This window comes from Enterobacter sp. PL1 (genome assembly GCF_945957325.1).
GTDB classification, from domain to species: domain Bacteria; phylum Pseudomonadota; class Gammaproteobacteria; order Enterobacterales; family Enterobacteriaceae; genus Enterobacter; species Enterobacter roggenkampii.
Genome location: NZ_CAMFKT010000016.1, coordinates 1 through 57,671, shown reverse-complemented (window position 1 = coordinate 57,671; position 57,671 = coordinate 1). Strand labels below are relative to the sequence as shown.

Here is a 57,671-nt window from a genome sequence, read left to right as displayed (position 1 = left end):
GGATCGAGCATGATCACAATCGGACGATCGCGCCCTGCTTTCCCCGGCTGCGGACCGCTTTGCGCCGGCGGAACCTGACGCTGCAGATCGCCTTTGTTGTAATCTTCCAGCAGGGCAAGAAGTGGATCCTGAATATCCGTCGCATTGGCCGGATAGAGATCCATCACCAGGCGCTCTTTGAACGTCGCGACAGGCGCCAGGGCAAACAGCTGCGGCTTCACGTTCTGCTTCAGTTCAAACACCATGCGCACGGTTTGCGGATCGAACTGCCCGACGCGCGCCGATTTAATAAACGGATCGTCGCCGCGGATCTGCGCCGCCATCCCTTTCAGCACGGAGTTGAGGTTAACGCCTTCGAGATCCACCACCACACGTTCCGGGTTGCTGAGGGCAAATTGCTTATATTTCAGCACGCGATTGGATTCGACCGTCACGCGCGTATAGGTCGACGATGGCCAGACGCGCACCGCCACGACCTGACTGGTGGCGGCAAGACCGACCTGACTGACGCTAAGCAACCACATTGCCCCGGCCCCTTTTAACAAACGGCGGCGGCTTATTGCTGAATTGGATCCCGACATGCTTCTCCCGAGCAAGAACACTGACTGATATACAAAATGTCCAGATTGACCGAAAACTTTAACGAATGACGCATAAACTGTCATCTATAAAAGGGTAAACAATCATACGCTAACGCACGGATTACTTATCATTTTCTGTGGGTCGCGGAAAATTTGCGCTTGCACACGCGGCCACAATCGAATAAAAATACAGAAATTGCGAATAAACATTCATTAAGGGTTGTGCCATGGTGAAGGAACGTAGAACCGAACTGGTCCAGGGATTCCGCCATTCTGTTCCCTATATCAACGCCCATCGGGGAAAAACGTTTGTCATCATGCTTGGCGGCGAAGCCATTGAGCATGAAAATTTTTCCAGCATCGTCAATGACATTGGCCTGCTGCACAGCCTGGGGATCCGCCTGGTGGTGGTCTATGGCGCGCGCCCGCAGATCGACGCTAACCTGGCCGCTCACCACCACGAGCCGATTTACCACAAGCATACCCGCGTCACGGATGCCAAAACCCTTGAGCTGGTGAAGCAGGCGGCAGGTCTGCTGCAGCTGGATATCACCGCTCGCCTGTCCATGAGCCTGAACAACACGCCGCTGCAGGGCGCGCATATCAACGTCGTGAGCGGCAACTTCATCATTGCCCAGCCGCTCGGCGTGGACGATGGCGTGGATTACTGCCACAGCGGCCGCATTCGTCGTATTGATGAAGAAGCCATTCACCGCCAGCTGGACAGCGGCGCCATCGTCCTGATGGGCCCGGTCGCCGTTTCCGTGACCGGCGAAAGCTTTAACCTGACGTCCGAAGAGATCGCCACGCAGCTGGCGATCAAGCTGAAGGCGGAAAAAATGATTGGGTTCTGCTCCTCCCAGGGCGTCGTGAATGATGAAGGAACGATCGTGCCGGAACTCTTCCCGAATGAAGCCCAGGCCCGCGTGGAAGCGCTGGAAGCCGAAGGCGATTACTACTCTGGCACGGTCCGCTTCCTGCGTGGCGCCGTGAAGGCCTGCCGCAGCGGCGTGCGTCGTAGCCACCTGATCAGCTATCAGGAAGACGGCGCCCTGCTGCAGGAGCTGTTCTCCCGCGACGGTATTGGTACGCAGATTGTCATGGAGAGCGCGGAGCAGATACGCCGCGCCACCATTAACGACATCGGCGGCATTCTGGAGCTGATCCGCCCGCTGGAACAGCAGGGTATTCTGGTGCGTCGTTCACGCGAGCAGCTGGAGATGGAAATCGACAAATTCACCATTATTCAGCGCGATAACCTGACGATTGCCTGCGCCGCGCTCTATCCGTTCCCGGAAGAGAAGATCGGCGAAATGGCCTGCGTGGCGGTGCATCCTGATTACCGCAGCTCTTCACGCGGTGAAATGCTGCTTGAGCGCGTGGCGGCACAGGCGCGCCAGATGGGGCTGAGCAAGCTGTTCGTCCTGACGACGCGCAGCATTCACTGGTTCCAGGAGCGCGGTTTCACGCCGGTGGATATCGATTCTCTGCCGGAAACGAAGAAAGAGATGTACAACTATCAGCGCCGTTCAAAAGTGCTGATGGCGGACCTGGGATGATACGACGCCCTCACCGTGCGGCGAGGGCTTTCATTCAGAGGGACTCAAATATCGCGCCCAGCCCGCTTCGGCGTTCCGTGCGGGTGGCAATCGCCTGCACCAGCACGCGTTCATCGGTATACAGCGACAGGCGCTGACGCGCGCGCGTAATGGCGGTATAGATCAGCTCGCGGGTAATGACGGGGGAAAGCTGCGTGGGCAGGATCAGCGCCGCGTGGTTAAACTCGGAGCCCTGGGACTTATGCACCGTCATCGCCCAGGCGGTTTCATGCTCGGGCAAACGGCTGGGCTGGAAAGACTTCACGCTCCCGTCCGGCATCTGGAACCAGACGCGCAGCCCCTGGCCGCAGTCGAGCGCAATCCCGATATCCCCGTTAAACAACCCCAGCGCGCTGTCGTTGCGGGAAATCATCACCGGTCGCCCTTCATACCAGCGCGAGTGCGGGGTGCGGTTTATTTTACGCTTTTGCACCAGCAGCTGTTCCAGCCTGTCGTTCAGGCCCCGGACACCAAAGGGACCTTCCCTCAGCGCACAGAGCAGCTGATATTCACCAAATGCGGCAATGACCTGCTCCGGCGAACGCTGCTGTTGTACGCCCGTCAGAAAGTGCTGATACCCCTTCAGGGCATCATCCAGCATCGCCTGATACTCTTCCCCGGTCTGCAGCGATTTTTTCTCAATATCCGTAAAGGTGCCGTCAAACACCGCAGTGGTTGTGCGCCGGTCGCCCCGGTTCACGGCCGCCGCAAGCTGGCCGATACCGGAATCGCTGCCGAAGCGGTAGCTTTTCTGCAGCAGACACAGGCTGTCGCGCAGCGCTCCTGCAAGCGAATGGTTTTCAGAGGTGAGCGAGCATCCGGTGAGACGGGTTAACTCCTGAGCGCGTTCTGCGGTATATCCCAGGCTGGCATAGGTGCAGATATCGCCCAGCACAGCCCCTGCCTCCACGGAGGCAAGCTGGTCGCGATCGCCCAGGAAAATAACGCGCGCGTGCGGCGGTAGGGCATCAATCAAACGCGACATCATCGTCAGGTCAATCATCGACGCCTCATCCACCACCAGCACATCCAGGTGCAGGGGATTACCGGCATGGTAGCGCAAACGCTGGCTGCCGGGCTGAGCGCCAAGCAAACGGTGTAGCGTGCTGGCTTCGTTGGGGAAAAGCGCCAGCTGCTCCCCGGTAAGCGGCAGCTTTTGCAGCGCGCCGCCTAACGATTCCGTGAGACGCGCCGCGGCTTTACCGGTGGGGGCCGCCAGGCGAATACGGCACTTTTGCTCACCCGACAGCTGAATTAGCGCGGCAAGCAGTTTTGCCACGGTGGTCGTTTTCCCGGTGCCCGGTCCGCCTGAAATCACCGAGATCCGACGCGTTAAGGCCACGGCTGCCGCCACTTTCTGCCAGTCTGTCGCCTCGTCAGAGGAAAACAGTGCATCCAGCGTTTGCCGGAGCTGCGTTTCATCGCAGGGAAGCGGGGCGTTGGTCTCGCTGAAGAAGCGCGCCACCGTCAGTTCGTTACGCCACAGCCGGTTAAGATACAAACGCTCGCCGACCAGAATCATTGGCGTCCCGGTATCGGCTCCGCTCACGGCAGGCGAACCGCGTAGTATCGCCTGCCAGTCCAGTGCGTCACCCAGCAGCGCGAAACACGCCTGTAAAGCCGGCGGCATTTTCTCATCCACCGCCAGACGCGACAGCGGCAGGCATACGTGCCCCTCCCCCGCGTCTTTGCTCAGAATCGCGGCGGCAAGCATGACGGCTGGCTCCTCGCCTGCCACCATCATGGCAAACTGCACGTCCAGGTGGCGCAGTAATCGTTGTTCAACCGCGTCCAGCAGTAGCGCCTGCATCGTCATGCCATCTCCTCCGTGCCTGCGGCAAACAGGTTATCCATTTTTTCAATCAGCTCCACAGCCGGACGCGTGCTAAAGACGCCGGAACGCGGGTCGTTGGCATCCACGCCGCGCAGGAACAGGTAAATCACGCCACCAAAATGCGCGTCGTAACGGTAATCGGCAATACGATGGCGCAGGTAACGGTGCAGCGCCAGGGTATAAAGCTGGTACTGCAGATCGTAGCGATGCAGTTGCATAGCCGACGCCATCGCCTGTTGGGTATAGGCTGTGCTGTCTTCGCCCAGCCAGTTCGATTTGTAATCCAGCAGGTAGTAGCGCCCGTCGTGGCGGAAAACCAGGTCGATAAAGCCTTTTAGCATTCCCTGCACCTGGCGGAAGTTCAGCGGCGGGCACCCGGCGGATAGCGGATCGTACTCGCGGATCAGCGCATCAAGCGCCTCGGCCCTGAGCGGGCTGGCGATGGGAAGATAAAACTCCATCTCCACCTGCTTATCTTTGGTGGTCAACTGGCTAAGCGAGATCCCCTGGGCCGTGAGCGGGGCGTGCAGAACCGCGCGGATCCATTCAGTAAGAACCGGCTGCCATTGCGCGTCGTAACCACCGCTCTGTAGCATCTTCAGCACCCACTCTTCGGAAACCGGCTGGGTAAAATCCAGCTCTTCAAACAGGCTGTGTAAAAACGTGCCCGGCGAGGCGCCGCGCGGGAACTGGTGCGGCGTCAGCACCGGCTCAGCGGGTACGCTACCGGCGCCTGCGGCATCCACGTCCAGTTTTGGCATCAGATCCTGCGCAATACTCTGCCCGTGCTGCTGTAAGCCAGAGTAGCTGGTAACGCGCCAGTCGTCGGCAATCGTACGTACCACCTGACGGGCATGGAGATCTGACTCGTGCGGCTCCGGCATGTGCCAGCGGCTGTTGTCGGGCAGCGATGGAATATGCAGGGCAACATGCTCAGTACAAAGCGATTCGATGCACTGGCGCAGGCCCGCCGCGTCTTTGGGTTCACCCTGCTGAATAAGCCGCCCCAGCGCGCTCAGATGAAAATCGCTCTCTCCGCTCTTTTCGCCACGGCGACGGAACAGCGGCGCAACGCCCAGGCTGCAGTGCCATACCGAGCGGGTCAGCGCCACGTAGAGCAGGCGCAAATCTTCCGCCAGACGTTCGGCCTTTGCCAGCTCAACGCTGGACTCCGCGTTGCTGAGATCGAGCACCGCCTCGAACGACTCGCGATCGTGGTAAAAAGCCTGATCCTGCACGCGGTAATTGGCGATAAACGGCAGCCAGACCAGCGGATATTCCAGGCCTTTCGACTTGTGGATGGTGACGATCTGCACCAGATGTTTATCACTCTCGAGGCGCATCTGCTGGCTGGAGGAATTGCTGTTCGGATCGGCAATCTGCTGCGCCAGCCAGCGCACCAGGGCATGCTCGCTCTCCAGCTGCGTACCCGCCTCCTGCAAGAGTTCGCTGATGTGTAAAATATCGGTCAAACGCCGCTCGCCACCTGCGGTAGCCAGCATATTCTCGGCAATGTGGCGCTGAGCCATGAGCTCGCGCACCATCGCCATCACGCCGCGCTTCTGCCATCTTTCCCGGTAGTGGACAAACTCTTCCACCACCGCATCCCACGCGGCTTCGTCATTGTTGAGCGCATCAATATCGCGCGCGTTCAGTCCGAGCATCGCGCTGGCTAATGCGCTGCGCAATGTACTTTCCCGCTCCGGGGCCAGCACGGCCTGCAGCAGCCATAACATCTCCTGCGCCTCCAGCGTTTCAAAGACGCTGTCACGGTTCGAGAGGTAGACGGAGGGGATATTCAGTAACGTCAGGGCGTCGCGGATGAATGCGGCCTCCTGACGGCTGCGCACCAGCACCGTAATATCCGATGCCTTTACCGGGGTGGGGTTATCCCCCTTCCACAGCAGCGCCTCACCTCGCGCTCCCGCACTGAGCCAGTCACGGATTTGCGCAGCACAGTGCTGAGCCATGGCATTTTGATAGTCGGCAACGCCGCAGCCTTCCCCATCCAGCAGCCAGAAGTTCATGGCAGGCTGCGTCACGCCGTTAAACTCGAAGCGCAACGAGGCATTTTTCGGGGCAAATTTTACCGGCTGAAACGGGATCTCACGGAACATAAACGCCGTATCCATGCGGCTAAACAGCGCGTTGACGCTTTCCACCATGCCGGGAGAGGAGCGCCAGTTGGTATCGAGCGTGTAGTGCGCGGCAACCTCGCTGCGTGCCTTCATATAGGTAAAAATATCCGCACCGCGGAAGGCGTAGATGGCCTGTTTCGGATCGCCGATTAACAGCAGCGCGGTGTCGGGCTGCTGGCGCCAGATACGGCGGAAAATGCGGTACTGCTGAGGGTCGGTGTCCTGGAATTCGTCTATCATCGCCACCGGGAAGCGGGTGCGAATCGCGGCGGCAAGCGCTTCGCCATTTTCACTGCACAGCGCCGCATCCAGGCGGCTCAGCATATCGTCGAACCCCAGCTCGCCACGGCGGCGCTTTTCGCGCGCCACGGCTTCACGAATTTCCGTCATGGCGCGAGCGATCATCAGATCGTTGAGCGTAAGGGGCTCCGCCAGCAGGGTTTCAATCGCCACAAACAGGGGATGCTCAGGTACAATGCCGTCGGCTTTGGTCCGCTCAGCCAGGAAACGTTGGGAGAATTTCTCCAGCGCGTCCGGGAGCTGGTAGCCCCGCGTCTCTTCCTGCGCCCAGGCGCTGACCTTGTCGATCCATTTTCCCTGATTGCCACGGTTGAACTTGCGACGGTCAATCCCGGAATTTTCGATAATGGCGTCAATCTCGCCGACTGACTCCATCCACTTTTGCTTGATGTCTGCAATTTTCGCGATGATTTTTTCATGCCGCGAGGCCAGGGTTTCATCTGCCGGCGGCGGGGATTTGATGACCGGCGCTTCCCCCTGTAGATAACGATCGATCGCGCGCAGCAGCGCCTCCGGGCCTTTCCAGAGCGCGTGTACCGCTTCGGCAATATCGCGCTGTAAGGGGTAGCAGTGGCGACGCCAGAAATCCGCGCAGGCCTGATAGCGAAGCACGGATTCATCTTCAATAAGCTGCTGTTCGAACAGCATACCGGACTCGAACGCGTTCAGGCTCAGCATGCGCTGGCAAAAACCGTGAATGGTAAAGACGGACGCTTCGTCCATCTGCCGTTCAGCGAGCAGCAGCCACTGGGCTGCCTGCTGCTTATCGGCAATCTCTTCCAGAAGGCTCGCGTAGAGGGGGTTATCCGTGCTCTGACGCAGACAGGCGATGCGCAGCTCGTGGATATTGGTACGAATACGGCCCCGCAGCTCCGCGGTAGCGGCCTCGGTGAAGGTGACCACCAGCAGCTCTTCCACGCTCAAAGGACGTGGAAAAGCGGCGTTGCCGCCAAGGCCTAACAGCAGGCGCAGATAGAGGGCGGCAATGGTGAAGGTTTTTCCCGTTCCCGCTGAGGCTTCAATCAATCGTTCACCCTGCAGAGGTAAACGTAAGGGATCAAGGGACTCAGCGGTATCGGTCATTCTTTCTTACTCCAGGGCATAGATTGCTGCAGCGCGCTGACGCTCTTCCAGACTTTCCAGCCTTTCGGGTTCACGTACTCCGTTTTCCCGTTCTGGCTACCGGAAACCTGAGACAGGATGGTGATTCCCTGCGGCTTAATGACCGCCTGATGGAAGAAGTCGGCAACCTTCTGCGGCGTCAGCTGTTTTATCTCGGCCACTACTTTATCACGCGAATCAAATTTCAGATTACCGCGATCGAAATCTTTGCTCAGCTGCGAGGCTTCTTCACCCAGCGTCTGCGGCGGCTGCATCACCTGCGCGATGACGGCCTGCTGGATCTGAGCGAACTCTTCCGGCTTCATGGCACGCAGTTTTGCTTCCACCTGCGGGAAGAAAGCCTGGTAACGCTGCCAGAGATACGCCGGTTGTTTATCGCTGCTTTGCAGCAGGAAACCCAGCCCCCACTGACGACCGACGTTCATGGAGAAGGCAAACACCGCGTAGCCAAGCTGCTCCTCTGTGCGTAACTGGTTATAGAACCACGGCTGAATAATCTGTCCCAGCACGGCGCTCTGCGCTGAACTGGCGAATTCATCGTAGCCCGTTGGCACAAAGACCGCGGCCAGCGCGGAATCCGTGCTGTTACCCGCTTTTTCAAAGATCACATTCTGCTTTTTCTCAACCAGCACGTCCTGGTTGCGGCACCACTCGTCGCCTTTAGAGCCGAGCTGAGTGCGAACATTCTGCGCCAGGGTTTTGGCCTGCTCCTCACTCATGTTGCCAACGATCAGGAACTCCGGACGCGTGTTGGTTTTCAGCGCGTCGCGGTACGCGAGCACGTCTTTTAAGGAGATGGAAGGCAGCAGCGCGCGGCGATCCTCACGCTGGAAATAAGGAACCTGCGACAGCATTTGCGCCGGCATAAGCGCCAGATCGTAAGCCTTGCCCTTCTCGGCTGAATCCATCATCTGGGCATACCAGGATTTAGCCTGCTCAAGCTGCTCTTCCGTCGGCGTGTAGCTGAAGTAGCCCTCCAGCAGGGCCTGGAACAGCTGAGGCAAGCGCTGGGTATAGCCGTTTGCATTAAGCATCAAACCGTTATTGGCGTTGGTGGAGAAGCTGATCCCGCCCACGGCGGCCTGGTTGCTGAGCTGATCGAGCGCGATACCGGCGAGATAGTCATTGAGCGCGAACATCACCTGATTTTTGGCGCTGTTCATGGCTTTCGGGTTACGCAGCACCACGCTGACATCGGCCTTTGGCTCGCTGGCGAAATAGCGGCTTGGGGTGTACACGACGCGCAGCGTGGGCTCATCAATGATGAGTTCCGGATGCGGGTAATCTTTCGTCGTTTTGATCAGCGAGAAGTCATCCGGAATATAGGGGTTCAGTTCCGGCAGCTTCAACGCAATCTCCCCGGCCTTCTTCTGCCAGTCGGCGAAGGTCTGGGCGCTGATTTTATCCACCTGATAAGGGGCATCGACAAAGTACGCCGTCTTGTTATGCGGTTCGTTCGGGCTGATGTACCAGATGCGGGCATTCTCCGGCGTCATCATCGCCAGGCGGTCTTTTACCGCCCCGGCATCATACCGGTCGGCAATATTCACCGCGTCGAGGGTATGTTCCACCGGCACGCGGATCATGGTGTCCGCCAGCCACTCCACATAATCCATGTCGCGGGTGATGGACGGGTAGCGGAAATCGAGATCCAACACGTGCGCGAGTTCATCAAAATAGCGCTTATCGACGCCTTTCTCACGCAGTAAGGAGAGGTAGCTAAAGATAGCCGCTACGACTTCATCACGGTTGGCCTGTCCTTTGTCAGTCAGGGTGGCGGAGATCGCCAGCACGCCGCTATTGCCGTTCACAACCGGATCGGAGTCGGCGCGAATGCCTTCCGCCAGCCCCTGCTTTTGCAGCCAGTCAGACAGCGTACCCGGGCTACGATTACCAATCAGATAGGTGACCAGCTCATCGGTTTTACTGCGAAACTGTGCCGTGTTGTTATCAATGCGGAATTCCACGCGCAGCACTTTGCGCGGCATGGCAGGAACGTAGTGGATCACGATGCCTTTTTGCGCGTCCGTGACCACCGGAACGGTTATTTGCGGCAGGTCGATATTTTTATTCGGCACCCGGCCAAAGGTTTTGGCCGCCACGGCTGCCAGCTCCGGCAACGGTTTATTGCTGTAGATGACCGCTTTCATCAGGTTGGCGGAGTAGTATTTATCGCGAAACGCGTGCAGGGCATCCAGCACCGGACTGTTCGGTTTGTCGCTCAAGGTTTCCAGATTACCACCGGAGAAGCGCGAACCCGGGTGCGCGGGGTTGATGGTTTCGGCGCTGACCTGCGCCATGCGCATACCGTCTCGCGTGCGGGCCATGGTCAGCTCGGCATTCACCGCATTACGTTCACGATCGGCGTATTTTTTATCCAGCAACGGCGCGGCGATGGAATCGGCAAGGCGATCGACAGCCCCTTCCAGCGCATCATTTTCGACTTCGAGATAAAAGGCCGTGCGGTACGGTGCCGTACTGGCATTGTGGCTGCCGCCATGCATCTTCAGAAATTCGGACAGGCTATCTGGCTGCGGGTATTTTTTTGACCCCATCAGCGTCATATGTTCCAGATAGTGTGCAAGCCCAGGATGAGTGTCAGGATCTTCCAGCGACCCAACCGGCACCACCAATGCCGACAGGGATTTCACCGCCTGCGGGTCGGAAACCAGCAGCACGGTCATCCCGTTATCAAGGCGAATAGCCTGATATTGACGGGTATCTTTTTCGCTCTTACGGATAGTTTCCTGAACGGGTTGCCAACCGGAGTCTGCGTGAGTGACGGGCGCCCAAAGGGCAATAAACAAAACAAACGCTTTAAACAAGGTGCTGCCTGGCATTACGACCTCTTTATCACGGCTACATCATTAACAAACTGCGTGCTGGACACGCCAACATCTCTTTCTTTGGGTACATCAGTCCGTGATAAGAAGTGCATCATAAATGAACACCTTTATCTGCGCAATTTTTATACAGCGCTCAGGACTGATTAAATCTAAACAACGGCAACAGGTAGCGCTGCGCCTCTTCCGTGATCGCCTCAAAGTATTCTGGCTCGAGCGCTCGCCACAAACGCTGATACCAGACATCCTCACCTTCACCCCGCACCATCATGTTTCCTTCATAGGCCTGCATAAACTTACTGCGCGCTTTCTGGAGCGAAGCCTCATCCGTTAACATCGCATCATTCTGCGCGTCATAACAGGCTTTTATCCAGGCGCCGCCACTTTCCGGTAGTAACAGGAGCGGTTTGTTCATTCCCTGACGGTAGCCTTCAATGTACAAAGACAGATAACCTAACGCCTGCTCGGCTTCCATCGGCGGGAAGCGCCATTCGCCCTCTTTGCGCACGAAAATGCGGCTTTCGCCTTTATGCCCACCCGCACTGTAGACAAGATGTTCCAGCCAGAGTTGCAATCCTTGCGAAACGCTTAGCATTGAGGGCCGCCAGCGCAGCAGCCCATCCGGCTGTACCTGGGTTAACCAGCCCGTGAGCTGTACCCCGTTGCAGTTGAGATCAATTTCAATACTTTTCCCCGGCTGTCGGCACGCTCTTACGCGCTCTGCCAGAGCGGTCATCTCCTGGCACTGCGCCTCCCAGACGATCTCCCCAAACGCTCCGTAGGGCAGCTGACCCGCAGCACGGTAGCGACGGTAAAGTTTGTCCGCATCTTCCTCTTCAACCAGCGCATTCAGCAGCTGCAGGTTTAACTGGTAGCGCTCCAGACCTTCCAGCGTAAACGGTTCTGCATCAGGAATTTCACTCTCTTCAGAGCGGAAGTTGACCTGCAGTCGCTGCTGGAAGAAGGCGCGCACCGGATGTGCCCAAAACCGCTGAAGCTGCTCGAAGGTCAGGGTGTCGATGGGGCGCGGGTCAAGTTCCTGAATGAAATCGGTATGCGCATTCCCCTCTTTTTTCGCCGCCGGTAACCACTCATGGGCATAGCTCTGGCGCTCGCCGGCAATATAGTTCACCGGGTCAAACGGCATGCGGCTGTGGAAACAGGTGATATGGGCTTTCACCCTCTGCTCGCTTTCATCACAGTTGCGCTCTTCATCTCCCGGCAGGTAGTGGCTCTGGCCGATATAGTCCACCAGCTCCTGCACCAGTACGGAGGGGAAACGCTCGCTGTTGTCCTGAATAGAACGGCCGATATAGCTGATATAGAGCTTGCTCTGAGCAGAAATGAGCGCTTCAAGGAAGAGGTAGCGGTCATCATCGCGGCGGCTACGATCGCCCCGTTTTGGGTTTGCGCTCATTAAGTCGAACCCCAGCGGCGGCAGTGCGCGCGGATACACACCGTCGTTCATGCCAAGCAGGCAGACCACCCTGAACGGGATAGAACGCATGGGCATCAGGGTGCAGATGTTGACAGGCCCCGCCAGGAAACGCTGGCTGATTCGCTCCTGGTCAAGCCGCTGCGTCAGCTCATCACGCAACAGCGACAGCGGGATGGCCTCGTGGTAGTGGGAATTCACGCCTTCGTCGATGATAGCCTGCCACTGGGTTTCAATGAGTGCCATCGCCGCTTCGGTGTCATTGTCCGGCAGGAGGAAATCATTGAGTAACGCCCTGCAGACCGGGAGCCATTCTTCAAGTGGACGCGGCTGCAACAGCGCATATCGCCAGCGGTTAAGCTGCATTAATAGCGATGCTAAATGCCCCACCAGTTCAGCAATTAACCCGCTGGACTCATCGTAAGGCAGCACCTCATTCCACTCGCCCTGGCTGCTTTCCATGGCGTAGCCCAACAGCATACGCGTCAGGCCAAATCGCCAGGTGTGCTGTCCGGTTGCGGGAAGCTCGAACTCCTGAACGTTATCGTCATCGATCCCCCAGCGCACGCCAGACTCATTCACCCACTGACGAAGGTAGCGCAGACCCTCTTCATTAATGTTGAAGCGTGCGGCCAGCACGGGAACATCCAGCAACGCCAGGACATCTTCGGAGATAAACCGGCTATCCGGCAGTGACAGCAGAGTGATAAACGCCTGCAATACCGGATGCGACTGGCGGGCACGACGGTCAGATATCGCGTAAGGCAGGTACCGCTCCCCCGTCGCGCTGCCAAAGACGGCCTGAATAAAGGGACTGTAGGTGTCGATATCCGCCACCATCACCACGATATCGCGTGGCGTCAGATCGGGATCCTCCTGCAGCATCGCCAGCAGCTGGTCGTGAAGTACTTCGACCTCACGCTGCGGGCTGTGGCAAACGTGGATCGTGACGCTGCGATCGTCAGGATCCAGTTTTCGCTTATTGTCGCTGCGTTCGAACTCGTTCGCCGTCACGCCCATGACGGCGCGGTTTTCCAGATCCAGAATATCTAACTGAATATTATGCAGCAGGCAGTCCGGGGCGATCTCAACAAAGGCATCCACATCACCTTCACCTGAGGAAGTGATGTCTGAAAGCATGTGAATGTAATCACGCCCCAGCTTCCCCCACGAGGCAAGCAGCGGATTGGGCAGGTTCTGGATACCGTCTTCATCGAAAAGCTGCCAGGCCGTCGAGCCGTCTTTAAACAGCGGGATGGATCGTTCTTCAAAAAGGCGTTTTCGTTGGCGAGTTACCAGCCGTGCAAGCCAGCGTTCGTCGAGAATATCCCCCCAATACTGTCGGCAAGGGTTGGTAAACAAAATATGAATATCAATATGTTTACCCAGCGCATTCAGCGCCTTCAGATAGACAGGGGGTAATGCGGATATCCCGCAGATAAAAACGCGTGACGGCAGTCGGGCCGGGCGTTCCGACGCATTTTCAAGTATCGAGATAAACCGATCGTAGAGATTGGCACGGTGCCACTTAGGCTGGCCCAGTCTCTCGGTATGCTCCACCAGCGCTTTCCACAGCGGGGCCTGCCATATTTGCGCCTCCGGCAGGCCTTCAACCAACTCGCCCGCTTCCCAACGCATTAACCAGTCAGAGCGGTAAACAAGGTATTGGTCGTAGAGATCGGCAGTGCGCGACGCCAGCTGGAACAGCTTGCGCTTGTCGGTATCGTCATTGAGGTAGTGGCGCAGCATGGCAAATTCATCGTGCTGCAGCATTTCCGGCAGCAGCGCCATCAGCTTCCAGCTCATGGCCTGCTTGTTGAAGGCGCTCTGCTCCGGGATATCCGGCAACACGCGGACAAACATCTCCCAGATGAAGCTCGCAGGCAGCGGAAAATCAATATTCGCGGCAATGCCAAATTTGCGGGAAAGCGACATTTGCAGCCACTGCGCCATACCGGTGCTCTGCACCAGCACCATTTCAGGCTCAAAAGGATCGTCAAGTCGCTCGCGCTCAACGATAAACTCCATCAGTGCTTCCAGCACATCCAGACGATTTGAGTGGTAGACCCTTAACATAGACGCTCCCGACTACTGGCTAACCGGGCAATGCAGACGCGTTAACTCACCGCGCCGACCCAGAGGAGAAATAAGTGTAACCGTGATGCTGACACATCCTGCGAGCGTTGTCTGCCCCCGACTGGCCTGCCAGCCTGCCGGGAGAACATTTGTTGAGAGCTGAGACTGGTTCCAGGCATGGTGCCAGAGCTGGCGATACTGATTAAACACGGTGAACCGCGCCGCCAGCGCCCGGTGATACCCCGACAGTGCCGTCACGACCACCACCAGCAGCATCATCGCCAGCAGGACCTCAACCATGCTAAACCCTTTTTCTCTGCTCACGGCAGCTGACATAACGCACTCTCCTTAAGGGGGCAAAAATCGCTCCAGCCGTGAGGCGAAAAGCGCACTATCCCGTCGACGATCTCTCCCCTGCGCCAGAGCAGCAGGTCGTTGCCGCCGGCTATCAGTAGTACCCGCGCCTCGCTCAGCTGACGCAAACACACCCGCCATGCCGATGTCGTTTTGCACTGGACTGGTGGCGCTGACGCCCAGCGCTGAACGCGCCCCCACTCAAGCGCGGACTGCACCGTCGCCTGCTGCTGAAGCGAGCGGCTCTCACCGCCAACGAGCGCACTGAACGTTGTGAGCTGCTGATTGAGGCCCGTCAGGATCAAAGTACCAAGCACCAGTAAAAGCAGAACCAGCGCCAGCGAAGATATGCCGCGTTGACGATTCACAGGTTGTACCCCGTGACCGTATACAACGCCTGCCAGGGTTCCCCTTTTTCATCTTTACGCCTCGCGGCCAGTTCGATATTCAGCTCTGGCGCAAAACCGGCATGTTCGACTCTCCTCACCACAAAGTGTGCTATCGTAAGCCTGTCCGGGTCCGTGAGCTTTTCCCACCCTTTTCCTTCACACGACGTCGCGCCACGCAGGGTTTCCAGCGCCCCCGATTCCAGACGAAAACCGGTGCTGTCATTTTCTGATGCGCTGCTATCCCAGTAGCCGTTACTGTTGGCATCCCACCGCGCAATGATGCAGCGCCCCTGCCTGCCGATCGTCAGCGCCTGTCCCTGGCAATTTCCCGCGCAGTACCCCGCACGCTGAAGCTGTTTGCCGAGGGCAAACAGGCGTTGCCAGACCTCTTCTTCCAGATCTCGCTGGGTAGATTGCAGTAATACCGCCCGCTGCAATCCGGGTAAAAAGCGCGATGCGCTTATCAATAACAGGCTGCTGATGGCCGTAGCAATCAGCACTTCGGTAAGCGAAAAGCCGCCCTGTCTCATCGACATTGTCCTCCCTCGGAGACCTTACACATCCTGATGCGCCCTCCGTCTGAAACGATAATCAGCCAGTCTCCGGCACGACTTTGAACGCGTATCCGCCCTGCCCATGCCGTATCCCGTAATCCATAGAACCCCAGCGACGGCGTGACCTCGCCGATCGCGACCTCAGGCCAGAGGGGGAGCAGCACAAAGGGGCTGTCCTTCTCACAGCCCTGCACGGCAGAGCTCACCAGACAGTCCCTGTCGCCAACCCGCTGACGGGTGATTTGATGGTCGCGGTTGTGGCGGTTGGCATGGTTGCGCAGAAACAGCAGGTAATCTCGCACCTGACTGGCGGTTTGCCACAGCCGCTGATGCCGTTGCCAGCTGTCCCAGCCGTACAGACCTGAAGCGCTGAGGATGACGACAAGCGAAACAGCGACCAGCGTTTCGATAAGCGTAAAACCGTTCTCTTTTTTCATACCGGGAGTGTGGCGAAGCGCCGTGAACATGACGAGCATCGGATTATCGTTTTACGAGGCGTCATCCGCAGAATTGGGAGGGTTGCAGCGCGTTGCACGCTTTCTGGATAGCGCATCGGGAAACGGGAGAAAGGCGAAAAAAAACCGGCGCTAAACAGCACCGGTTGTGTCAGGCTTTACCGCATCAGATCGCGACAGGCGCTTTGATGCCCGGATGGGGGTCGTAGCCCTCAATCTCGAAATCTTCAAAGCGGTAATCGAAGATTGATGCCGGTTTGCGTTTGATAATCAGCTTCGGCAGCGCACGCGGTTCGCGGGTTAGCTGGAGATGCGTCTGTTCCATATGGTTGCTGTAGAGATGGGTATCCCCACCGGTCCAGACGAAATCACCCACTTCCAGGTCGCACTGCTGCGCCATCATATGAACTAACAGCGCATAGCTGGCAATGTTAAACGGCAGGCCGAGGAACACGTCACAGGAGCGCTGGTAGAGCTGGCAGGAGAGCTTGCCGTCAGCGACATAGAACTGGAAGAACGCGTGGCACGGCGCCAGCGCCATTTTATCCAGTTCGCCAACGTTCCAGGCGGAAACGATGATGCGGCGCGAGTCCGGATCGTTTTTCAGCTGGTTCATCACGGTGGTGATCTGGTCAATATGGCGGCCATCAGGCGTTGGCCATGCGCGCCACTGCTTGCCGTAAACGGGGCCCAGGTTGCCGTTCTCGTCTGCCCATTCGTCCCAGATGGAGACGTTATTTTCGTGCAGATACGCAACGTTAGTATCGCCTTGCAGGAACCAGAGCAGTTCATGAATGATCGAGCGCACGTGGCAGCGCTTTGTCGTCACCAGCGGGAAGCCTTCTTGCAGGTTGAAGCGCATCTGGTGGCCAAAAATGGAGAGCGTACCGGTACCGGTGCGGTCATTTTTCGGCGTGCCCTCATCGAGCACTTTTTTCATCAGTTCAAGATACTGTTTCATGGTTCCTCAGGAAAGTTGTTGCTGTGGACGACGACGATACGCCCAAATCATCATAATGGCACCCGCGACGATCATCGGAATGGAGAGGATCTGCCCCATGCTGATGTACTGTACCCACTCGCCGGTAAACTGGGCGTCAGGCTGGCGGAAGAATTCGACGATGATGCGGAACGCGCCATAGCCAATCAGGAACAGCCCGGAAACAGCCCCCATCGGACGAGGCTTGCGGATAAACAGGTTGAGGATGATAAACAGCACCACGCCTTCCAGCGCCAGCTCGTACAGCTGGGACATATGGCGCGGCAGCACGCCGTAGGTATCGAAAATGGACTGCCACTCAGGATGCGACGGCAACAGCGCCATGTCTTCCGCGCGCGAGCCCGGGAACAGCATGGTAAAGGAAACGCTCGGGTCGACACGCCCCCACAGCTCACCGTTGATGAAGTTGCCCAGACGGCCTGCCCCGAGACCAAACGGGATCAGCGGCGCGATGAAATCTGACACTTGGAAGAAGTTGCGTTTGGTGCGTTTGGCAAAAATCACCATCACCAGGATCACCCCAATCAGGCCGCCGTGGAAGGACATGCCGCCGTCCCAGACGCGGAACAGATAGAGAGGGTCATTCAGGAATACCGGGAAGTTATAGAACAGCACATACCCAATACGGCCACCCAGGAACACGCCGAGGAAGCCCGCATACAGCAGGTTTTCAACTTCGTTTTTAGTCCAGCCGCTGCCAGGACGGCTGGCGCGACGGCCAGCGAGCCACATGGCAAAAATGAAGCCCACCAGGTACATCAGACCGTACCAGTGAAGCGAAACAGGTCCTACTGAGAAAATGACCGGATCAAATTCCGGAAAATGCAGATAACCACTGTTCATCTGTCACCACAAGATGTTGTTATTCCGCTGAAAGTGGACAGCGGTAGAAATGCGATTCTGCCGTAAGCAGAGGCTCCAAAGTTGCGAATCATAGCACAAGGCGGGCGCGGAGGATGCGCCCGAGATGTAAAAGATGTGTATAGGGTTTTATGCGCGCTGGTGCCCTCTCCCACAGGGAGGGGGAGAAAGGCTTTAGCGGCCGCCGCGGATCAGACCGCCCATACCGCGTCGTTCCATAAACGCCGCGACCTGGTGGCGAACCTCAGCAGCCAGCTGCGCCTCAAGGCTACGTTCAGCCAGCTCGCGGGCATCATTGATTTCAATATGCCGCAACAGATACTTCACGCGGGCAACAGCGCGACCGTTCATCGACAGATGGCGATATCCCAGACCAATCAGGATCGCAACGCACATGGAGTCCCCGGCCATTTCACCGCACAGGCGTAAATCAATGCCGTACTGCTCCGCTTCACGGGCAATCATCGCTAAGGCGCGAATGATCGCCGGATGCAGGCTGTCATAGATACTGGCGACGCGGGTGTTGTTACGGTCGACGGCCAGAATATATTGCGTCAGGTCGTTCGTGCCGACAGAGATAAAATCAACCCGGTTCGCCAGCTGCGGCAGCATAAAGACCATAGACGGCACTTCAAGCATGACGCCGATCCGCGGTTTCGGAATCGCATAACCGATCATCTCTTCCACTTCACGGCCTGCACGTTCGATCAACCGACGCGCTTCGTCGATCTCATCGATGCTGGTGACCATCGGCAGTAAAATGCTGAGATTGCCCGTCGCCGCGTTGGCGCGGAGCATGGCACGCACCTGGATCAGGAAGATCTCAGGCTGGTCGAGCGTAATGCGGATCCCACGCCAGCCCAGGCACGGGTTTTCTTCGCTGATCGGCATATAGGGCAGTTGTTTATCCGCCCCGACGTCCAGGGTTCGCAGGGTGACCGGTTTGTCGTTAAACATTTGCAGCATGCCCTGATACTGCGCCACCTGCTCCTCTTCAGAGGGAAAGCCGCTCTGCAGCATGAACGGGATTTCGGTGCGGTACAGGCCAATGCCGTCGATGCGGCTGCCCAGCTTCTCTTCATGCTCAGGGCTTAAACCGGCGTTGAGCATGACTTTGATCCGCTCACCGCTCTTAAGCTGGGCGGGCAGGTTAACGTCATCTTCTGCCAGCTTGCTTAATTCATTCTCTTCGCTGATAAGACGCTGGTATTCCTGGAGCAGAACCGGCTCAGGATCGACCAGCAGCTCACCGCGATAGCCGTCGACCACCAGCGTACGGCGATGAAGTACCGACGGCTGAATGTCCGCCCCCATAACGGTAGGGATACCCAGCGCGCGCACCATAATGGCGGCGTGCGAGTTGGCGGCACCATCGCGCACCACCACACCGGCCAGCCTGTCCTGCGGCAGTTCAGCCAGCGTCGTTGCTGAGAGTTCATCGGCGACCAGAACAAACCGTTTTGGCCAGGCGTTCGGCCCCTGAATGGTGTCATCAAGATGGAACAGCAGGCGCTGCCCCAGGGCGCGCAGATCGCCTGCGCGCTCTTTCAGGTAACCGTCGGTCAGTGCCGCAAATTGATCGGCAAATTTTTCGATGACCTTCTTAACCGCCCACTCCGCGACCGAGCCTTTATCCACTTCCGCAAAAAGCTCACGGCGCAGGCGCGCATCGGAAAGCAGGTGCGAATAGAGGTCAAAGATGGCCGCCGTCTCTTTTTGCGCGCCTGCGGCAAAGCGCTTGCTGTAGCGACGAAATTCATTCGCGGCCTCTTCCAGCGCGGCGGTAAGACGCTCGCGCTCCAGCGCTTCATCAAGCGTTGAGGCTTCATAAACCTGCTCCATGAGCGGCAGCGTGGCATCCATCCAGCCTTCAGCAATCGCCACGCCTGGCGAGGCCGGAAGGGCACGAATGCGCGTATGGCGATACTGGCCAAAGAGCGCGGCAAGCTGAGACTGGGAGAGGATCGCCGCCATCTGCGTGGCCAGCGTGACGAGGAATGACTCCTCGCTTTCGTCGTACTGACGTAGCTCACGCTGCTGGACAACCAGCACGCCGAGAAGCTGGCGACGCTGGATAATCGGCACGCCAAGGAAAGCGCGGAAGCGCTCTTCTTTTACGGAAGGAATGTATTTAAAGCTGGGGTGTTTTTGCGCGTCAGCAAGGTTAATGGGTTCAGCCAGTCGCCCAACCAGACCCACGATACCCTCATCAAATGCGAGCGTTACGGTGCGTCCACGCGGTTTTTTCAAACCACGGGTCGCCATCAGGTAATAGCAGCGCCGATCGTGGTCGGCCAGATACACCGAACAGACCTCGGTCTCCATCGCAAGACAGATGTCGGTGACCAGAATATTCAGCGCCTCGTTCAGACGCGGCGCGCTGGCCACCTTCTCGACTATTTCTCGCAAGCGGGTGAGCATGATTTGCGTAGCTTAACCTCTTTTACGTCGCCAGGCAGGTGCGCTCTGCGGCTTAGGCGGGATCTCCTGAAGCTGCATCACCACACTTGCAAACTCTTTCATCACCCTACGGTAAACATCGCGCTTAAATGACACGACCTGACGAACAGGATACCAATAGCTCACCCAGCGCCAGCCATCGAACTCCGGCGTACTGCTGGTTTGCATATTGATGTCTGAATCGTTGCCCACCAACTGCAACAGAAACCACTTCTGTTTCTGGCCGATACAAACCGGCTTTGTGTCCCAACGCACCAAACGTTTCGGTAACTTGTAACGCAACCAGTTGCGGGTCGAAGCCAGGATGCGAACATCTTTTCGGCTCAAACCGACCTCTTCAAAAAGCTCCCGGTACATCGCTTGTTCTGGGGACTCTCCAGGATTGATCCCGCCTTGCGGGAACTGCCAGGAGTGCTGACCATATCGACGGGCCCACATCACCTGGCCCTGACGATTACAAATTACTATTCCTACGTTTGGGCGGTAGCCATCGTCATCAATCACCGGACTACCCCAAACTAAACCTTATATATGAATGATTGTTTCACACTACAGGGAGGCGGTAAACCACTCTCTTACAGGCCTGCAACCTAATAACAATTGAATAACTCACAAATATGTGCGGAGTTATAAACAGAAGTGAGACAGCAAAGGGAATTTTATTCACCTTTTCTGTGGATATAGTTGTGAAGAAGTGTCTGATTACCGATGAACAACCTCAAGCACCACAAAACGTCTTTTTATACCCCACTCCATTAATATGATTATTTTCATATGGTTATACGCATTGAGATAAACAAAAAACTGATTAGCGTGACGATCGTCACATCAGGGATCGTCGCACTGATGAAAGATCGAACAGCGTCGGTTTTATCCACAGATTGTGCCAATAAGTTAGTCACAATTTGTTTGAAAATTCGATTTTCATCGCACGTCAAGGCTGTAAATGGAAACAGTAGTCAGGGTTATGCCCAGTTATCCCATTTTTCTGTGGATAACATGGTGTAAGATCCTGTTCATTGTCAGTGACCAGATTTGAACAACCGGTTTTCTCACCCAGGCGGAACGATTTCAGACCAATAAAAAATCCTATAAATCATAGAGATGTCATATTGGTACAGAAAAAGTTAAACTCTATCCACAGGGGACAATTTCTTCGTTTATTTTTTAATCAAAAGGTTACCGTCATGCACCCGCTTACACCCTTGCTCTCACCACCGTCCAGCGAGAGCCAGTTGCTACTGCAGGCACAGCGTCTGGCTGGCTTTTCGCTTGGCGAGCTGGCGGCAATGGCCGGGCTTCCGATCCCAAAGGATCTGAAGCGGGATAAAGGCTGGATCGGTATGCTGCTGGAGCTGTGGCTGGGTGCCAGCGCAGGGAGCAAACCCGAGCAGGATTTTGCAGCCCTTGGCGTGGAGTTAAAAACCATCCCTGTAGACCGCCAGGGCAAGCCGCTTGAGACCACCTTCGTCTGCGTTGCGCCACTAACCGGCAATACCGGTGTAACCTGGGAAACCAGCCACGTTCGCCACAAGCTGAAGCGCGTATTGTGGGTACCGGTTGAGGGTGAGCGTCAGATCCCCCTGGCCGACCGACGCGTCGGCGCGCCGCTTCTCTGGAGCCCTGACGAGGATGAGGAGCATCAGCTGCGTCTGGACTGGGAGGAGCTGATGGACATGATTGTGCTTGGGCAGGTAGAGCGTATCACCGCCCGACACGGAGAAGTATTACAGCTGCGTCCGAAAGCGGCCAACAGTAAAGCACTTACCGAGGCAATCGGCGCGCAGGGCGAGCCTATCCTGACGTTGCCGCGCGGTTTTTATCTCAAAAAGAATTTCACCGGTGCACTACTCGCACGTCATTTCCTGTTGAAAACATAGTTTTTTACTTATTTTGAGAGCTCTCGAACATAATCGACTGCTTTTTAAGATTTTACCGCTTCCTCAAGTCGCCATATCGGGTTAATACTAGATTATGATTTGATACAAGCCAGATGAGGACGATAACGATGAAAAAATGGGCAGTGTTAGTGTCAGCAGTCGGTTTAGCGTTTGCTGTATCGGGCTGTAGCAGCGATTACGTCATGGCGACAAAAGATGGTCGAATGATCCTGACCGACGGTAAACCCGAAGTCGACGATGATACCGGTCTGGTCAGCTACCGCGACCAGGAAGGCAATAAAATGCAGATCAATCGCGACGAAGTCTCGCAAATTATCGAGCGATAAACAGAGAGAGGTCAGTCGCTTGCTGGCCTTTTTGATTTTTTTCTTCCCCTTTTGCTTCCCCTCTGCCATGTTTATATTCCTTTGTCGGGCACGGCCTGACGCGGTCTATAAGTCTATTGAGGAAGCCGGCTATGCATTATCACCGTATCCCCCACAGCGCTCTGGAAATTAGCCAACTGGGGTTGGGCACGATGACATTTGGTGAACAAAACAGCGAAGCCGATGCCCATGCACAACTCGATTACGCTGTCAGCCAGGGCATTAACCTGATTGATGTCGCAGAGATGTACCCTGTACCGCCACGTCCTGAGACGCAGGGACTTACCGAAACCTACGTCGGTAACTGGCTGGCAAAACGCGGCAACCGTGAAAAGCTGGTGATTGCCTCCAAAGTCAGTGGCCCCGCGCGCAACAACGATACCGGGATCCGCCCGAACCAGATCCTCGATCGCAAAAATATCCGCGCCGCACTGGATGCCAGCCTCAAGCGTCTGCAAACCGACTATCTCGACCTCTACCAGGTGCACTGGCCGCAGCGGTCAACCAACTGCTTTGGTAAGCTCGGCTACAGCTGGAATGAGAGCGCCCCCACCGTGACGCTACTGGAAACGCTGGAAGCGCTGACCGAATGCCAGCGTGCGGGAAAAATCCGCTACATTGGTGTCTCTAACGAAACGGCCTTTGGGGTCATGCGCTATCTGCACCTGGCGGATAAGCACGATCTGCCGCGTATCGTGACAATCCAGAACCCGTACAGCCTGCTTAATCGCAGCTATGAAGTGGGTCTGGCCGAAGTGACGCAGTATGAAGAGGTGGAGCTGCTCGCCTACTCCTGTCTCGGCTTCGGCACGCTGACGGGGAAATACCTGAACGGTGCGAAACCGGCCGGTGCGCGTAATACCCTCTTTAGCCGCTTTACCCGCTACAGCGGCGAGCAGACGCAGAAAGCCGTTGCCGCCTATGTGGATATCGCGAAGCGTCACGGTCTTGACCCTGCGCAGATGGCGCTGGCATTCGTGCGTCGTCAGCCGTTTGTTGCCAGTACCCTGCTGGGCGCAACCACGATGGAACAGCTGAAAACCAATATTGAGAGTTTCCATCTGAACCTGAGTGAAGAGGTGTTAGCGGAGATTGAAGCGGTGCATCAGGTTTATACTTATCCTGCACCGTAGCCTGATACTTTTGCCCGGTGGCGCTACGCTTACCGGGCCTGCAGGTGCTCAAACCCAGGCCGGGTAAGGCGAAGCCGCCACCCGGCTATATATCAACGGCGACGTTGCCACATCCACAAGCCTGCAATCGCAATCGCAAACAGCCCGCCAAACCCGACGCCAATCCCCACCACCGGCACACCCACTTTTACCGCCAGCGAGTAGAGTCCCAGCATTAACAGCATCGCCAGGTTTTCACCCAGATTTTGTACCGCGATGGCATTCCCCGCCCCGACGGTTTGCTTGCCCCGTTCCTGCAGTAACGCGTTCAGCGGCACCACGAAGAAGCCCCCCAGAATACCAATCAGGATCAGGAGGGCATAAGCAGGCAATAACGCATGCTGCAGCGAGAAGATAAGCACCACCACGCCAATCAGGATCCCTGCTGGCATGCAGCGTGCAACCGTCTCAAGCGTCACCAGCTTCGCTGCCGCACCTGCCCCCACAACAATGCCGATGGCCACCATCGCATTAAGATAGGTCGGCGTCGCGTTGTCCGTAATGCCCAGCGCCACCGGCACCCACAGGACCAGCAGGAAGCGCAGCGTAACGCCCGCGCCCCAGAACATACTGGTCCCCATCAGGGAGAAACGCGTTTCACCGTTACGCCACAGCACGCGGCAGGCAGTAAAGAAGCTGCCGGTCATTGGTTTAACGCGCCAGGACTGGCCCGGGCGAGCCACCGGCAGCTTCGGAATAAACAGGTTCGCCACGACCGCCCCGCCATACACCACCGCACACACGCCCAGTGCCGCCAGCACATGCCAGTCGGCCAGCACGCCGCCCGCGACGGATCCGAGCAGAATAGCGGCAATGGTTGACGATTCCATCAGGCCGTTGGCTTTGACCAGCTTATCCCCGGTGGTCAGCTCTCCGAGGATGCCGTACTTCGCCGGCGAGTAAGCGGCGGCCCCAATGCCCACCAGCGTATAGCCAATAAACGGATTGAAGCCAAAGCAAATGCTGGCCGCCCCCAGCAGCTTGAGGCCGTTGGCAAACATCATCACCCGGCCTTTCGGGAAGCTGTCCGCCACCTGCCCCACAAACGGAGCAAAGATAATGTAAGCGCCCACAAACACCATCTGCAGGATCGGCTGACTCCAGTCGGGGTAAAACTCGGCTTTCAGCAGCGCCAGCGTGGCAAACAGCAGCGCGTTATCACCGAACGCAGAGAGAAACTGCGCGGCGATGACGGCCATCATGCCTTTCGACCTGAGGGATGTGTTAGTGTGTACTGACTCACGCATTTTGCTGTTCCGCCTCTTCAACCATGCCTTTCAGGGTCACGAAATCGGGCTTCCCGCTGCCCAGCACCGGGAGCTGTTTCAGGTAGCGAATATCGCGCGGCACGGCCAGTTCAGGAATACCGTGTTCACGCGCATAGCTCAGTAACCTGTCGCGCTTAAGCTCACTGTCGGTCGTAAACAGCACCAGCGCCTCGCCTTTGCTGGCATCGCTCTTCACCACCGTGGCGTGCATCTTCTCGGCGGACACGGCCGTCGCCAGTTGCTCCACCATTTCCAGAGAGACCATTTCGCCGGCAATTTTGGCGAAGCGTTTTGCGCGCCCCTGAATCTGTACAAAGCCCTGCTCATCGAAACGGACGATATCCCCGGTGTCGTACCAGCCGGTTTCAACCTCGCCGTTGACGTTTTCCGCCGTCGGCGCTTCCAGCACGCCCGGGTTTTCCACGCGCAGATACCCGTTCATCACGTTTGGCCCTTTCAGCTGCAGCCGGCCCCCGTCCTCAATGCCCGGCACCGCCAGCAGACGCGCATCCATCCCCGGCAGAATTCGGCCAACCGTGCCCGGTTTCGCCGCCATCGGCACGTTAATCGAGACCACGGGCGCACACTCGGTAACGCCATAGCCTTCGAGAATGCGCAGGCCAAACTTGTCCTGCCAGATCTGGCGCGTGCTCTCCTGCAGTTTTTCCGCGCCAGCCACCACATACCGCACGCGATAGAAGTCATACGGATTGGCGAAACGCGCATAGTTCCCCAGGAAGGTTGAGGTCCCGAACAGAACGGTACAGTTACGGTCATACACCAGCTCCGGCACAATGCGGTAATGCAGCGGGCTCGGGTAGAGGAACACTTCTGCGCCGGTCAGGAGCGGCGTAAACAGCCCCACCGTCAGGCCAAAGGAGTGGAACAGCGGCAGCGCCGACATAAAGCGGTCGTTCGCGGTAAAGTCGGCGATGCTTTTAATCTGCTCGACGTTCGCCAGAATGCTCTTGTGGCTGTGGACGACGCCTTTCGGGTTGCCTTCAGAACCCGACGTGAAGAGGATAATCGCGTCATCTTCCGGCTGCTGTTTGACCTGGGCCAGACGCGGCATCAGCAGATGCGCAAAAATCCACAGCTTGTCGCCGGTGGTCACGTCCGCTTTCAGATCTTCCAGGAAGACCCAGCGCACCTGAGTGAGCTGCTCGGGAAGATGCCAGAGCTTGCCTTTGTCCAGGAACTGGCGGGAGGTGAATACGGTATTGATTTGCGCAGCGGTTATCGCGCTGGTCAGCCCCTTCACGCCCGCCGTGTAGTTCATCATCGCCGGAATACGGCCCCGGGAAACCGCACCGAAAATCACCGCCGCGCTGATGCCCGCGTTAGGCAGCATCAGGCCAATCTTTTCGCCCTTTTTGCTGTACTTCTCCAGAATACGGCCCACAAACAGGGTTTTGGTCAGCAGCTTGCGATAGGTATCCGGGGTAAAGTTAATGTCTTCGATGCAGTTTTTCTTCGCGCCATAGCGGTACTGCGCGGAAAGCAGGGATTCGTAGAGCGTTTCGCGCGGGCGCACGGCCATACGCGCTTCCATCATGATCTGATGCAGCATTTCCCCGGCGATTTTACGGCGATCGCGGGCACGCGGCGCGTCGGGCATCGGTAATGACGTTGGCGGCAGGATATGCAGCGTGATTTTGGGGAACAGACGCTGCTTCACCAGCCCCTTCAGACGGCTGAAATGGGTCAGCTCCGCGCCTTCAATACGCAGCGGCACCACGGTCGCTTTTGACTTCGCCGCAACAAACCCCGCGCCGTCGTAGATTTTCATCAGCGCACCGGTCACGGAGATCCGTCCTTCAGGGAAAATGACCACCGGGCGCCCCTGCTCGACCAGACGTACCAGATGCTTAATCATCATCGGCTTTGTCGGGTCGAGCGGCACAAAATCAATCAGCGGCGAGAGCCAGCGCATGTACCACTGCTGGCTGATGGAGGTATACACCGCAAACACCGGACGCACGGGCAAAAACAGCGCCAGCAGGATGCCGTCTATAAAGGAAACATGGTTTGGTGTGATCAAAACGCGTTCGCCGCTAAGCGCCCGGGTGTCGCCAGTAATGCGGATGCGAAAAAGAATACGGAAAAGCGTACGGAAGAACCCAAATAGCATCTCAACTCCCTTTGCCAGCCAGTGTGGAGGGTTATTAGTAAATGGTGGCAGATTACACGAGAAGTGATAAGGGAGCGACAGCAAAAGTGGAGGCGAAAAAAAACCTGCGCATCCGCGCAGGTTGGTGCAAGAGATGAGTACGAAACCGTACTAAGAATTCTCACCAATCAATACCTCTGGGATCTCAACTGTATCAACCTCTTTAACGCCCTTGCTATCGGACAATCGCAACAGCCTGAGGCAAAGTGTAACTAAAGGTTCAGATTCACATTTTTCAGACATGACTGGGCGTGTAACGATTACACCGCCAGGGGTGTGCTGCGTCACGTTTGTGGAGAGCGGAAACCCGCTCCCCTTGAATGCACGGCGCTTTTCCGCAACACTATTTGGTGTGTAAACGCTTACCCCCAATAAGAAGGTAATGAATGGCGACAATAAAGGATGTGGCCCGTCTGGCTGGCGTGTCGGTGGCAACCGTCTCGCGCGTGATTAATGATTCACCAAAGGCCAGTGACGCATCACGTCAGGCGGTACAAAGCGCCATGGAATCCCTGAATTATCATCCCAATGCCAACGCTCGCGCGCTCGCCCAGCAGTCCACAGAAACGATTGGTCTGGTGGTGGGCGATGTTTCTGATCCCTTTTTCGGCGCCATGGTGAAAGCGGTTGAACAGGTTTCCTATCAGACAGGCAATTTTTTGCTGATCGGCAATGGCTATCATAACGAACAAAAGGAACGCCAGGCCATTGAACAGCTGATCCGCCACCGCTGCGCGGCGCTGGTGGTTCACGCTAAAATGATCCCGGATGCCGAACTGATTCACCTGATGAAGCAGATGCCCGGAATGGTGATTATCAACCGCATCATTCCCGGCTTTGAGAAACGCTGTGTGGCCCTCGACGACCGCTACGGCGCCTGGCTTGCCACGCGGCACCTGATTCAGCAGGGCCATACCCGGATTGGCTATCTCTGTTCCAATCACCCCATTTCTGATGCGGAAGACCGTCTGCAGGGCTACTACGATGCCCTGCGTGAAAACGGGCTGCTGTGTAATGACCGTCTGGTGGCCTACGGTGAACCGGACGAGAGCGGCGGTGAACAGGCCATGACCGAACTGCTGGGCCGCGGACGGAATTTCACGGCGGTTGCCAGCTATAACGACTCTATGGCCGCAGGGGCAATGGGGGTGTTGAATGACAACGGAATTGAGGTACCGGCAGAAATTTCGCTGATTGGCTTCGACGACGTGCTGGTCTCCCGCTACGTTCGCCCGCGTCTGACCACCGTGCGCTACCCAATCATCACCATGGCAACGCAGGCCGCCGAGCTGGCGCTAGCGCTGGCTGAACAGCGCCAGCCGCCGGAAATTACCCATCTGTTTAGCCCGACGCTGGTCCGTCGTCACTCCGTTGCGTCGCCTGCAGAAGCGCAGAGCGAATAACGGTAGAGGTGCACCCGCGTGTTGGGGTATTCCAGCCCATCACCGATATACTGCCAGCCGTAACGTTCGTAAAAGTCGCGGCAGGCAGACCAGAGATGGAGCTCCTCATACCCGGACTGCGCGGCGTAAGCGATAACATGCTGCTGAAGCTGCCCCGCCAGCCCTTTGCCTCGCGCCGCGTCGTCAACGTAGAGCGCCGCCAGCCACGGACAGAGATCCTGACGGGTGATCAAATCGCAGCGCCAGAGTCCCACCGTGCCAAGAAGCTGTTCGCCGTCAACGGCAATAAACGTCAACGGTAATGCCCCAGGCGTCTGGCTGTGCTCAACAATGCTGTGGAAAAATGCCCGAGGAAGCCCTTCGCCAAAGGCCTGCCAGATCCAGTCGGTAACCTGCTCTGCGAAGTGTGGCGCCTTGTAAAGCGGGAGGATGACAGCCTTATTCATGTTTCACCTGCATTTTCTCATGTATTTACTGGCCTGATGCTCCAGCCCGGTTCGGTGATTATCTTACCAGAGTCAGGCTATTGAGTTTGACTTCAGGCTGGCCGGACGAATCGTTACCAAAAAGCGTGATCGTGGCAGAGTTTTTGCGCTTCCCGCATCGCTTATACGGCATAAGCTCTGTGGTAAACTGCAGATCGTTACGTGGAAGCAGGAATATAGAATGGCAACAATGCTGGATGTATCACTGCGCGCGGGCGTGTCGAAGGCCACGGTATCGCGCGTGCTGAACGGCACAGGTCAGGTAAAAGAGAGTACGCGTCAGCAGGTGTTTGCTGCGATGGAAGAGCTGGGCTATCGCCCGAACTTTCTCGCGCGCTCGCTGGCTAACCAGACCAGCAATAGCATTGGTCTGGTCGTCTCGACCTTTGACGGCTTTTATTTTGGCCGCCTTCTCCAGCAGGCGTCGCGGCAGACCGAAACTCACGGGAAACAGCTGATCGTCACCGACGGTCACGACGCGCCGGAACAGGAAGAGCAGGCGGTGCAGATGCTGGCCGATCGCCAGTGCGATGCCATCGTGCTTTACACGCGCTACATGAGCGAAAAAGCGATCGTCAAACTGATGAACACCGTGAAAACGCCGCTGGTGGTCATTAACCGTGAAGTGAGCCAGGCGCCGGATCGCTGCGTGTTCTTCGAACAGCAGGATGCCGCATTCAAGGCCGTGGATTACCTGATCGGCCAGGGCCATCGGGAGATCGCCTGTATCACCGTCCCGATCCACACTCCCACGGGTAAAGCGCGGCTGATGGGCTATCGCAAGGCGCTGGAAAAGCACGGTATCCGTCTGGACGAGCGCCGGATAAAGTACGGCGATGCAGGAATGACGCGGGGATACGAGCTTTGCAAGGAATTGATTGCCGACGGAGTACCGTTTAGCGCCCTGTTTGCCTGTAACGACGATATGGCGCTGGGGGCGTCCAAAGCGTTGCACCAGGCGGGGCTGAAAATCCCGCAGGATATCTCCCTGTTCGGCTTTGATGATGCCCCAAGCGCGAAATGGCTGGAGCCTGCGCTCTCGTCGGTTTATCTGCCCATCGACAATATGATTGTCACCGCCATCGATCAGGCGATCCGGCTGGCAAGAAACCAGCCGGTCGATGCCATCCCGCCGTTTACCGGCACGCTGGTGTTACGCGATTCGGTCACAACGGGGCCGTACTTTCATCAGATGAGTTCTAAAGCCAGCAGTTCCTGAATGGTCTGGCGACGGCGGATCAGCCGCGCCTTGCCATTATCAAACAGCACTTCCGGCAGCAGCGGGCGGCTATTGTAGTTAGAGGACATAGACGCCCCGTAGGCACCGGTGTCGTGCAGCACAAGATAGTCACCCGGTTTGACCTCTGGCAGCGCGCGGGTTTCCACTTTGCCGCCCTCCTGCTGGGTAAACACGTCACCCGATTCGCACAGCGGCCCCGCAACGACCGTCTCAACGCGCGGCGCCTGCGTTAAATCGCGGCCGTCGGCAGCCAGGGCGGTAATGTGGTGATAGCTACCGTACATGGACGGACGCATCAGGTCGTTAAAGCCTGCATCAATCAAGACGAAGTGCCGAGACCCCATCTCTTTCACGCTGCGCACCTGCGAAACCAGCACGCCGGCTTCCGCCACCAGGAAACGACCCGGCTCAATTTCCAGCTTCACCGCGTGGCCCAGATGCGCGGCAATTTGATCGCGCGCGGCGCTCCACAGACCGTAATAGTGATCGGTATCGATCGCCTCTTCCCCTTCGCGATAAGGAATGGAGAGACCACCGCCCGCAGAGATCGCCTCCAGATCCTGACCGAAGTCGACAACCTGGCGCACCATCGCGCCGCACACCTGTTCCAGGTGGCCATAATCCACCCCAGAGCCAATGTGCATATGAATACCCACCAGCTTCAGGTTGTAGCGCTGTAACACCTCCAGCGCGGCAGGCATGTCGGCATACCAGATCCCGTGCTTGCTGTTTTCGCCGCCGGTATTGGTTTTTTGGCTGTGGCCATGGCCAAAGCCCGGGTTTACGCGCAGCCAGACGCGGTGGCCGGGAGAAACCTGACCGAGCTGCTCGAGCATATCCACAGAACCGGCATTTACCGGGATCTGCAGTTCGTGAACGCGCGCCAGCGTCGCATCGTCGATCACATCGGCAGTAAAGACGATCGCGTCGCTGTCGGCTTTCGGATCGTATCCGGCTACCAGCGCGCGCTCGATTTCGCCGAGTGAAACGGAGTCAACCTTCACGCCCTGCTCACGCATCAGGCGCAGAATATGAATATTGGAGCAGGCCTTCTGGGCAAAACGTACCACGTCGAACTGATGCAGGGCGGCGATCTTCTCGCGGACGATCTGCGCGTCGTAGACCCACACCGGACAGCCAAACTCGGCAGGCAGGCGCAGCAGGTTGTCGGCGTTCAAATCGGTATCAGTCTGGTTCAGCGGGCGTGGCATGGTCTTCTCCGGATAAATGCGTTTTGATGATTACGCCACAGCGCAAGGAGAATAAAAAATATCGTTTTATCGCGAGTCTATGCAAAAATGATATGGCCACTTCTCTGCTTTCAGGTGCCCTATGCCCGCCGTCAATTTACGCCATATCGAGATTTTTCACGCCGTGATGACCACCGGCAATCTCACCGAAGCCGCACAGATGCTGCATACCTCGCAGCCGACGGTGAGCCGCGAGCTGGCGCGCTTCGAGAAAGTGCTGGGGCTGAAGCTGTTCGAACGCACCCGGGGCCGGCTTCACCCGACGGTACAGGGGTTACGCCTGTTCGAGGAAGTTCAGCGCTCCTGGTACGGGCTGGACAGAATCGTGAGCGCCGCGGAAAGCCTGCGCGAGTTTCGCCAGGGCGAGCTGTCGATCGTCTGCCTGCCCGTCTTTTCGCAATCCTTTTTGCCGATGCTGCTGCAACCCTTTCTGGCCCGATACCCGGAGGTCAGCCTCACCATCGTGCCTCAGGAATCTCCCCTGCTTGAAGAGTGGCTTTCGGCACAGCGCCATGATTTAGGGCTAACCGAAACCCTCACCACCCCAGCGGGCACGGCACGCACGGAGCTGCTCTCGTTAGATGAAGTGTGCGTTCTGCCCGCCGGGCATCGGCTTGCCGGTAAGGCGGTGCTCACGCCGGAGGATTTCCACGGGGAAAACTACATCAGCCTGTCGCAGACCGACAGTTACAGACAGCTGCTGGATACCCTGTTTGCCGAGCATCAGGTAAAACGGCGAATGGCGGTGGAAACGCACAGCGCGGCCTCGATTTGCGCGATGGTGCGTGCCGGCGTCGGCGTCGCGGTGGTCAATCCACTCACGGCACTGGATTATGCCGGAAGCGGGATCGTCATCCGCCGCTTTAGCGTGTCCGTCCCGTTCACCGTGAGCCTGATCCGTCCGCTACACCGTCCGGCTTCCGCGCTGGTGGACGCTTTCACCGAACACGTCATGGAGCACGCGCGTCAGGTGGCGCTTCGCTTACCTGACCTGCAGGACCCATTATGACAACATAAACGCCACGGCATCCGCAGCATGAATAGCGGTGGTATCAAATACCGGAAGAGGGCTTCGCTCAACGGGTACCAGCAAACCGATCTCCGTGCAGCCGAAGATCACCCCTTCAGCCCCCTGCTGCGCGAGTTTTTCGATGACGCTGACGTAGGAGGCGCGGGAGGTTTCGGTGAAGGTGCCGAGACAGAGCTCGTCAAAGATAATCTGATTGATGCGCACCCGGTCTTCTTCTTCAGGGATCAGGCTTTCGATCCCAAACTCGCTGCGCAAGCGCCCGCGATAGAAATCCTGCTCCATGGTGTAGCGTGTGCCCAGCAGCGCTACGCGGCGCATCCCGGATGCCGCAATTGCACGCCCGGTCGCGTCAGCGATATGCAGGAACGGCAGCGAGCAGCGGTTCTCAATATGCGATGCCACCTTGTGCATGGTATTGGTACAAAGCAATATCCCCTCGGCGCCAGCCCGCTCCAGCCCCAGCGCCGCCTGAGCCAGGATTTCCCCGGCTTTATCCCACTCGCCGCTCGACTGGCAGGCTTCGATTTCATGAAAATCCACGCTGTGCAGCAGCAGGCTTGCGGAGTGCAGGCCACCCAGATGCTGCTTCACCCCTTCGTTAATCAGGCGATAATAAGGGATTGTCGATTCCCAGCTCATTCCACCTAACAGGCCGATCGTTTTCATCATCCCTCCTTTTCGTTGATTTCTTCTTTTAACACAACCGGTGCCAATAAAAAAAGGCGCTCTGTTCAGCGCCTTGTTAAACAAAAATCGGTTATCTCCTGCATACGTTGGGATACATAAACAGGCAATCCGATCACACGCCAATATTCCGCAGCTTCTCCCCGGCCATCAGCTTGCGCTCGATGTGTTCCAGCGTCACGCCTTTGGTTTCTGGTATCAGCCAGAACGTGACGCCAATAAATGCCACGTTCAGCACCGTATAGAGCCAGAACGTTCCCGCTGCACCAATCGCGTCCAGCAGCGTCAGGAAGGTCGCGCCGATGATCATGTTCGATACCCAGTTGGTGGTCGTGGAACAGGTGATGCCAAAGTCACGGCATTTAAGCGGCTGAATTTCGGAGCACAGGATCCACACCACCGGCGCGGCGCTCATCGCGTAACCTGCGATACACATCATGGTCATCCCGACAGAAAGCCAGGAGAGTCCGCTGGAAGCCGTGCCGTTATCAAACTGCATCAGGCAGTAGCCGAGGATCAGCGTGCCGAGCGCCATCACGCTGAAGCCAATTTTCAGCGCCGGTTTGCGGCCCGCCTTGTCCACGGTGAATACGGCAATAAAGGTGGCAAACATGAAGGCCAGCCCGACCACCAGGGTGGCGATCATCTGCTGTTCGGTGGTGGTGAACCCCGCCATTTTGAAAATGCGCGGCGCGTAGTACATGATGATGTTCATGCCGGTGAACTGCTGCATCGCCTGCAGCAGCATGCCGAGGAAGACCGCCCGGCGCACGTTGCGGTTGATTTTAAACAGCGCCCAGCCCCCCTGCTTGAGCTTCAGGCTTTCGCGGATCTCGTTCAGCTCCTCGCGGGCTTTTTCAGAGGTATCGCGCAGCATGCGCAGCACCTCTTCTGCCTCCACGTGGCGCCCTTTTTGTGCCAGCCAGCGCGGGCTGTTCGGCAGGAAAATCACTAAGACAATCAACACCATCGCTGGCAGCGCCAGCACGCCGAGCATTGCGCGCCAGTTGCCGCTGTAGCTGAAGTAGGTGTCAGACAGAAACGCCAGCACGATACCCAGCGTGACCATCAGCTGATACATGCTGATCATCTTCCCGCGCACGTTCTCGCTCGCCATTTCGGAGAGATAAAGCGGCGCCGTGTAGGAGGCAATCCCCACCGCCACGCCCAGCAGCACGCGGGAAAGCAGCAGAACCTCAACGTTTGCGGCAAAGGCGGAGCCAATGGAGCCGGCGACAAAAAGAATCGCCCCGGCCATCAGGCTGTATTTGCGCCCCAGGCGAAACGAGAGCCAGCCGTTGAACAGCGCGCCGATGGCCGCGCCGAGCATCATGCTGCTCACCACCCACTCCTGCAGGCGGCTGCTCAGGGTAAAGTGATCGGTAATAAAGGGCAATGCACCGGCAATGACGCCAATATCCAGTCCAAATAACAGGCCCGCCACGGCGGCGGCAATAGAGACAAACTGGTTCATGCGGCGAGTATCACGCAGCGCAGCGGGCATTAGGGTAGAGTCATTTATAGATGTCATATTTTCCTGCCTGAACAGTGAAATTCGTTAAGTGAAATTACGAGATAGCGAGAAAAAGTGTCAGGCGGGAAAAGGTGAAGATATGGATTATTTCGCTGCGACATAGCGTTCTGTGATGGACATTACAATTTCAACTAACGCTGAATAATCACATGCTTTTACTAATCATCTAATTTTTAAAGATTAAAAGTGTGATGGCTGTCGTTCATGACTTTTTAGTATGGATTTTCCGTGTTTATCCATATGGATTTTGACAATTTTTAAGCAAAAAAAACCTCTGCCCAAAAGCAGAGGTCCAGACCCGATGCGGGCTATCGCGCCAGCCAGCCGCCATCGACCGCCACGGTGTAGCCGTTGATATAGTCCGATGCCGACGAGGCCAGAAAGACCACCGGCCCCATCAGATCGCCCGGAAGCCCCCAGCGCCCCGCCGGAATGCGGTCGAGGATTTCCGCGCTACGCTGCTCGTCCGCACGCAGCTGCTGCGTGTTGTTGGTCGCCATGTAACCCGGCGCAATCGCATTCACATTGATGTTGTGTTTCGCCCACTCGTTTGCCAGCAGGCGGGTCACGCCCATCACGGCGCTTTTGGAGGCGGTGTAAGACGGCACGCGGATACCGCCCTGGAACGAGAGCATGGAGGCAATATTCACGATCTTGCCGCCGTTCCCCTGCGCAATAAAGTGCTTTGCCGCCGCCTGGGACATGAAAAATACGCTCTTGATGTTCAAATCCATCACGTCGTCCCAGTCGCGCTCGCTGAAATTGATCGCATCTTCACGGCGAATCAGCCCGGCGTTGTTGACCAGAATGTCGATGTGACCGAATTCCGCCACCGCGCGATCCAGCAGTTCAGGAATGGCATCGATTTTACGCAGGTCGGCGGTCAGGCTCAGGAAGCGGCGGCCCAGGGCCGTCACGCGCTCGAGGGTTTCCGTCGGTTCAACGATATTAATTCCGACGATATCGCAGCCCGCTTCCGCCAGGCCTAACGCCATCCCCTGACCCAGCCCGGTGTCACACCCGGAAACCACCGCCACTTTTCCCTGCAGAGAGAATGCATCCAGAATCATGTTTATTCCTTACTCTTTTAGAGCCTGTCACTCACAGGCAGGTTTATGCTTCACTGCCCGCGACTAGCGCAGATCGCTGACCGCAATATGGTCCATATCATCAAAGACCTGGTTTTCGCCCACCATTCCCCAGATAAAGGTGTAGGCTTTTGTCCCTACACCGGAGTGAATAGACCAGCTCGGCGAAATCACCGCCTGCTCGTTGTGCATCACGATATGGCGCGTTTCCTGCGGCTGTCCCATCATGTGGAACACACAGGCGTCCTCATCCATGTTGAAGTAGAAGTAGACTTCCATCCGGCGCTCGTGGGTATGGCACGGCATGGTATTCCACAGGTTGCCCGGCGCAAGTTCGGTCAACCCCATGCTGAGCTGGCAGGTCTCCAGCACGTCCGGCACGAAGTATTTATTGATGGTGCGGCGGTTGCTGGTGAGGTTGTCGCCCAGCGTCACGGGCGCGACGTCTGCCGGGGTCACTTTTTTGGTTGGACAGGTGGCGTGGGCCGGCGCGCAGTTGTAGTAGAATTTCGCAGGCCTGCTGGCGTCGATGCTGGCAAAGACCACGTCTTTTGCCCCTTTACCTACGTACAGCGCCTCGCGATGGCCAATTTCATAGCACTGTCCGTCTACGGTGATGGTGCCCGGCCCGCCGATGTTAATCACCCCCAGCTCGCGACGCTCGAGGAAATAATTTACGCCCAGCTGTTTACCGACCTCACCGCCCACGGAGACGCTTTTCGTGACGGGCATTATTCCGCCCACAACAATGCGGTCGATATGGCTGTAAACCATGGTGTACCTGTCAGCCTCGAATATCTGCTCGACTAAAAATGCCTTACGCAGCCCCTGCGTATCCAGCGTTTTGGCGTGCGCGCTGTGGATGCTTTCTCTGACGTCCACGGTAACCTCCAGATGTGATCATGCCCGAAGGCGGGAAGTAAAACGAAACAGCGTTCCGTTTTACATAATGAGCACATACTATCGGCATAAAGTGGGCTTTTCAATTATATTTAAAACAACGTTTCATTTTTATTTTTGTTTATCGCGGAATTGATGCCCGGATCACGCTAAAACCGTCGGGAGATAAAGATCACGATAAAAAAAACCTCCCGGAGGAGGTCTTTTTTTAATGAGGAAAAATTAGCGTTCAATGGCCAGCGCCACCCCTTGTCCGCCGCCTATACAGAGCGTGGCAATCCCTTTGCGGGCGTTGCGCTTCTTCATTTCGTGGACCAGCGAAACCAGGATTCGGCAGCCGGACGCCCCGATCGGGTGCCCCAGTGCGATCGCTCCACCGTTTACGTTGACCCGCAGCGGATCCCACTCCAGCATTTTTCCGACGGAGATCGCCTGCGCGGCATAGGCTTCGTTCACTTCGATCAGATCCACATCAGAAAGCTGCCACCCCGCACGCTCCAGACAGCGACGGGTCGCATAGACCGGCGCGATCCCCATTAACGCAGGATCCACGCCCACGCTGGCGAATGCCTTAATGCGGGCCAGCACGGGGAGATCGAGTTCAAGGGCTTTGCTTTCGCTCATCATCATCACGGCAGCGGCGCCGTCGTTAATGGAAGAGGCATTTCCCGCCGTGACCGAGCCCTGCATTTCAAACGCAGGATTCAGCCTCGCCAGCCCTTCAGCGCTGGCGTCGGTGCGCGGCTGCTCATCGGTATCCACAACGATAACCTCGCCCCCCTGACGCTGCGTGCTGACCGGGACAATTTCGTCGCGAAAACGGCCGGAATCAATCGCCGCACGCGCTTTTTGCTGCGAGCTTAACGCATAGGCATCCTGGACCTCACGGCTGATGCCGTACTCGCGCGCCAGGTTTTCCGCCGTTACGCCCATATGATAATCGTTGAAGGCATCCCACAGCCCGTCATGCACCAGGCTGTCGAGCAGCTGACTGTTACCCAGCTGCGCGCCGGTACGGCTGTCGGTCAGGACGTGCGGCGCGCGGCTCATATTCTCCTGCCCGCCCGCAATGATCACGTCCGCCTCACCACACTGAATGGCCTGCGTCGCGAGATGCAGCGCTTTTAATCCTGAACCACAGACGTCGTTGATAGTGATAGCGGAGACGGTATTGGGCAGTCCGCCCTTCAGCGCCGCCTGTCGCGCAGGGTTTTGCCCGGCACCGGCCGTGAGGACCTGTCCCAGAATCACCTCATCAACTTCATGTGCTGCGATCCCGCTACGTTCTACCAGCGCTTTCACCACCACGCTGCCCAGGTCAACCGCCGAGTGACGCGCGAGCGCTCCCTGAAAACAGCCGATAGCTGTACGCAACGCACCCACTATTACGACATCTTTCATCACGACCTCTGTGTTAAATGACATGACGATAGTAGAGGATTGTTACTGGCAATTATCTTAATTGTTTAAAAATAGTGAGTTTAATCACAAGGATCAGCGTGCATCCTGCAGATACTGCCGCAGCCAGCTTCCGGCAACGCCGGGAGGGGATCGTTTATTCCACAGCAGATCGATGCCGATCGCCCGCGGCCAGCCGGGAACATTGAGCTGTACCAGGGATTTCGCGGCGGCAAATTCCTCCACCAGCGCGCACGGCAAGACGCACCAGCCAAATCCCTGTACCGCCATACTCAAGAGTAACAGGTAATTCGGGGCTGACCAGACGGGCCCGCGCGCGATCTCCGCCTCACGCTCAAGATAGGTGCTCAGCCGCAGCTCTCGCCAGCCGTGCAGCTCGTCACGCTGAACGTCATCCTGCCCGGCCAGCGGATGCGTGGTCGCGACATAGATCGCCATGCGGGTCTGCATCGGCAGCCGGATGGCGCCAATATCCGTAGGATAACCGTCTCGCGCTTCGGTGAGGCCAATCTGCGCGCGCTCCTTTTGCAGCAGATCGATCACGTCCTCCTCTTCGCCAATCAGACATTCGAATTCCGTATGGGGAAAGCGCGCGTCAAACTGCTTCATCATCTCTTCCAGCACGTCCGGGTTGAGGGTATCGGAAAGGACAAACGTCAGACGCGCCTCCGTTTGCGCCGTGAGCGACACCGCCAGCTCATCCAGCCGCGTGCTGGCGGCGAGAATAGCCTGCACGTAGCCCAGCACCTGTTCCCCCTGGGCCGTTAACACCGGCTGGCGGGCCGAACGGTCAAACAGCTCAAATCCCAGATCGGCTTCAAGGTTGGCAATGGACGTGCTGACCGTCGACTGGCTTTTACGCAGCCGGCGTGCGGCCGCAGAGAAAGAGCCTGCTGCAACGGTCTCGACAAACGCGGTCAGGGCTTCGGGTGAATAGCGCATAACCTATCTACTTTTACGATGGATACTATCTTTAATATATCAGCTTTAGCGATAAAAATAGGCCACATCAACGCCCATACTGGCGAATTAACGAGGTCTATCGCTATGCAACATCAGGATGCACTCCAACGTAAACTGCCGGAGCGGATCTTTCATGCTGTCTGTTTTGAAGGGATTGCGACGGCGATCCTCGCCCCTACCGCGGCGTGGCTTATGCAGCGTTCCGTGGTGGAAATGGGTGGGTTGACCATTATTCTGGCCACCACCGCCATGCTGTGGAACATTATTTATAACGTCGGCTTCGACCGTTTCTGGCCTGTTCAGCGCGTCAAACGTACGGCAAAAGTGCGTGCGCTGCATGCGCTGGGGTTCGAATGCGGCTTTATTGTGATAGGCGTGTCGATTGTTGCCGCCGTGCTGGGCGTCACCCTGCTGCAGGCATTCACACTGGAAATAGGTTTCTTCCTGTTCTTCCTGCCGTACACCATGTTCTATAACTGGGCGTACGATAATCTGCGTGAGAAATTTCTTAAGCGCCGCCAGCAACGACGCGCCCTGGCAGGCTGAACCGCCTCTGGCCGGACGCCCGTTCCGGCCCGACGTCTTCGAAGCAACTGCGCTCTTAAGGCATAACTATGGTAAATTGCACGCCATTCTGATGGTTTGATAGTTGATACGTTGCTCTAATGTCGAAAATTTGGTCAAAAGATGAGACTCTCTGGAGTTTCGCTCTCTACGGCACGGCCGTGGGCGCAGGAACGCTCTTCCTGCCCATTCAGCTGGGCTCCGCAGGCGCAATCGTCCTGTTTATTACCGCCCTCGTGGCCTACCCCTTAACCTACTGGCCGCACAAAGCGCTGGCGCAATTTATCCTGTCGTCGAAAACGAAAGGCAACGAAGGGATCACCGGCGCCGTTTCGCACTATTACGGCAGGAAGATCGGCAACCTGATCACCACGCTCTATTTCATCGCCTTCTTTGTGGTGGTGCAGATTTATGCGGTGGCCATCACCAACTCGTTAACCGAGCAGCTGGCAAAACACCTGACGGTAGACACCACCGTTCGCGTGCTGGTTAGCCTGGGCGTGGTGCTGGTCCTGAATCTGATCTTCCTGATGGGACGGCATATCACGATAAAAGTGATGGGCTTCCTGGTGTTTCCGCTGATCGCCTATTTCCTGTTTGTCTCGCTCTACCTGATCGGCAGCTGGCAACCCTCGCTGCTGACCAGCCAGATGGCCGTCGATCGCCATACGCTGCACCAGGTCTGGATTTCGATTCCGGTGATGGTGTTTGCGTTCAGCCACACGCCGATTATCTCGACGTTTGCCGTTGACCGCCGCGAGAAGTTCGGGGACGAGGCCATGGCTAAATGCAAGAAAATCATGAAGGTGGCATACCTGATTATCTGCCTGAGCGTGCTGTTCTTTGTCTTCAGCTGCCTGCTCTCTATTCCGCCGTCGTATATTGTGGCCGCCAAAGAGGAAGGGGTGACAATCCTGTCTGCGCTGTCGATGATGCCCTCCTCACCGGCGTGGCTCGGCATTTCCGGGATTGTCGTGGCGATTATTGCGATGTCGAAATCGTTTCTCGGCACCTATTTTGGGGTGATTGAAGGGGCGACGGAGATCGTGAAGTCGTCGCTGAACCAGGTGGGCGTGAAAAAGAGCCGCGCCTTTAACCGCGCGATATCCATCATGGGGGTGTCGTTAATCACCTTTGCCGTCTGCTGCATTAACCCGAACGCCATTTCGATGATTTACGCCATCAGCGGCCCGCTTATCGCCATGATCCTGTTTATCATGCCGACGCTGTCGACGTATCTGATCCCCTCCCTGAAACAGTACCGTTCCATAGGCAACCTGCTGACGCTGATCGTCGGGGTGCTGTGCGTGTCGGTGATGTTTGTCGGCTAATTCCCTTTCCTGCCCGGCGCGCTGCCGGGCAGGCCATTCAGTCCCGGCCTCCTGCTTACAGCGGAAAAGGCCTGTCCTGCACCACTGTTTTCATGACAAGCGTTGAGCGAAGATGCTGCACGCCGGGCATAGCGGAGAGCTTCTCGTCGTAGAGCTTCTGGAAAGCGGAAAGGTCGCGGGTCACGACGTGCATCAGATAATCAGGATCGCCAAACAGGCGCTGGGCCAGCACGATCTGCGGGATCTCTTCCACCGCCTCTTCAAACGCGCTGACCGCCTTGCGGTCACCCTCTTTCAGCGTCGCGAACACTATCGCCAGGAAGTTAAACCCCATTTTGGCGGGGTCGAGGCTGGCACGGTATCCCGTTATGGCCCCGCTTTGCTCCAGCGCCCGCACGCGACGATGGCACGGCGAAAGGCTCAGATTCACCCGCTCAGCCAGTTCGGTAAGCGACAGGCGGCCGTCAGACTGCAGTTCAGCAAGAATTTTTCTATCGATGCTATCCATGTGGAAGATTTTCTCATTTTCACCGTGTTATGAGCATAACATTGAAAGCCTATTTCGCAGTGTTAGCGATATTCTTTTTCGCAATGTATAACGCACTGCGGGAGTATTTCAGGACGATGGAAATGAGTATTGTGGCCGGCTTTTGGGTGGTTTCGTTTCTGCTCATCATGACCCCGGGGGCCGACTGGGCCTACGCTATTAGCGCCGGAATTAATGGACGCCGCGTGGTCCCGGCGGTGATGGGGCTGATGTCCGGGCATCTGCTAGCCACATTGATTGTGGTGGCAGGCGTGGGGGTATTGATTGCTCAACATCCGCTGGCGTTAGCCGGGCTGACCGTGGCGGGAGCCCTGTATCTCCTGTGGCTTGGCATAACGTTATTGCGTCACCCGGCCGCACCGGAGAAGGCCACCCAGCATGCGGGTAACTGGACGCAGTGGGCGATGAAAGGACTCTGCATTAGCGGCCTTAACCCGAAGGTTTTTTTGCTGTTCCTGGCCCTGCTTCCGCAATTCACAGACCCAACCGGAAGCTGGTCGATAGCGATGCAGATGTCCGCGCTTGGGATGATGCACCTTATTACCTGTACCCTGGTCTATCTGCTGGTGGGGTATGGTTCGAAAGCGGTGCTGGCGACCCGGCCACAGGCGGCCCGTCTGGTGAGCAGGGCATCGGGAGGGTTGATGGTGCTGATCGCGATGGTATTGCTGCTTGAGCAGATGAGATAACTGTCTTTTTTGCCGGGTGGCGCTGCGCTTACCCGGCCTACATTTCACAACGATATCAATTAATTGCACAATTCATTGTAGGCCCGGGCAAGCGTAGCGCCGCCGGGCGAAACTCACAAATCGCACGTTGTCAGCAGTCTGAAAAAACACCGGCCATCGCCGGTGTTATTTACGCCCGAATATCGTCATATTCCCGCGTTTTATCAAACTCATGTTTCGCGAACGGGCACAGCGGAATAATTTTGCGGTTCTCACCGCGCATCTTCTCCACCACTTTCGCCACCAGCTGTTTACCGACGCCCTGCCCTTTCAGGCTCTCATCCACATCGGTGTGCTCGATAATGCTCAGGTGCTCGCCGGTCGGCACGAAGACAATCTCCGCGACCTGGTTGCCGTTCGCATCATTCACGTAAAACTTGTTATGGCCTTCCAGAATATCCATGGTTCCTCGCTTATTTTTGGCGATACTTCAGCGCACCGCTCGGGCAGGTATCAATTACGCGGACAACCGTTTCAACGTCCACTTCATCGGGAATGATCCACGGCTTACGTTTCAGATTAAACAGCTTTGCGCTCCCACGCACGCAGTTACCGGAGTGTTTGCAGATCCCGGTGTTGAAGTAGACGTCAATTTTCTCGCCGGTATAGGCCCGGTAACCCGCATCCACTAGCTCTTTATCCATGACATTGCCTCTGTAATTATTATCGTGCTGAATGAAGAATAGCCTGACGGGATCCTGATGGCTATAACGCCGAAAACGAAAAGCCAGGTCACAACTCTTTTAGTGCCAGATTGCGTCCGCTATTTGCCCATGTCAGGCTCGGCAAATGTCACTTTTACATAACATCCGCAGGTTGAATGAAACGCAGACTCTCTTTTCAGGTAAAGCTGTTTTTAGCGCTGGTGTGCTTCTCCTGCCTGCTGTTAGTTCTGCTGGGAACGATCCTGTTTCATTTTATTGACCGGCAGCTCCATCACGATCTTGGCCAGCGCGCCCGGGTGCAGGCCAGCCAGATCGCGCTGATGCCGGGTCTGGCGGCCCTGGTCGCGGCCAGAGATATTCCGGGGATAGCCCGGTTAATTCAGCCGCTGCGCGCCCAAAGCGATGCCAGCTACATTGTGATTGGCGATACCGAGGAACAGCACCTCTATCATTCGGAATCCCCGGAACGTATTAATTTACCGATGATCGGCGGGGACAATGCGGAGGTGTTAAAGGGTAAAACCATTATTTCCGTGCGCCAGGGCGGGATTGGGGTTTCACTGCGCAGCAAAGCGCCGATCTTTAACGCGCAGCACCAGGTGATTGGTATTGTCTCGGTCGGCTATCTGACCTCCTATATTGCCAATATTAATGCCCGCATACTCTGGCAGTCCGGGCTGTACGGCGCGGGGCTTCTGCTGCTGCTGTTTATGTTCTCCTGGCTGTTTACCCGCAATCTCAAAAAACAGATGTTCCGACTGGAGCCGAAAGATATCGCTCAGCTGGTTTTGCAGCAGCGCGCGCTATTAGAAGCCATGTATGAGGGGGTATTTGCCGTCAATGATGAGAAGCAGCTGATTTTAATTAACCGCGCCGCACGAGAAATGCTGGATATCCGGCAAAGTGAGAAAGCGCTTATCGGCAAACCGCTGGAAGACGTTCTGCAGACGTCGCCGGGCTTTTTATCCCAGCGCTACGCCTCGGTGAGCAGTGGCAGCCACGACCAGATTGCCGTGCTGAACCAGCGGGAGGTAATCGTCAACCGCGTGGCGATTGAGGTCGAACCGGGCGTTGAAAGCGGCTGGGTGTACAGCTTTCGCGACAAAAATGACATTAACACGCTCAGCAGCCAGCTCAGTCAGATCAAGCGCTATGCGGATAACCTGCGCATTATGCGCCACGAGCAGCTGAACTGGACCGCCACGCTGGTGGGCTTGCTGCAGATGAAACACTATGACGAGGCGATCCGTTACATCCAGGTACAGTCCGAAGGCGCGCAGCGCGTGCTGGACTTTGTCTCCGCCCGTTTTTCCTCTCCCGCGCTGTGCGGGCTGCTGCTTGGAAAATACGTCAGCGCGCGCGAAAAAGGGATCGAACTGCTGTTTGATCCCGCCTGCCAGCTCACCCGCATGCCCGCCACGCTCAACGAAACGGAGCTGATGTCCATTATTGGTAACCTGCTGGATAACGCGGTGGATGCGACCCTTAAGGCCCCGGTCCCCGCGCCGGTGGAACTCTACATTTCTGACCGTAACCAGGAGCTGCTGATCGAGGTGGCCGACCGGGGCTGCGGGGTGGAGGATGCGATGAAGCCGCATATTTTCCGCCAGGGATTCAGCAGCAAGCCGGAACGTGAAAACGACATTGTGGGTACCGAGCACGGTATTGGCCTGTATCTGGTGGCAGGATATATCGACAAGGCTGGCGGCAGCATTGAGATTGCCGACAACACGCCACAAGGGACCATTTTTTCTGTGTTTATTCCGAATGGGCTAAAGCATGACCCGAGCACTTGATGTTGTGATCGTTGAAGATGAGCCGCACCTGGCAGAGCTGCATCGCGAGTATATCGAGCAGAATTTTCATTTGCGCGTGGTGGGCATCGCCGCGTCGATTGAGCAGGCATGCAGCCTGATTCGTCAGCATCAGCCGCGGCTTATCCTGCTGGACAACTATCTCCCGGACGGTAAAGGCGTGGAGCTCATCGATAACCCGCTGCTGAAAAGCTACGAATGCTCGGTGATCTTCATCACCGCCGCCAGCGATATGCAGACCTGCAGCCACGCCATGCGCAGCGGCGCGTTTGACTACCTCATCAAGCCCGTCTTTTTCCAGCGCCTGCACGCCTCGCTGGAGCGTTTTATGCGCTTCATCCACACCGTACAGCAGGTGAAGGTGGTCGACCAGCATGCGCTGGATCGCCTGTTTCATCTGCCTGCCGCGGAAGCCTCCGTAACGCCATCCACAAAGGGCATTGAACCCCAGACGCTGGAGCGGATAAAACGCCTGTTCGCCGAGCATCCCGACAGCGCGATGTCGGTTGAAGAGGTGGTGGAAAACGTGGGGATCAGCAAAACCACGGGGCGTCGCTACCTCGAATACTGCGTGGAGAGTGGGTTAATCAGCATTGAAATGCTGTACGGCAATATTGGTCATCCTCGCCGGTTATACCGCAAAGCCCCCGATAAACCGTAATCCGCAACCGTTCGTTGGCTAACGTTCGCGGATTTTATGGTGTTAATTGCTGAAACGACGGCGACAATCACACTTCGGAATCATTGCCCTCGCCTCCCTATTGTCGGAGGCGCGCTTTACGCTATGTTGACAATTAGTTCCTCAAATGTAACTAAAAGGTTAACTATAATGTCGAACACGTTCCGAATTTCTCTGCTTACCGCTACCGTACTGTTCTCTGCTTCTGCACTGTCTGCCCTGCCGCAGGGTTATCCTGCTGAGTATCAAAAAGTGGTTGATGCCGCCACGAAAGAGGGCAAGGTTGTCATCTATTCCACCACCGACATCAAAGCTGCCGGCCCGCTGATCCAGGGCTTCGAAAAAACCTACCCGGGCATTAAAGTCGAATACAACGACATGAACAGCACCGAGCTGTACAACCGTTTCATCAGCGAACAGGCTTCCGGCGGCGTGAGCGGCGACGTGGTCTGGAGCTCCTCGATGGACACGGGCCTGAAGCTCGCCACCGACTACGCCATGGAGTACAAATCTCCGGAGCAAAGCCAGCTGCCGAAATGGGCGGTCTGGAAAGATAAGGCCTACGGCACCACCTATGAGCCGGTGGTCTTCATCTACAACAAGCGTCTGATCCCGGCCGGCGACGTGCCGGACTCTCACGCCGCGCTGGCGAAGCTGATTGCCAGCCAGACGGACAAATTCAAGAACAAAGTCACCACCTACGACATCGAAAAATCGGGTCTGGGCTTTATGCTCTCGGTGCAGGATCACAACGCCGATCCGAACTACTTTAAGACCCTGGCCGACGTCGCCAAAGGGGGCCTGTCGGTGCAGTCGTCTACCGGCACCATGATGGAGCGCGTCTCCTCCGGTGAAAACCTGATTGGCTTCAACATCCTCGGTTCCTACGCGGAAGCGCGTGCGAAGAACGATCCGTCACTCGGCATCTCCTATCCGAAGGATTACACCCTGGTGCTGTCGCGCGTGTCGTTCATCAGCCAGCAATCGCAAAACAGCAATGCCGCGAAGCTGTGGCTGGACTACGTGCTCTCTGAACAAGGGCAAAGCATTCTGGCCAACCAGGCGGACATTCCCTCCATTCGTAACGATATCGAAGGGAAAAATGATATCGACGGCCTGACCAAAATCCTCGGCAACGCGCTGAAGCCGATCCCGGTTGATGAAACGCTGCTGGAATACCTGCAGCCGAAAAAACGCCTCGAGTACATCAAAGAGTGGCGCACCGCCGCCGGTAAATAAGCGTCTGAGCGCGGCGCTGGCCGCCGCGCTCCCTTATCGACTGAGTTCGTTTTTCTGGGCTGCAACACCAGGGATACCCCATGAATACATTACGCAGAAAGTGGCAAAGCCTGCCGCGAGGCATCGTCGTGCTGATAACCGCACTGGTTATCTACACGCCGCTGTCGTTTATCGTGATCCAGAGCTTCCTGTCCGCGCCGTTCTTTTCGCCGTCAAAAGAGTGGAGCTTTGAATCATTTGATTTTATTTTCACCGACCCCGATTTTTATAAGGCCCTGAAAAGCGGCTTTATTCTGGCTTTCGGGCTGGTCTTTATCTCTATCCCGCTGGGCGGCGTGCTGGCGTTTCTGATGGTGCGTACCGACCTGCCCGGCCGCCGGCTTATTGAGCCGCTGATCCTGGTCCCGATTTTCGTTTCACCGATGGTGCTGGGCTTCGGCTACGTGGTGGCCGCCGGTCCGGTGGGCTTTCTCTCCCAGTGGGCTGAGGCGCTGATTGGCTTTGTGCCGTGGAACATCTACGACATGTCGAGCATTGTGGTCATTGCCGGCCTGACGCACGTCCCGCACGCCTATCTGTATATCTCGTCAGCGCTGCGCAGCGTGGGCTCCGACGTGGAAGAAGCCGCGCGCACCGCGGGCGCGTCGCCCTGGCAGGTGATGACCTCCGTCAGCCTGCCGATGGTGCGCCCGTCTATTCTGTACGCCACCGTGCTGCTGTTCTTCCTCGGGCTGGAAGTGTTCGGCCTGATGCTGGTCCTCGGCGATCCGGAAGGCAACATGGTGCTGGCGACCTATCTTTATAAGCTGACGAACAAGATGGGTACCCCATCCTATAACCTGATGGCGGCGGTTGCCGTGGTGCTGATCTGCATCACCATCCCGCTGGTGATGCTCCAGCGTCGCCTGATGCGCACCGCCAACCGCTTCGTCACCATGAAGGGCAAGGCCTCGCAGGCCCGCGCGCTGCCGCTGGGTAAATGGCGCTGGGTGGCTGGCGCGGTGATTGCCTTCTGGCTCACCGTCACCATTGGCGTTCCATTGCTCGGCGTGGTGCTGCGCGCGTTTATCTCCAACTGGGGCGTGGGCGTTTCGCTGTGGGACGAGCTTTCTCTGAACACCTTCCGCACCATCTGGGCGCAGCCCAACCTGCTGCGCGCCATCGTCAACTCCATGGCGATTGGCGTCATTGGCGGCGCGCTGGCCGTGGTGTGCTACCTGTTTGTCGGCATTGCCATGCACCGCAAGCCGGACAATACCACGCGTTTCCTGGACTACAGCGTGCTGGTACCGCGCGCCGTGCCTGGCCTGCTGGCGGGTCTGGCGTTCCTGTGGGTATTCCTGTTCCTGCCGATGTGGCTGGATAACTCGCTGAAATCCGGCTGGCTTTCCGGGTTTGCCTGGACCGACTGGATGCGTGAAAACGTCATCGTCTGGCTACGCTCGCTGCGCAGCACCATTTTCAGCGTCTGGCTGGCCTATACCGTGGTGTGGATGGCTTACGGGCTGAGGCTTATCTCTTCCACGCTGCTGCAGGTAGGGCCGGAGCTTGAAGAGGCGGCGCGCAGCACCGGGGCGACGCGCGGGCAGATCACCCGCCACGTCACCATCCCGCTCTCCCGCTACGGCCTGATCGGTTCGTGGCTGCTAATGTTCCTGATCTTTGAACGCGAATACTCAACGGGTGTGTACCTGCTTTCACCCGGCACGGAGACCATCGGCTCGATGCTGGTTTCCCTCTGGGCCGCAGGCGCCATTGATATCGTGGCGGCGCTCTCTTTCATTAATATCCTGCTGGTCGTGGTAGGTCTGGGCATTGCCCTTCGTTTCGGAGTGAAAATACATGATTGAATTAGCGGTTGACGATCTGCACTTAACCTACGGCGACAATCCTGTTTTAAAAGGTGTCTCCATGAACCTGAAGCGCGGCGAAGTGGTCTCCCTGTTAGGCCCCTCCGGCAGCGGTAAAACCACCCTTCTCCGCGCCGTCGCGGGTCTGGAAAAACCGACCCAGGGGTCGATTGTGATTGGCAACAATAAAGTTTACGACGGTACGCCGCGCAGCGAGGTCCCGGCGGAAGAGCGTAACCTGGGGCTGGTATTCCAGTCATACGCCCTGTGGCCGCACAAAACCGTGTTTGAGAACGTGGCCTATCCGCTCAAGCTGCGCAAAGTCCCGGCCAAAGAGATCCAGCAGCGCGTGCAGGACGTGCTGGACCAGCTGGGTCTGGGCCATCTTGGCAAACGTCACCCGCATCAGCTCTCCGGTGGGCAGCAGCAGCGCGTGGCGATTGGCCGGGCGCTGGTCTACAACCCGCCGGTGATTTTGCTGGACGAGCCGCTTTCCAACCTCGACGCCAAGCTGCGCGAAGAGGCCCGCGTGTTCCTGCGCGAGCTGATTATCAAGCTCGGGCTATCGGCGCTGATGGTGACGCACGACCAGAACGAAGCGATGTCCATTTCCGACCGCATCCTGCTGCTGAACAACGGCAAGATCGAACAGCAAGGCACGCCGCAGGAGATGTACGGCTCGCCGAAGACGCTGTTTACCGCCGAGTTTATGGGCAGCAACAATCGCCTGCACGGCAAGGTCACCGACGTGCGCGACGGCAGAGCGCGCATCGAAGGAAAAGGCTGGGTGCTGTGGGGCCAGGCGGGCGAAGGGGTACAGAGCGGTAATGACGCCACGGCGGTGATCCGCGTCGAGCGCGTGGCGGTGGTCGAGGGGCCAGGGGAAAATCAGCTTGAGCTACCGCTGCTCACCAGCATGTACCTCGGCGACCGCTGGGAGTACCTGTTCCGCACGGTGGGGGATGATTTTGTGATCCGCGCGTATGGGCATGAGGTTCGGGATCCGCAGCACTGCCATCTTTCGCTGCCGGAGAAGCATGTTTGGGTGTTCCCGAAAGGGTGATGAGTCAATAATTAATCTGCCATGGCCCGGTAGCGATTCGCTTACCGGGTCTACAAAACAAAGAAATGCACAGATGCCAGGATTGGTGGCGCTAGCGATTATTGTTAAGGCATTCCGACTTAAATATTTACCTGCCCCTTCTTTCCATCCCTACGCATAACGGGTTAAGGCTCCATATCAAAATGTTATTACAGAGCATATAAAGAAAATTTATGCATCATATCCAGCATTTTAGAAAATTAATTGAACATGCTCCGTCAGCCCAACAAGATCTTCATAGGCGATTGGGCCAAAATCAGGATAATGGTTTTCAATATACTCGTTAACATCTTCCATACCTTCACTGACTCTGAGATTATTAACAAACCATCTGTTCCCGGACTGTTTTCCCAGATCGCTTTGATAATGTTTTCGCTCTCCGGTAAATCACCGCACACAATATCCTGTAATCCAGACTAAACCTGCTCCGGCGAAAGATTGCTGTCCTCTGCATACTGTGCATAGGACTGTACCAACTGGCAGTTATACATCATCCCTTTTGGCAAATCGAACCCATCACTCAGAGAGTTATTCTCCACAACAACTCGATCCGACGCACATTGCTCTGATAATGTCTTATCCCTTTTCTTTTAGTGGCTTATTGACCCTGTTGTATTTTATGCCCAAGCTTTTTTCGCTGTTAAGCATTTTGGAGCCACAGACGCTACCGCCGCGCAGTGACGCTCAGGTCTGCCACGCATTTATCATATAAATAGCACGCAGAAGAGCTCCCAACGAACATAACACGGTGTAACCTACTGATATCATTTAATATCCTGCCAAAATAAATTCATATATTATCGAATAATATCGCTATACCTCAAATTCATGTATCAACGATTTGATTCATGCCATTTTTTTAGAGTTTTATAAAAATTAATAACACTATCTAAATCAGTGTTCCACTCTGAAATTTTAACTCCATCTTCATTATGTGTTTTGCGCGAATCAGTAAATTTATTTATCATTTCAGGATTGAATCCCGGACACTCATCCAAAAATAAAATTTTATTTTGAACAAAAACATCATTACCCGAGAAATATAAAACCCAAGTAAATATAAAGTTCGCATCATCAGGCTCATACATTGAAACAACCAATGCAGCATGCTTTTTATTTGTCAATCCTTCTTTAAGAGAGTTTAGCCAGCTAACTTTGTAATTATCTATATTCCAGTAAGATAGTGGAATATTTATTACCTCTGAAAAACCACCAATAATTACCGATGATGGCAAGAAACATTCACCTTCATTATTCACTGGTTTATCCTCAGGGAAAATGCCAAACATATGTTAGTCCTTAATCCTGTTCAAGTTACTGTCATAAGTTCCTATTCTGTTGCCTTTACGATCAAACATTTTCCAACCATTTGTAACATTATGACTATCAATATCGGGAGTAATATATTTTTTACCATCAGAATAAACCGGCTGCCCATGAGAATTAAATGGTGCTTTCTGTGGTGGGATTCTGGTATCGAATCCTAATTTTTTAGCTGCTTCTTCAGCCTCTTTACCCTTAAGGGCCAGATAAGCTAAATCATCCTTATTCGGCCCTTCTGGAATCGGTGTAACCGTAGTATTGCCGCCAGTATCCGGATTTCCATCATTCTTACCTGTATTGGTTGCCCCCTGACCCGAGGACTTATTATTCCCTGTATTTGAAGGCACATTTCCAGTTACAGTCTGGTCTCCACCAGTGTTTGATGGTCCCGGGTTGATGACCTGCGTACCACCAGTACTGGTGATCGTCTTACCTGTCAGGGACTCATAGGCCGCTTTCTGAGCATCATTTAACTGACTGAGCTGGGAAGGATCATTGAGCGAGGCCACATAGATCAGATGCAACTGCTCATCTTGTGACAATGTATCCATTGCTGATGTGGATGCACCAATGCCCAGTAAAGCACCCAGACCACTGGCAACCAGGCGATCACGGCAAGCAGAAATTTTCAGACATCCCTGTGCAGCCAGTTTACCGCCCTGTATAACGACACCCAGCGAGTTATTCTCAACCTCCACCTTCGCCGTTTCCGACGCCGTCGCCGCCATGGAGACACTACCATCCGTCACTGCTGCGCCCGCCAGACCACCTGCGATACTCACGAGGCTACTGACCAGCCGTTTCTCCTCTGCCGTCAGGTCACTGGATTTTTTATCTCCATACAGCGCGCTGACCAGATGGTCAGTCATCGCCGAGGCCGTAATGGCCCCTATGGCACCAGCCTTCAGGCCATCCGCACTGCTCCCGCCACTCAGCTGCGTCAGCGCCGCAGCCACAATACCGTGCAGCGCGGCACGGGCTGTCGGATCTTTCTGCTCCTTGACCAGGGTCGCCAGCAGAGGGGCCGCCCCCGCTGCCGCACCTGCCTTCAGGTTACCGCCAAGCGCACCTGCCAGTAATCCCGCCGCTGCGCTGCCCTTAGTCCAGAAGGCACTCCCCGGACCGTACTCGGTATTCTGATATCCGGGCTGCGTCTTCAGGAACGCTTCCTGCTCCTGCGGCGTATCGCCCTGCAGTTTTCCTTCTGACGCCAGCTTCGCGCCCAGCGCCGCATTGGGGGTAAACTTAACGGCTGATTAAACGATCCCGGCACAGTGGCCGGGATCTGTGTCATTTAGACAGTGGTTCAAGGCGAAGAAGATGAGACTTTGCCTTCTCTATAAGCTGTAAAAACTCATCGCATTGAAATTCAAGAATATTACTTTCATCTGGATAAATAATAATATTCACTGATTTCCTGTCTTCTGATAGTGAGATTTCACCCCACTGGACTCGATTAAAAGACAATTCAGCATAAAGATCTTCCCGATCAACTGAACTACCTACGCTATATTCCAACATATGAGACCTCTATTTAGTTGGTGGTTCACGGAAGCCAATTAATCTTGAACCATCAGAATTAAATCGTAATGCTCGTCCATCAGGAGCTGTAGCTTCAACAACAGTAATCCTTTGTTTATTTTCAAAAACCACTCGGGATTCAATCTTAGTATTTGGATTGTTTAATATTTCGTTAACTATATTCTGAGCTTCCTGATTAAGAACTGACGCTTTTTGACTGGAATAAGAATATGCGGAACCTTCTCTTCCGCCATGCTTTTGTAGTGCTCGTCCGGCATCAGTCAATCCATTTCTGTTAGATGCTGAAGCGGCCTCATTAAGGCGATCTTTTGATGGGGCAGTAGAAGCCCTGTTATTCCGAGCATTCTCCTCATCCTGCGGCTCCCAGCCCCCCGGCGTGCCTGATCCCGCTCCCCCCAGTTCTGCCTTTTCTTCATCCGTCCAATTTGCGCCAGTATTTGGCTGTTCTTTATCATTAGTCAGCGCTTCACCGATTGCTACACCTGCACCAGTGGCGGCAGCAGTCCCGCCTCCTGGCCCAAACCCACCACCTTCCAGCAATGGATTTCTGCATGCCCACGGCTCCTGTGCACACATTGCGCTGTTCAGCGTGTTATTCTCAACAACAACTCTTTCCTGTGCATTCCGGCAGGAACAACACATTTTTCCCTGTTCAGTCAGTGACTTACAGGGTGTTTTTGCTAAGGTACATCTGCTGCTGCAACTTTTTTCGCTGTTAAGCGTTTCAAGGGGTTAAAGGCTGATAAAACGATCCCAGCCATTGAGCTGGGATCGTTTTATCAGTTACTGTTTGTTAAATGCTCGTTTCGCCTCATTTAAATTCGAAGAGTTTGCCCCGCCAGAAAAATCTGGATCAGCCGATTGTACAGGGTCATCTTCCCACCCACATACAGGGCAAATTTCATAACAACCCAGCTCATCAATTGTTTTATTTCCACAGCATGGACAAGGATAAGAGCCATTATTCATCATTGTTTTTTCCAATATTCGAGACCTTTCTCTGGTTTAAACATTGTACGCGGTACACCATTTATATCTTTTGAAGCAAAGACATTAGTCGCAGGATTGTAATACAGCGTGTCTCCGTTAGGGCGAGTTTTAGTTAAGGTACCTTGCGGTGGGGTTGTCATAAAATTATGGGCAGCATCAACATATTGCTTAGCATTCTGATACTCAGGAAATTCTTTCCCATGTTTTGTCCAGTGTCCATAGGCATTACCCACAGGTTTTGCTTTCTTGGTTTCTGTCCAAATCAGAGTATCTTTAGATTTACCACCAATCGGAACAGCCCCAATCCCAAGACCAGCAGTTCCAGGAAGCGGCTTACCATCTTCGTCAAACAACACCCCAGGCCTGGCAATGTTGTAGACTTTTGGGAGGCGGGCGCCGTGCTCTTTCTCAAGCTCTTCCTCATCATGGCCAGGACTCAGCGTGTTATTCTCAACCTCCACCTTCGCCGTTTCCGACGCCGTCGCCGCCATGGAGACACTGCCATCCGTCACTGCTGCGCCCGCCAGACCACCTGCGATACTCACGAGGCTACTGACCAGCCGTTTCTCCTCTGCCGTCAGGTCACTGGATTTTTTATCGCCATACAGCGCGCTGACCAGATGGTCAGTCATCGCCGAGGCCGTAATGGCCCCTATGCACCAGCCTTCAGGCCATCCGCACTGCTCCCGCCACTCAGCTGCGTCAGCGCCGCAGCCACAATACCGTGCAGCGCGGCACGGGCTGTCGGATCTTTCTGCTCCTTGACCAGGGTCGCCAGCAGAGGGGCCGCCCCCGCTGCCGCACCTGCCTTCAGGTTACCGCCAAGCGCACCTGCCAGTAATCCCGCCGCTGCGCTGCCCTTAGTCCAGAAGGCACTCCCCGGACCGTACTCGGTATTCTGATATCCGGGCTGCGTCTTCAGGAACGCTTCCTGCTCCTGCGGCGTATCGCCCTGCAGTTTTCCTTCTGACGCCAGCTTCGCGCCCAGCACCGCATTGGATTCCCGCGCTTTCTGCTCCGCATACTTGCCGTAAGCATCCAGCGCAGAGGTGGCCAGCGCCGCGCCTTCGCTCTGGACCGCCAGGTTATCCCTGACCTTCTGCACATCACCGTTCACGTCCACGCCGTGGTGGGCGTCAGCCGTATCACGGTTCAGGTCAGCAATATCCTGTTTCTGTCCCGCCGGGTTGCGAATGACAATGCTACCGCCACTCACCGCTGATGAGGTCGTCCCGGTATGGCTCTCTTCTGACTGGCCTGTACCGATGGCCGGTGCCAGGTTGCGGTTTTCACCGTTTCCGCTGCCGCCCGCGCTGCCGGAAAGCGCCACCGTGTAGCCGTTGCCGCTGGTCTGGCTCTCGTTGTGGAGATTACTGAAACCCAGCGTACCGGTGTCGAGGCTATTTTTATCTGCAGACGCCGTGGATGCAATCACCGCGCCGTCAAGCTGGGTATGATTTCCGGTGGTGACGGCAAAGCCGCCCTTGCCTGCGAATATCCCGCTCTGTTCAGCGACGCTCTTACCATTCTGGGTGATATTCTCACCGATGCACTGACGCTACCGGAAAAGGCACCATAACACAGTGGCGGTATGCACAGACTGAGGGACGCGCCTGACGAAGACTGCTTGCTGTCATAACTGGCTGTATCCTGCACGCTGCTGATGGTGAGATCGCGTCCGCTGTTCACCGTAAGCTGTTCATCAGCATGGACAACGCTGTTCGTATTGCGCTGTGACTGGCTGTTTTCCTTACCCTTATACTGTGACGCTCCCAGCTCCACCGAGATGCCGTTTTGTGCACCAATCAGGCTCACACCGACACCAACGCTGAACTGGCTAACGCTGTTTTTACTCTCAGAGAGGGTTGTGTTCTGGGAGGCAGACAACAGAATATCGCGCCCCGCATCCAGCGCCACGTGTTTACCCGCGATCTGTACCCCCATACCGGCAATGTCATTTCCGGCACGGACAGAGACATTCTCACCGGCATTAATGGTGGTGCCCTGCGTGTCGGTACTGTTGTAACGACTGTCCTGAGAGGACGTCTCCGCCGTTAAAGACACTTTAGCCTTGACGAGCGACGAGTCCGACATAGCGCCCTGCGCTGCGGGCAGCCGTCTCTGCGGCTTTAGCAGCCTCAACAGCCCAGCCGCCAGCAGATGCCGTCACACCATACTGGGCGCTGCTGCTGTGGTTTTCACCGTCGCGGGTATCCCGGCTCACTCCCATGAGGTCATTTTCGCCACTGAGTGAGACCGATTTACCGGCACGGATATCCGTACCTGACAGGGAGAGATCGTTACCGGCCTGCGCGACAAGGGTCTGCCGGGTTTTTGGGGAGATTAAGGTCGCACCGGAAAGGGTAATGGTATGAATGGTGAAACAGGGTCCGGAGCCGGAAACAGGCAGCGGTCTGGCGGGCGCAGGGCGAGGAATACTCCGCTCCAGCTCTTCACGCTGTTGCTGGTTCTTTAATAACAGTTCCTCCTGCTGCTGACGCACTGTGTCCCGGTCAGCAGGAGTAAGGGGGCTGCATGGCTCAGAGAGCAAAAAATAACGAGCAAAAAAAAACGGTTTTGCTGTAATAGCGCATATTAAAGGATAATAGTTTTTGTTTTCCTCAGTATGCCAGCTCTGGCGCAATAGGGAATAGTCTCAAAAAGAGGGCTACTATAATTGGTAGTAATATTTGCGTTAAGTTTCAAAAAACCGTTATGACGAAGTGCGTCATATCGGAATTTTTTATTATTGCCTGATTGTTTCTTCTTTTAAAAATTTTAACCACCCCTTCCAATAGTTAGTTATAAACATCAGCTAGCAGCGCAGATTAAATTATCCGTTGCATTCATCGTGCTGCAAATTCTGATGACACCTGATAACTCAGTGCTGAATATGGAGGCATGCGTGATAACTTCGTTGAAGCGATCAAACAATAGCATGACGATACCTGGATGGAAAGGGATGGGCTGGTTAAAAAATAGACAGAGGAGGATCACATCAAGAAATTCTGGAGCGGGCGAAGGGAATCGAAGCATCGAAGACAATCACTCACTAACCATTTGTTTCATAAAGAATCATGAATCCTTTTGGTTACAGTAATGGTTACACATTGAGTGATCTCTGGTCAAGGCTGAATGAACGTAATGTTCCCCTCGGAGGAATAGAACCAAGCTGAGAAGTGCTGTAATGCCCTAATGTTTAAACTTCAAGAGATGGCAGCCCCCACTGCTCAGTGGTACAACTTTGAGAGGGCTACAGGGGGGAAGTCGTTAAACTTTATATATTAGATACCTGCGGAGATTTTTGTGAGGAATTTTAAGCACAAGAACCATCTGCTAGCGCCACCAGCCCCCACCGACCGCAAAGTGAAGACCAGTTAGCACCAAAGCAATGGTGATTGCGGCAGTAAAGAGAACACCACAAACCGACGATAATCTATTGAAGACAATGCGGTACACGATACCCAACAAGAACAAAACCCCGGAGGCCCACCAAAAGGCGCTCACTGCTCTAGCAAGCGTCCGATATGTTGACCACTGCACCCCACCATAAATGTAACCAGCCATGCAACCAGCAGCCAGTAATAATAAAGCCATCCCAACAAATGACCCGATACCTTTCAACATGTTGATATTCCTTTAAATAACCATAAAGCGGAGTCTAAAGGATAACCCGGATGCGGGCATACTGCTGATCGTTTGTCTCGATCGGTGAACTGAAATTGATCGCTGGTATCTATCACGATTGACACACGAGTCTTTCAGTCGAGGGAGAGCAACGCATAATCAATTTTTGAAGTCGGGTAGTACAATCCTTTTCTGCCTGCGATATGAACACACCTCAAGTCGGTGCTAGACTAACTCTTGCCGCTGAACAAGCGGAACACTGTAATCGGGACGGATACTTCTGGAGCCAGGCATAGCTCGCATCTCTTGCAGGAAGTGCCATATATTAAAATCCTTATTCGGGAACGTATCATAATGAAACACATCCCAGCCAAGCAAAGCTGCCATTCGTTCAAAGGCCAGCTCTTTAGCCACTGACAGCTCCAAGCGTGGATTGAGGTACTTCAAGTATCCAGAGTTAACAGCCCCGGTCAGAATGTCTACAACCTGTAATCCAAGATGATGCTTGGAATCGTGCATCGTCACAGACTTAACCAGCTTATTCATTCCTGCCCTAGCCAGCATGTTGTTAGCAACAATGCCTGTCACCTCATCGTTCTTTTTGTACTTATCAATCTTCTGATCAATTATGACCTCTACTTCGTTCTTAATCTGCTTCGCAACGTTTTTAACGAGCAATGTGTACGTTTGGTAAAAAGCCAGCTCCCTGTCCGTCTGCCAGTTGTTGTACATATTCTTCACAACAATAATCGAATGGAAACAACATGAGTTTTTTAGCACCATTGCCAGCAGCTCAAT

Annotated in this window: 51 protein-coding genes (1 of these 51 running past the window's edge); 15 read left to right on the top strand and 36 right to left on the bottom strand. The window is 55.9% G+C overall.

Going from position 1 to position 57,671, the window contains the following annotated elements; all coding sequences use genetic code 11:
• Window positions 1-581 carry the 5' portion of an N-acetylmuramoyl-L-alanine amidase AmiC gene (gene amiC / locus N6P30_RS15455; protein WP_021242006.1) on the bottom strand. 673 nt of this gene lie to the left of the window's left edge, so only the first 581 of its 1,254 coding nucleotides appear in the window; the start codon lies at window positions 579-581; its stop codon lies beyond the left edge, outside the window.
• Between the two features lie 227 nt (window positions 582-808).
• On the opposite strand from amiC, the gene argA reads away from it, so the two are divergent.
• The gene (gene argA, locus N6P30_RS15450; protein ID WP_023294467.1) at window positions 809-2,140 is read left to right on the top strand and encodes an amino-acid N-acetyltransferase; all 1,332 of its coding nucleotides are present in this window, start codon (window positions 809-811) and stop codon (window positions 2,138-2,140) included.
• Between the two features lie 34 nt (window positions 2,141-2,174).
• On the opposite strand, the gene recD is transcribed toward argA, so the two are convergent.
• From recD to rppH, 12 genes are all read right to left on the bottom strand, one after another.
• Window positions 2,175-3,995, bottom strand: a complete 1,821-nt coding sequence (gene recD / locus N6P30_RS15445) for an exodeoxyribonuclease V subunit alpha (RefSeq protein WP_023294468.1) — start codon at window positions 3,993-3,995, stop codon at window positions 2,175-2,177.
• Complete coding sequence (recB, locus tag N6P30_RS15440; RefSeq protein ID WP_023294469.1) at window positions 3,992-7,534, bottom strand: exodeoxyribonuclease V subunit beta; 3,543 nt, start codon at window positions 7,532-7,534, stop codon at window positions 3,992-3,994. Before recB ends, recD begins: the two co-directional genes overlap by 4 nt.
• Complete coding sequence (gene ptrA, locus N6P30_RS15435; RefSeq protein WP_023294470.1) at window positions 7,531-10,413, bottom strand: pitrilysin; 2,883 nt, start codon at window positions 10,411-10,413, stop codon at window positions 7,531-7,533. The genes recB and ptrA overlap by 4 nt, the downstream gene beginning before the upstream one ends.
• Before the next feature lie 139 nt (window positions 10,414-10,552).
• Window positions 10,553-13,927: an exodeoxyribonuclease V subunit gamma gene (gene recC / locus N6P30_RS15430; protein ID WP_023294471.1), complete on the bottom strand. Its 3,375-nt coding sequence runs from the start codon at window positions 13,925-13,927 to the stop codon at window positions 10,553-10,555.
• A gap of 12 nt (window positions 13,928-13,939) precedes the next feature.
• The gene (locus N6P30_RS15425; protein WP_008499660.1) at window positions 13,940-14,263 is read right to left on the bottom strand and encodes a prepilin-type N-terminal cleavage/methylation domain-containing protein; all 324 of its coding nucleotides are present in this window, start codon (window positions 14,261-14,263) and stop codon (window positions 13,940-13,942) included.
• Window positions 14,248-14,649, bottom strand: a complete 402-nt coding sequence (locus tag N6P30_RS15420) for a DUF2509 family protein (RefSeq protein WP_021242011.1) — start codon at window positions 14,647-14,649, stop codon at window positions 14,248-14,250. The genes N6P30_RS15425 and N6P30_RS15420 overlap by 16 nt, the downstream gene beginning before the upstream one ends.
• Window positions 14,646-15,206 carry a prepilin peptidase-dependent protein gene (locus tag N6P30_RS15415; RefSeq protein ID WP_032676959.1) on the bottom strand — a complete coding sequence of 187 codons (561 nt, stop codon included), beginning with the start codon at window positions 15,204-15,206 and terminating at the stop codon, window positions 14,646-14,648. The genes N6P30_RS15420 and N6P30_RS15415 overlap by 4 nt, the downstream gene beginning before the upstream one ends.
• On the bottom strand, window positions 15,197-15,661 hold the full coding sequence (locus N6P30_RS15410; RefSeq protein WP_025912413.1) for a prepilin peptidase-dependent protein: 465 nt from the start codon (window positions 15,659-15,661) through the stop codon (window positions 15,197-15,199). The genes N6P30_RS15415 and N6P30_RS15410 overlap by 10 nt, the downstream gene beginning before the upstream one ends.
• 184 nt (window positions 15,662-15,845) lie before the next feature.
• Window positions 15,846-16,640, bottom strand: a complete 795-nt coding sequence (thyA, locus tag N6P30_RS15405) for a thymidylate synthase (protein ID WP_021242014.1) — start codon at window positions 16,638-16,640, stop codon at window positions 15,846-15,848.
• A 6-nt stretch (window positions 16,641-16,646) separates the two neighbouring features.
• Window positions 16,647-17,522 carry a prolipoprotein diacylglyceryl transferase gene (gene lgt, locus N6P30_RS15400; protein ID WP_008499664.1) on the bottom strand — a complete coding sequence of 292 codons (876 nt, stop codon included), beginning with the start codon at window positions 17,520-17,522 and terminating at the stop codon, window positions 16,647-16,649.
• A gap of 192 nt (window positions 17,523-17,714) precedes the next feature.
• Window positions 17,715-19,961 carry a phosphoenolpyruvate--protein phosphotransferase gene (ptsP, locus tag N6P30_RS15395; protein ID WP_025912414.1) on the bottom strand — a complete coding sequence of 749 codons (2,247 nt, stop codon included), beginning with the start codon at window positions 19,959-19,961 and terminating at the stop codon, window positions 17,715-17,717.
• Window positions 19,962-19,973: 12 nt separating this feature from the next.
• Window positions 19,974-20,504 carry an RNA pyrophosphohydrolase gene (gene rppH / locus N6P30_RS15390; RefSeq protein ID WP_013098553.1) on the bottom strand — a complete coding sequence of 177 codons (531 nt, stop codon included), beginning with the start codon at window positions 20,502-20,504 and terminating at the stop codon, window positions 19,974-19,976.
• 683 nt (window positions 20,505-21,187) lie between these two features.
• On the opposite strand from rppH, the gene mutH reads away from it, so the two are divergent.
• The 3 genes from mutH (at window position 21,188) to N6P30_RS15375 (ending at window position 23,399) form a co-directional block, all read left to right on the top strand.
• Window positions 21,188-21,880: a DNA mismatch repair endonuclease MutH gene (gene mutH, locus N6P30_RS15385; RefSeq protein ID WP_021242015.1), complete on the top strand. Its 693-nt coding sequence runs from the start codon at window positions 21,188-21,190 to the stop codon at window positions 21,878-21,880.
• Window positions 21,881-22,008: 128 nt separating this feature from the next.
• Entirely contained in the window at window positions 22,009-22,227 is a 219-nt protein-coding gene (locus N6P30_RS15380; RefSeq protein WP_008499668.1) for a YgdI/YgdR family lipoprotein, read from the top strand.
• Between the two features lie 131 nt (window positions 22,228-22,358).
• The gene (locus N6P30_RS15375; RefSeq protein WP_023294476.1) at window positions 22,359-23,399 is read left to right on the top strand and encodes an NADP(H)-dependent aldo-keto reductase; all 1,041 of its coding nucleotides are present in this window, start codon (window positions 22,359-22,361) and stop codon (window positions 23,397-23,399) included.
• Window positions 23,400-23,491: 92 nt separating this feature from the next.
• Here the strand turns inward: N6P30_RS15375 and lplT are convergent, their stop codons facing one another.
• Both lplT and aas read right to left on the bottom strand, forming a co-directional pair.
• Window positions 23,492-24,685 (bottom strand): lysophospholipid transporter LplT, encoded by a 1,194-nt coding sequence (lplT, locus tag N6P30_RS15370; protein WP_023294477.1) that lies wholly within the window; start codon window positions 24,683-24,685, stop codon window positions 23,492-23,494.
• The gene (aas, locus tag N6P30_RS15365; protein ID WP_023294478.1) at window positions 24,678-26,837 is read right to left on the bottom strand and encodes a bifunctional acyl-ACP--phospholipid O-acyltransferase/long-chain-fatty-acid--ACP ligase; all 2,160 of its coding nucleotides are present in this window, start codon (window positions 26,835-26,837) and stop codon (window positions 24,678-24,680) included. Before aas ends, lplT begins: the two co-directional genes overlap by 8 nt.
• 425 nt (window positions 26,838-27,262) lie before the next feature.
• On the opposite strand from aas, the gene galR reads away from it, so the two are divergent.
• Entirely contained in the window at window positions 27,263-28,279 is a 1,017-nt protein-coding gene (gene galR, locus N6P30_RS15360; protein ID WP_023294479.1) for an HTH-type transcriptional regulator GalR, read from the top strand.
• Here the strand turns inward: galR and N6P30_RS15355 are convergent.
• Entirely contained in the window at window positions 28,240-28,725 is a 486-nt protein-coding gene (locus N6P30_RS15355) for a GNAT family N-acetyltransferase (protein ID WP_023294480.1), read from the bottom strand. The genes galR and N6P30_RS15355 overlap by 40 nt on opposite strands.
• A 220-nt stretch (window positions 28,726-28,945) precedes the next feature.
• On the opposite strand from N6P30_RS15355, the gene N6P30_RS15350 reads away from it, so the two are divergent.
• Window positions 28,946-29,983, top strand: a complete 1,038-nt coding sequence (locus N6P30_RS15350; RefSeq protein WP_008499674.1) for a LacI family DNA-binding transcriptional regulator — start codon at window positions 28,946-28,948, stop codon at window positions 29,981-29,983.
• On the opposite strand, the gene lysA is transcribed toward N6P30_RS15350, so the two are convergent.
• Window positions 29,953-31,215: a diaminopimelate decarboxylase gene (gene lysA / locus N6P30_RS15345; RefSeq protein ID WP_008499675.1), complete on the bottom strand. Its 1,263-nt coding sequence runs from the start codon at window positions 31,213-31,215 to the stop codon at window positions 29,953-29,955. The two genes, N6P30_RS15350 and lysA, sit on opposite strands and share 31 nt — an antisense overlap.
• A 121-nt stretch (window positions 31,216-31,336) precedes the next feature.
• On the opposite strand from lysA, the gene N6P30_RS15340 reads away from it, so the two are divergent.
• Window positions 31,337-32,263: a LysR family transcriptional regulator gene (locus tag N6P30_RS15340; protein ID WP_008499676.1), complete on the top strand. Its 927-nt coding sequence runs from the start codon at window positions 31,337-31,339 to the stop codon at window positions 32,261-32,263.
• Here N6P30_RS15340 and N6P30_RS15335 read toward each other — a convergent pair.
• The 6 genes from N6P30_RS15335 to N6P30_RS15310 form a co-directional block, all read right to left on the bottom strand.
• Entirely contained in the window at window positions 32,258-32,950 is a 693-nt protein-coding gene (locus N6P30_RS15335; protein ID WP_023294481.1) for an aspartate/glutamate racemase, read from the bottom strand. The two genes, N6P30_RS15340 and N6P30_RS15335, sit on opposite strands and share 6 nt — an antisense overlap.
• A 133-nt stretch (window positions 32,951-33,083) precedes the next feature.
• Window positions 33,084-34,517: a sugar porter family MFS transporter gene (locus N6P30_RS15330; RefSeq protein ID WP_225828733.1), complete on the bottom strand. Its 1,434-nt coding sequence runs from the start codon at window positions 34,515-34,517 to the stop codon at window positions 33,084-33,086.
• Window positions 34,518-34,810: 293 nt separating this feature from the next.
• Window positions 34,811-35,572, bottom strand: coding sequence for a 2-dehydro-3-deoxy-D-gluconate 5-dehydrogenase KduD (kduD, locus tag N6P30_RS15325; protein ID WP_008499679.1), 762 nt, complete (start codon window positions 35,570-35,572; stop codon window positions 34,811-34,813).
• A 63-nt stretch (window positions 35,573-35,635) separates the two neighbouring features.
• A complete protein-coding gene (gene kduI / locus N6P30_RS15320; RefSeq protein ID WP_023294483.1) occupies window positions 35,636-36,472 on the bottom strand; it encodes a 5-dehydro-4-deoxy-D-glucuronate isomerase in 837 nt (278 codons plus the stop codon).
• Between the two features lie 240 nt (window positions 36,473-36,712).
• On the bottom strand, window positions 36,713-37,891 hold the full coding sequence (locus N6P30_RS15315) for an acetyl-CoA C-acetyltransferase (protein ID WP_008499681.1): 1,179 nt from the start codon (window positions 37,889-37,891) through the stop codon (window positions 36,713-36,715).
• 93 nt (window positions 37,892-37,984) lie between these two features.
• Window positions 37,985-38,851, bottom strand: a complete 867-nt coding sequence (locus N6P30_RS15310) for a LysR family transcriptional regulator (RefSeq protein ID WP_021242027.1) — start codon at window positions 38,849-38,851, stop codon at window positions 37,985-37,987.
• 105 nt (window positions 38,852-38,956) lie between these two features.
• Here N6P30_RS15310 and N6P30_RS15305 point away from each other — a divergent pair, with 105 nt between their 5' ends.
• Together N6P30_RS15305 and N6P30_RS15300 are read left to right on the top strand one after the other, a co-directional pair.
• Window positions 38,957-39,418, top strand: coding sequence for a multidrug/biocide efflux PACE transporter (locus N6P30_RS15305; protein WP_008499683.1), 462 nt, complete (start codon window positions 38,957-38,959; stop codon window positions 39,416-39,418).
• A 119-nt stretch (window positions 39,419-39,537) separates the two neighbouring features.
• A complete protein-coding gene (locus N6P30_RS15300) occupies window positions 39,538-40,767 on the top strand; it encodes an amino acid permease (RefSeq protein WP_023294484.1) in 1,230 nt (409 codons plus the stop codon).
• Between the two features lie 55 nt (window positions 40,768-40,822).
• Here N6P30_RS15300 and N6P30_RS15295 read toward each other — a convergent pair whose 3' ends face one another.
• Window positions 40,823-41,275, bottom strand: coding sequence for an Lrp/AsnC family transcriptional regulator (locus N6P30_RS15295; RefSeq protein ID WP_021242030.1), 453 nt, complete (start codon window positions 41,273-41,275; stop codon window positions 40,823-40,825).
• Between the two features lie 116 nt (window positions 41,276-41,391).
• Here N6P30_RS15295 and N6P30_RS15290 point away from each other — a divergent pair, with 116 nt between their 5' ends.
• Window positions 41,392-42,003 (top strand): LysE family translocator, encoded by a 612-nt coding sequence (locus N6P30_RS15290; protein ID WP_058673271.1) that lies wholly within the window; start codon window positions 41,392-41,394, stop codon window positions 42,001-42,003.
• A gap of 169 nt (window positions 42,004-42,172) precedes the next feature.
• On the opposite strand, the gene N6P30_RS15285 is transcribed toward N6P30_RS15290, so the two are convergent.
• Window positions 42,173-42,445 carry a GNAT family N-acetyltransferase gene (locus tag N6P30_RS15285; RefSeq protein WP_008499687.1) on the bottom strand — a complete coding sequence of 91 codons (273 nt, stop codon included), beginning with the start codon at window positions 42,443-42,445 and terminating at the stop codon, window positions 42,173-42,175.
• A 10-nt stretch (window positions 42,446-42,455) separates the two neighbouring features.
• The gene (gene yjdI / locus N6P30_RS15280; protein ID WP_023294487.1) at window positions 42,456-42,686 is read right to left on the bottom strand and encodes a 4Fe-4S mono-cluster protein YjdI; all 231 of its coding nucleotides are present in this window, start codon (window positions 42,684-42,686) and stop codon (window positions 42,456-42,458) included.
• 176 nt (window positions 42,687-42,862) lie between these two features.
• On the opposite strand from yjdI, the gene N6P30_RS15275 reads away from it, so the two are divergent.
• The 5 genes from N6P30_RS15275 (at window position 42,863) to N6P30_RS15255 (ending at window position 49,352) form a co-directional block, all read left to right on the top strand.
• Window positions 42,863-44,503, top strand: a complete 1,641-nt coding sequence (locus N6P30_RS15275) for a sensor histidine kinase (RefSeq protein WP_023294488.1) — start codon at window positions 42,863-42,865, stop codon at window positions 44,501-44,503.
• Entirely contained in the window at window positions 44,487-45,182 is a 696-nt protein-coding gene (locus tag N6P30_RS15270; RefSeq protein ID WP_023294489.1) for a response regulator, read from the top strand. The genes N6P30_RS15275 and N6P30_RS15270 overlap by 17 nt, the downstream gene beginning before the upstream one ends.
• A 168-nt stretch (window positions 45,183-45,350) precedes the next feature.
• Entirely contained in the window at window positions 45,351-46,439 is a 1,089-nt protein-coding gene (locus tag N6P30_RS15265; RefSeq protein ID WP_023294490.1) for an ABC transporter substrate-binding protein, read from the top strand.
• An 80-nt stretch (window positions 46,440-46,519) separates the two neighbouring features.
• On the top strand, window positions 46,520-48,289 hold the full coding sequence (locus N6P30_RS15260) for an ABC transporter permease (RefSeq protein WP_023294491.1): 1,770 nt from the start codon (window positions 46,520-46,522) through the stop codon (window positions 48,287-48,289).
• A complete protein-coding gene (locus N6P30_RS15255) occupies window positions 48,282-49,352 on the top strand; it encodes an ABC transporter ATP-binding protein (RefSeq protein ID WP_008499694.1) in 1,071 nt (356 codons plus the stop codon). The genes N6P30_RS15260 and N6P30_RS15255 overlap by 8 nt, the downstream gene beginning before the upstream one ends.
• Before the next feature lie 872 nt (window positions 49,353-50,224).
• On the opposite strand, the gene N6P30_RS15250 is transcribed toward N6P30_RS15255, so the two are convergent.
• The 10 genes from N6P30_RS15250 to N6P30_RS15205 form a co-directional block, all read right to left on the bottom strand.
• Complete coding sequence (locus N6P30_RS15250) at window positions 50,225-50,680, bottom strand: hypothetical protein (RefSeq protein WP_023294493.1); 456 nt, start codon at window positions 50,678-50,680, stop codon at window positions 50,225-50,227.
• Window positions 50,681-50,683: 3 nt separating this feature from the next.
• On the bottom strand, window positions 50,684-51,583 hold the full coding sequence (locus N6P30_RS15245) for a VENN motif pre-toxin domain-containing protein (protein WP_225828732.1): 900 nt from the start codon (window positions 51,581-51,583) through the stop codon (window positions 50,684-50,686).
• Window positions 51,584-52,244: 661 nt separating this feature from the next.
• The gene (locus N6P30_RS15240; RefSeq protein ID WP_157888829.1) at window positions 52,245-52,796 is read right to left on the bottom strand and encodes a hypothetical protein; all 552 of its coding nucleotides are present in this window, start codon (window positions 52,794-52,796) and stop codon (window positions 52,245-52,247) included.
• 243 nt (window positions 52,797-53,039) lie between these two features.
• Window positions 53,040-53,225, bottom strand: coding sequence for a CPCC family cysteine-rich protein (locus N6P30_RS15235; RefSeq protein ID WP_071530933.1), 186 nt, complete (start codon window positions 53,223-53,225; stop codon window positions 53,040-53,042).
• Entirely contained in the window at window positions 53,225-53,878 is a 654-nt protein-coding gene (locus tag N6P30_RS15230) for a VENN motif pre-toxin domain-containing protein (RefSeq protein ID WP_170226935.1), read from the bottom strand. Before N6P30_RS15230 ends, N6P30_RS15235 begins: the two co-directional genes overlap by 1 nt.
• Before the next feature lie 20 nt (window positions 53,879-53,898).
• Window positions 53,899-54,681, bottom strand: a complete 783-nt coding sequence (locus N6P30_RS15225; protein WP_154827262.1) for a hypothetical protein — start codon at window positions 54,679-54,681, stop codon at window positions 53,899-53,901.
• The gene (locus N6P30_RS15220; RefSeq protein ID WP_023294499.1) at window positions 54,678-55,340 is read right to left on the bottom strand and encodes a hemagglutinin repeat-containing protein; all 663 of its coding nucleotides are present in this window, start codon (window positions 55,338-55,340) and stop codon (window positions 54,678-54,680) included. The genes N6P30_RS15225 and N6P30_RS15220 overlap by 4 nt, the downstream gene beginning before the upstream one ends.
• Window positions 55,312-55,749, bottom strand: a complete 438-nt coding sequence (locus N6P30_RS15215) for a hemagglutinin repeat-containing protein (RefSeq protein ID WP_050582423.1) — start codon at window positions 55,747-55,749, stop codon at window positions 55,312-55,314. The genes N6P30_RS15220 and N6P30_RS15215 overlap by 29 nt, the downstream gene beginning before the upstream one ends.
• A gap of 833 nt (window positions 55,750-56,582) precedes the next feature.
• Entirely contained in the window at window positions 56,583-56,873 is a 291-nt protein-coding gene (locus tag N6P30_RS15210; protein WP_023294500.1) for a hypothetical protein, read from the bottom strand.
• A 225-nt stretch (window positions 56,874-57,098) separates the two neighbouring features.
• Window positions 57,099-57,671, bottom strand: a 573-nt coding sequence (locus N6P30_RS15205) for a DUF3800 domain-containing protein (protein WP_260629960.1), incomplete at its 5' end; no start/stop codon positions are given.

What these genes read in the sequence shown, in the direction of transcription:
- argA (WP_023294467.1), top strand. Translation starts at nt 809, where the DNA reads ATGGTGAAGGAACGTAGAACCGAACTGGTCCAGGGATTCCGCCATTCT.
- recD (WP_023294468.1), bottom strand. Translation starts at nt 3,995, where the DNA reads ATGACGATGCAGGCGCTACTGCTGGACGCGGTTGAACAACGATTACTG.
- recB (WP_023294469.1), bottom strand. Translation starts at nt 7,534, where the DNA reads ATGACCGATACCGCTGAGTCCCTTGATCCCTTACGTTTACCTCTGCAG.
- ptrA (WP_023294470.1), bottom strand. Translation starts at nt 10,413, where the DNA reads ATGCCAGGCAGCACCTTGTTTAAAGCGTTTGTTTTGTTTATTGCCCTT.
- recC (WP_023294471.1), bottom strand. Translation starts at nt 13,927, where the DNA reads ATGTTAAGGGTCTACCACTCAAATCGTCTGGATGTGCTGGAAGCACTG.
- N6P30_RS15425 (WP_008499660.1), bottom strand. Translation starts at nt 14,263, where the DNA reads ATGTCAGCTGCCGTGAGCAGAGAAAAAGGGTTTAGCATGGTTGAGGTC.
- N6P30_RS15415 (WP_032676959.1), bottom strand. Translation starts at nt 15,206, where the DNA reads ATGTCGATGAGACAGGGCGGCTTTTCGCTTACCGAAGTGCTGATTGCT.
- N6P30_RS15410 (WP_025912413.1), bottom strand. Translation starts at nt 15,661, where the DNA reads ATGAAAAAAGAGAACGGTTTTACGCTTATCGAAACGCTGGTCGCTGTT.
- thyA (WP_021242014.1), bottom strand. Translation starts at nt 16,640, where the DNA reads ATGAAACAGTATCTTGAACTGATGAAAAAAGTGCTCGATGAGGGCACG.
- lgt (WP_008499664.1), bottom strand. Translation starts at nt 17,522, where the DNA reads ATGAACAGTGGTTATCTGCATTTTCCGGAATTTGATCCGGTCATTTTC.
- ptsP (WP_025912414.1), bottom strand. Translation starts at nt 19,961, where the DNA reads ATGCTCACCCGCTTGCGAGAAATAGTCGAGAAGGTGGCCAGCGCGCCG.
- mutH (WP_021242015.1), top strand. Translation starts at nt 21,188, where the DNA reads ATGCACCCGCTTACACCCTTGCTCTCACCACCGTCCAGCGAGAGCCAG.
- N6P30_RS15380 (WP_008499668.1), top strand. Translation starts at nt 22,009, where the DNA reads ATGAAAAAATGGGCAGTGTTAGTGTCAGCAGTCGGTTTAGCGTTTGCT.
- N6P30_RS15375 (WP_023294476.1), top strand. Translation starts at nt 22,359, where the DNA reads ATGCATTATCACCGTATCCCCCACAGCGCTCTGGAAATTAGCCAACTG.
- lplT (WP_023294477.1), bottom strand. Translation starts at nt 24,685, where the DNA reads ATGCGTGAGTCAGTACACACTAACACATCCCTCAGGTCGAAAGGCATG.
- aas (WP_023294478.1), bottom strand. Translation starts at nt 26,837, where the DNA reads ATGCTATTTGGGTTCTTCCGTACGCTTTTCCGTATTCTTTTTCGCATC.
- galR (WP_023294479.1), top strand. Translation starts at nt 27,263, where the DNA reads ATGGCGACAATAAAGGATGTGGCCCGTCTGGCTGGCGTGTCGGTGGCA.
- N6P30_RS15355 (WP_023294480.1), bottom strand. Translation starts at nt 28,725, where the DNA reads ATGAATAAGGCTGTCATCCTCCCGCTTTACAAGGCGCCACACTTCGCA.
- N6P30_RS15350 (WP_008499674.1), top strand. Translation starts at nt 28,946, where the DNA reads ATGGCAACAATGCTGGATGTATCACTGCGCGCGGGCGTGTCGAAGGCC.
- lysA (WP_008499675.1), bottom strand. Translation starts at nt 31,215, where the DNA reads ATGCCACGCCCGCTGAACCAGACTGATACCGATTTGAACGCCGACAAC.
- N6P30_RS15340 (WP_008499676.1), top strand. Translation starts at nt 31,337, where the DNA reads ATGCCCGCCGTCAATTTACGCCATATCGAGATTTTTCACGCCGTGATG.
- N6P30_RS15335 (WP_023294481.1), bottom strand. Translation starts at nt 32,950, where the DNA reads ATGAAAACGATCGGCCTGTTAGGTGGAATGAGCTGGGAATCGACAATC.
- kduD (WP_008499679.1), bottom strand. Translation starts at nt 35,572, where the DNA reads ATGATTCTGGATGCATTCTCTCTGCAGGGAAAAGTGGCGGTGGTTTCC.
- N6P30_RS15315 (WP_008499681.1), bottom strand. Translation starts at nt 37,891, where the DNA reads ATGAAAGATGTCGTAATAGTGGGTGCGTTGCGTACAGCTATCGGCTGT.
- N6P30_RS15310 (WP_021242027.1), bottom strand. Translation starts at nt 38,851, where the DNA reads ATGCGCTATTCACCCGAAGCCCTGACCGCGTTTGTCGAGACCGTTGCA.
- N6P30_RS15305 (WP_008499683.1), top strand. Translation starts at nt 38,957, where the DNA reads ATGCAACATCAGGATGCACTCCAACGTAAACTGCCGGAGCGGATCTTT.
- N6P30_RS15300 (WP_023294484.1), top strand. Translation starts at nt 39,538, where the DNA reads ATGTCGAAAATTTGGTCAAAAGATGAGACTCTCTGGAGTTTCGCTCTC.
- N6P30_RS15295 (WP_021242030.1), bottom strand. Translation starts at nt 41,275, where the DNA reads ATGGATAGCATCGATAGAAAAATTCTTGCTGAACTGCAGTCTGACGGC.
- N6P30_RS15290 (WP_058673271.1), top strand. Translation starts at nt 41,392, where the DNA reads ATGGAAATGAGTATTGTGGCCGGCTTTTGGGTGGTTTCGTTTCTGCTC.
- N6P30_RS15285 (WP_008499687.1), bottom strand. Translation starts at nt 42,445, where the DNA reads ATGGATATTCTGGAAGGCCATAACAAGTTTTACGTGAATGATGCGAAC.
- yjdI (WP_023294487.1), bottom strand. Translation starts at nt 42,686, where the DNA reads ATGGATAAAGAGCTAGTGGATGCGGGTTACCGGGCCTATACCGGCGAG.
- N6P30_RS15275 (WP_023294488.1), top strand. Translation starts at nt 42,863, where the DNA reads ATGAAACGCAGACTCTCTTTTCAGGTAAAGCTGTTTTTAGCGCTGGTG.
- N6P30_RS15270 (WP_023294489.1), top strand. Translation starts at nt 44,487, where the DNA reads ATGACCCGAGCACTTGATGTTGTGATCGTTGAAGATGAGCCGCACCTG.
- N6P30_RS15265 (WP_023294490.1), top strand. Translation starts at nt 45,351, where the DNA reads ATGTCGAACACGTTCCGAATTTCTCTGCTTACCGCTACCGTACTGTTC.
- N6P30_RS15260 (WP_023294491.1), top strand. Translation starts at nt 46,520, where the DNA reads ATGAATACATTACGCAGAAAGTGGCAAAGCCTGCCGCGAGGCATCGTC.
- N6P30_RS15255 (WP_008499694.1), top strand. Translation starts at nt 48,282, where the DNA reads ATGATTGAATTAGCGGTTGACGATCTGCACTTAACCTACGGCGACAAT.
- N6P30_RS15250 (WP_023294493.1), bottom strand. Translation starts at nt 50,680, where the DNA reads ATGTTTGGCATTTTCCCTGAGGATAAACCAGTGAATAATGAAGGTGAA.
- N6P30_RS15245 (WP_225828732.1), bottom strand. Translation starts at nt 51,583, where the DNA reads ATGACTGACCATCTGGTCAGCGCGCTGTATGGAGATAAAAAATCCAGT.
- N6P30_RS15235 (WP_071530933.1), bottom strand. Translation starts at nt 53,225, where the DNA reads ATGAATAATGGCTCTTATCCTTGTCCATGCTGTGGAAATAAAACAATT.
- N6P30_RS15230 (WP_170226935.1), bottom strand. Translation starts at nt 53,878, where the DNA reads ATGACTGACCATCTGGTCAGCGCGCTGTATGGCGATAAAAAATCCAGT.
- N6P30_RS15220 (WP_023294499.1), bottom strand. Translation starts at nt 55,340, where the DNA reads ATGTCGGACTCGTCGCTCGTCAAGGCTAAAGTGTCTTTAACGGCGGAG.
- N6P30_RS15210 (WP_023294500.1), bottom strand. Translation starts at nt 56,873, where the DNA reads ATGTTGAAAGGTATCGGGTCATTTGTTGGGATGGCTTTATTATTACTG.